58 protein-coding genes (1 of these 58 only partly in view) are annotated in these 55,609 nt (G+C 61.4%); 33 read left to right on the plus strand and 25 right to left on the minus strand.

The genetic code is table 11. The features are described from left to right. On the plus strand, positions 1–248 hold the 3' end of the coding sequence (locus tag GKIL_RS25985) for a carboxymuconolactone decarboxylase family protein (protein WP_420841405.1). Its footprint begins 277 nt before the window's first position; only the last 248 of its 525 coding nucleotides appear in the window; the start codon falls outside the window, past its left edge; it ends in the stop codon at positions 246–248. 80 nt (positions 249–328) lie between these two features. Here the strand turns inward: GKIL_RS25985 and GKIL_RS19955 are convergent, their stop codons facing one another. After that, complete coding sequence (locus GKIL_RS19955; RefSeq protein ID WP_023175673.1) at positions 329–1,516, minus strand: Coenzyme F420 hydrogenase/dehydrogenase, beta subunit C-terminal domain; 1,188 nt, start codon at positions 1,514–1,516, stop codon at positions 329–331. 302 nt (positions 1,517–1,818) lie between these two features. Here GKIL_RS19955 and GKIL_RS19960 point away from each other — a divergent pair, with 302 nt between their 5' ends. Then, positions 1,819–2,034, plus strand: coding sequence for a DUF1816 domain-containing protein (locus GKIL_RS19960; RefSeq protein WP_023175674.1), 216 nt, complete (start codon positions 1,819–1,821; stop codon positions 2,032–2,034). Here GKIL_RS19960 and GKIL_RS19965 read toward each other — a convergent pair whose 3' ends face one another. After that, entirely contained in the window at positions 2,035–3,252 is a 1,218-nt protein-coding gene (locus tag GKIL_RS19965; RefSeq protein ID WP_023175675.1) for a M20 family metallopeptidase, read from the minus strand. Positions 3,253–3,469: 217 nt separating this feature from the next. Between GKIL_RS19965 and GKIL_RS19970 the strand changes: the two genes are divergently transcribed. The 4 genes from GKIL_RS19970 to GKIL_RS19985 are packed head-to-tail and all read left to right on the plus strand — an operon-like array spanning position 3,470 to position 8,393. Then, positions 3,470–4,693, plus strand: coding sequence for a lipid-A-disaccharide synthase-related protein (locus GKIL_RS19970; RefSeq protein WP_051382877.1), 1,224 nt, complete (start codon positions 3,470–3,472; stop codon positions 4,691–4,693). A gap of 1 nt (position 4,694) precedes the next feature. Then, positions 4,695–5,957: an MFS transporter gene (locus tag GKIL_RS19975; RefSeq protein WP_023175677.1), complete on the plus strand. Its 1,263-nt coding sequence runs from the start codon at positions 4,695–4,697 to the stop codon at positions 5,955–5,957. Between the two features lie 40 nt (positions 5,958–5,997). Further along, positions 5,998–6,891, plus strand: a complete 894-nt coding sequence (locus GKIL_RS19980) for a hypothetical protein (RefSeq protein ID WP_041244094.1) — start codon at positions 5,998–6,000, stop codon at positions 6,889–6,891. Positions 6,892–6,893: 2 nt separating this feature from the next. Continuing rightward, positions 6,894–8,393 (plus strand): complex I subunit 4 family protein, encoded by a 1,500-nt coding sequence (locus GKIL_RS19985; protein WP_023175680.1) that lies wholly within the window; start codon positions 6,894–6,896, stop codon positions 8,391–8,393. Positions 8,394–8,422: 29 nt separating this feature from the next. Here the strand turns inward: GKIL_RS19985 and GKIL_RS19990 are convergent, their stop codons facing one another. The 4 genes from GKIL_RS19990 to GKIL_RS20005 form a co-directional block, all read right to left on the minus strand. Then, the gene (locus GKIL_RS19990; RefSeq protein WP_023175681.1) at positions 8,423–9,457 is read right to left on the minus strand and encodes an aldo/keto reductase; all 1,035 of its coding nucleotides are present in this window, start codon (positions 9,455–9,457) and stop codon (positions 8,423–8,425) included. Positions 9,458–9,487: 30 nt separating this feature from the next. Continuing rightward, positions 9,488–10,384, minus strand: coding sequence for an SDR family NAD(P)-dependent oxidoreductase (locus GKIL_RS19995; RefSeq protein ID WP_023175682.1), 897 nt, complete (start codon positions 10,382–10,384; stop codon positions 9,488–9,490). A gap of 47 nt (positions 10,385–10,431) precedes the next feature. Next, positions 10,432–11,283: an AraC family transcriptional regulator gene (locus GKIL_RS20000; RefSeq protein ID WP_023175683.1), complete on the minus strand. Its 852-nt coding sequence runs from the start codon at positions 11,281–11,283 to the stop codon at positions 10,432–10,434. A gap of 142 nt (positions 11,284–11,425) precedes the next feature. Further along, a complete protein-coding gene (locus GKIL_RS20005) occupies positions 11,426–12,085 on the minus strand; it encodes a class I SAM-dependent methyltransferase (RefSeq protein ID WP_023175684.1) in 660 nt (219 codons plus the stop codon). Between the two features lie 132 nt (positions 12,086–12,217). Between GKIL_RS20005 and GKIL_RS20010 the strand changes: the two genes are divergently transcribed. From GKIL_RS20010 to GKIL_RS20025, 4 genes are all read left to right on the plus strand, one after another. Beyond that, positions 12,218–12,568: an ArsR/SmtB family transcription factor gene (locus tag GKIL_RS20010; RefSeq protein WP_041245085.1), complete on the plus strand. Its 351-nt coding sequence runs from the start codon at positions 12,218–12,220 to the stop codon at positions 12,566–12,568. Between the two features lie 34 nt (positions 12,569–12,602). Beyond that, a complete protein-coding gene (locus GKIL_RS20015) occupies positions 12,603–13,079 on the plus strand; it encodes an SRPBCC domain-containing protein (RefSeq protein WP_023175686.1) in 477 nt (158 codons plus the stop codon). A 63-nt stretch (positions 13,080–13,142) separates the two neighbouring features. Next, positions 13,143–13,973, plus strand: a complete 831-nt coding sequence (locus tag GKIL_RS20020) for a DODA-type extradiol aromatic ring-opening family dioxygenase (protein ID WP_023175687.1) — start codon at positions 13,143–13,145, stop codon at positions 13,971–13,973. A 25-nt stretch (positions 13,974–13,998) separates the two neighbouring features. Beyond that, positions 13,999–14,709, plus strand: coding sequence for a glutathione S-transferase N-terminal domain-containing protein (locus GKIL_RS20025; RefSeq protein WP_023175688.1), 711 nt, complete (start codon positions 13,999–14,001; stop codon positions 14,707–14,709). Here GKIL_RS20025 and GKIL_RS20030 read toward each other — a convergent pair. The 3 genes from GKIL_RS20030 to GKIL_RS20040 all read right to left on the minus strand — a co-directional run bounded on the left by GKIL_RS20030 (position 14,688) and on the right by GKIL_RS20040 (position 17,849). Beyond that, a complete protein-coding gene (locus GKIL_RS20030) occupies positions 14,688–15,383 on the minus strand; it encodes an RNA methyltransferase (RefSeq protein ID WP_245595872.1) in 696 nt (231 codons plus the stop codon). The genes GKIL_RS20025 and GKIL_RS20030 overlap by 22 nt on opposite strands. Before the next feature lie 134 nt (positions 15,384–15,517). Then, positions 15,518–17,155 carry an S-layer homology domain-containing protein gene (locus GKIL_RS23045; RefSeq protein ID WP_023175690.1) on the minus strand — a complete coding sequence of 546 codons (1,638 nt, stop codon included), beginning with the start codon at positions 17,153–17,155 and terminating at the stop codon, positions 15,518–15,520. A gap of 115 nt (positions 17,156–17,270) precedes the next feature. Next, a complete protein-coding gene (locus GKIL_RS20040) occupies positions 17,271–17,849 on the minus strand; it encodes a DUF2808 domain-containing protein (RefSeq protein WP_023175691.1) in 579 nt (192 codons plus the stop codon). A gap of 300 nt (positions 17,850–18,149) precedes the next feature. Between GKIL_RS20040 and GKIL_RS20045 the strand changes: the two genes are divergently transcribed. The 5 genes from GKIL_RS20045 (at position 18,150) to GKIL_RS20065 (ending at position 21,779) form a co-directional block, all read left to right on the plus strand. Beyond that, on the plus strand, positions 18,150–19,394 hold the full coding sequence (locus GKIL_RS20045) for a glycosyltransferase family 4 protein (RefSeq protein WP_023175692.1): 1,245 nt from the start codon (positions 18,150–18,152) through the stop codon (positions 19,392–19,394). Positions 19,395–19,397: 3 nt separating this feature from the next. Continuing rightward, positions 19,398–20,153, plus strand: a complete 756-nt coding sequence (locus GKIL_RS20050) for a sucrose-phosphate phosphatase (RefSeq protein ID WP_023175693.1) — start codon at positions 19,398–19,400, stop codon at positions 20,151–20,153. A 65-nt stretch (positions 20,154–20,218) separates the two neighbouring features. Next, positions 20,219–20,608 carry a DUF4326 domain-containing protein gene (locus GKIL_RS23920; protein WP_023175694.1) on the plus strand — a complete coding sequence of 130 codons (390 nt, stop codon included), beginning with the start codon at positions 20,219–20,221 and terminating at the stop codon, positions 20,606–20,608. Positions 20,609–20,612: 4 nt separating this feature from the next. Beyond that, positions 20,613–21,053 (plus strand): DUF488 domain-containing protein, encoded by a 441-nt coding sequence (locus tag GKIL_RS20060; protein WP_023175695.1) that lies wholly within the window; start codon positions 20,613–20,615, stop codon positions 21,051–21,053. Between the two features lie 33 nt (positions 21,054–21,086). Beyond that, entirely contained in the window at positions 21,087–21,779 is a 693-nt protein-coding gene (locus GKIL_RS20065; protein WP_023175697.1) for a dual OB domain-containing protein, read from the plus strand. 2 nt (positions 21,780–21,781) lie between these two features. Here GKIL_RS20065 and GKIL_RS20070 read toward each other — a convergent pair whose 3' ends face one another. After that, positions 21,782–22,459, minus strand: a complete 678-nt coding sequence (locus GKIL_RS20070; RefSeq protein WP_245595873.1) for a DNA/RNA non-specific endonuclease — start codon at positions 22,457–22,459, stop codon at positions 21,782–21,784. A 412-nt stretch (positions 22,460–22,871) separates the two neighbouring features. Between GKIL_RS20070 and GKIL_RS20075 the strand changes: the two genes are divergently transcribed. Continuing rightward, positions 22,872–23,147, plus strand: coding sequence for a CopG family ribbon-helix-helix protein (locus tag GKIL_RS20075; RefSeq protein ID WP_023175700.1), 276 nt, complete (start codon positions 22,872–22,874; stop codon positions 23,145–23,147). Next, positions 23,125–23,517 (plus strand): type II toxin-antitoxin system RelE/ParE family toxin, encoded by a 393-nt coding sequence (locus GKIL_RS20080; protein ID WP_081705326.1) that lies wholly within the window; start codon positions 23,125–23,127, stop codon positions 23,515–23,517. Before GKIL_RS20075 ends, GKIL_RS20080 begins: the two co-directional genes overlap by 23 nt. A 20-nt stretch (positions 23,518–23,537) precedes the next feature. On the opposite strand, the gene GKIL_RS20085 is transcribed toward GKIL_RS20080, so the two are convergent. From GKIL_RS20085 to GKIL_RS20105, 4 genes are all read right to left on the minus strand, one after another. Next, positions 23,538–24,455, minus strand: coding sequence for a histone deacetylase family protein (locus tag GKIL_RS20085; RefSeq protein ID WP_023175702.1), 918 nt, complete (start codon positions 24,453–24,455; stop codon positions 23,538–23,540). Positions 24,456–24,480: 25 nt separating this feature from the next. Beyond that, complete coding sequence (locus GKIL_RS20090) at positions 24,481–25,599, minus strand: retroviral-like aspartic protease family protein (protein ID WP_187293848.1); 1,119 nt, start codon at positions 25,597–25,599, stop codon at positions 24,481–24,483. Between the two features lie 66 nt (positions 25,600–25,665). Then, positions 25,666–26,475: a hypothetical protein gene (locus tag GKIL_RS23055; RefSeq protein ID WP_023175705.1), complete on the minus strand. Its 810-nt coding sequence runs from the start codon at positions 26,473–26,475 to the stop codon at positions 25,666–25,668. A gap of 84 nt (positions 26,476–26,559) precedes the next feature. Next, positions 26,560–28,293, minus strand: coding sequence for a tetratricopeptide repeat protein (locus GKIL_RS20105; RefSeq protein WP_023175706.1), 1,734 nt, complete (start codon positions 28,291–28,293; stop codon positions 26,560–26,562). A gap of 108 nt (positions 28,294–28,401) precedes the next feature. On the opposite strand from GKIL_RS20105, the gene GKIL_RS20110 reads away from it, so the two are divergent. Next, entirely contained in the window at positions 28,402–29,307 is a 906-nt protein-coding gene (locus tag GKIL_RS20110) for an alpha/beta fold hydrolase (RefSeq protein WP_023175708.1), read from the plus strand. Here GKIL_RS20110 and GKIL_RS20115 read toward each other — a convergent pair. The 5 genes from GKIL_RS20115 to GKIL_RS20135 form a co-directional block, all read right to left on the minus strand. Beyond that, positions 29,293–31,068 (minus strand): ribonuclease J, encoded by a 1,776-nt coding sequence (locus GKIL_RS20115; RefSeq protein WP_245595874.1) that lies wholly within the window; start codon positions 31,066–31,068, stop codon positions 29,293–29,295. The genes GKIL_RS20110 and GKIL_RS20115 overlap by 15 nt on opposite strands. A 58-nt stretch (positions 31,069–31,126) precedes the next feature. Then, positions 31,127–31,981 (minus strand): 4-hydroxy-tetrahydrodipicolinate synthase, encoded by an 855-nt coding sequence (dapA, locus tag GKIL_RS20120; RefSeq protein ID WP_051382970.1) that lies wholly within the window; start codon positions 31,979–31,981, stop codon positions 31,127–31,129. A 23-nt stretch (positions 31,982–32,004) separates the two neighbouring features. Beyond that, positions 32,005–33,018 carry an aspartate-semialdehyde dehydrogenase gene (locus GKIL_RS20125; RefSeq protein WP_023175712.1) on the minus strand — a complete coding sequence of 338 codons (1,014 nt, stop codon included), beginning with the start codon at positions 33,016–33,018 and terminating at the stop codon, positions 32,005–32,007. A 130-nt stretch (positions 33,019–33,148) separates the two neighbouring features. Then, on the minus strand, positions 33,149–36,499 hold the full coding sequence (locus tag GKIL_RS23060) for a response regulator (protein WP_187293849.1): 3,351 nt from the start codon (positions 36,497–36,499) through the stop codon (positions 33,149–33,151). Between the two features lie 32 nt (positions 36,500–36,531). Beyond that, entirely contained in the window at positions 36,532–37,347 is an 816-nt protein-coding gene (locus GKIL_RS20135) for a CheR family methyltransferase (protein ID WP_023175714.1), read from the minus strand. 173 nt (positions 37,348–37,520) lie between these two features. On the opposite strand from GKIL_RS20135, the gene GKIL_RS20140 reads away from it, so the two are divergent. Together GKIL_RS20140 and rlmN are read left to right on the plus strand one after the other, a co-directional pair. Next, a complete protein-coding gene (locus GKIL_RS20140; protein WP_023175715.1) occupies positions 37,521–37,898 on the plus strand; it encodes a hypothetical protein in 378 nt (125 codons plus the stop codon). Positions 37,899–37,938: 40 nt separating this feature from the next. Further along, positions 37,939–38,955 carry a dual-specificity RNA methyltransferase RlmN gene (gene rlmN, locus GKIL_RS20145; protein WP_023175716.1) on the plus strand — a complete coding sequence of 339 codons (1,017 nt, stop codon included), beginning with the start codon at positions 37,939–37,941 and terminating at the stop codon, positions 38,953–38,955. 28 nt (positions 38,956–38,983) lie between these two features. On the opposite strand, the gene GKIL_RS20150 is transcribed toward rlmN, so the two are convergent. Continuing rightward, positions 38,984–39,688, minus strand: a complete 705-nt coding sequence (locus tag GKIL_RS20150) for a DUF2490 domain-containing protein (protein WP_023175717.1) — start codon at positions 39,686–39,688, stop codon at positions 38,984–38,986. Between the two features lie 148 nt (positions 39,689–39,836). Beyond that, on the minus strand, positions 39,837–40,010 hold the full coding sequence (locus GKIL_RS20155; protein ID WP_023175718.1) for a DUF3285 domain-containing protein: 174 nt from the start codon (positions 40,008–40,010) through the stop codon (positions 39,837–39,839). A gap of 76 nt (positions 40,011–40,086) precedes the next feature. On the opposite strand from GKIL_RS20155, the gene GKIL_RS20160 reads away from it, so the two are divergent. The 5 genes from GKIL_RS20160 to GKIL_RS25030 all read left to right on the plus strand — a co-directional run bounded on the left by GKIL_RS20160 (position 40,087) and on the right by GKIL_RS25030 (position 43,796). After that, positions 40,087–41,538, plus strand: coding sequence for a circularly permuted type 2 ATP-grasp protein (locus tag GKIL_RS20160; protein WP_023175719.1), 1,452 nt, complete (start codon positions 40,087–40,089; stop codon positions 41,536–41,538). A 39-nt stretch (positions 41,539–41,577) separates the two neighbouring features. Further along, on the plus strand, positions 41,578–42,048 hold the full coding sequence (locus GKIL_RS20165) for a hypothetical protein (RefSeq protein ID WP_041245093.1): 471 nt from the start codon (positions 41,578–41,580) through the stop codon (positions 42,046–42,048). Between the two features lie 285 nt (positions 42,049–42,333). Continuing rightward, positions 42,334–42,753 carry a helix-turn-helix domain-containing protein gene (locus tag GKIL_RS23925; protein ID WP_071824817.1) on the plus strand — a complete coding sequence of 140 codons (420 nt, stop codon included), beginning with the start codon at positions 42,334–42,336 and terminating at the stop codon, positions 42,751–42,753. Positions 42,754–42,761: 8 nt separating this feature from the next. Beyond that, complete coding sequence (locus GKIL_RS20175; protein ID WP_245595941.1) at positions 42,762–43,382, plus strand: transposase; 621 nt, start codon at positions 42,762–42,764, stop codon at positions 43,380–43,382. A gap of 183 nt (positions 43,383–43,565) precedes the next feature. Next, positions 43,566–43,796 carry a hypothetical protein gene (locus GKIL_RS25030; RefSeq protein ID WP_144080435.1) on the plus strand — a complete coding sequence of 77 codons (231 nt, stop codon included), beginning with the start codon at positions 43,566–43,568 and terminating at the stop codon, positions 43,794–43,796. Positions 43,797–43,804: 8 nt separating this feature from the next. On the opposite strand, the gene GKIL_RS20180 is transcribed toward GKIL_RS25030, so the two are convergent. Further along, positions 43,805–44,941 carry an SMP-30/gluconolactonase/LRE family protein gene (locus GKIL_RS20180; RefSeq protein WP_023175725.1) on the minus strand — a complete coding sequence of 379 codons (1,137 nt, stop codon included), beginning with the start codon at positions 44,939–44,941 and terminating at the stop codon, positions 43,805–43,807. Between the two features lie 124 nt (positions 44,942–45,065). Between GKIL_RS20180 and glyS the strand changes: the two genes are divergently transcribed. From glyS to GKIL_RS20215, 7 genes are all read left to right on the plus strand, one after another. Beyond that, positions 45,066–47,201 carry a glycine--tRNA ligase subunit beta gene (glyS, locus tag GKIL_RS20185; protein ID WP_023175726.1) on the plus strand — a complete coding sequence of 712 codons (2,136 nt, stop codon included), beginning with the start codon at positions 45,066–45,068 and terminating at the stop codon, positions 47,199–47,201. A gap of 23 nt (positions 47,202–47,224) precedes the next feature. Next, positions 47,225–47,473, plus strand: coding sequence for a 2Fe-2S iron-sulfur cluster-binding protein (locus GKIL_RS20190; protein WP_023175728.1), 249 nt, complete (start codon positions 47,225–47,227; stop codon positions 47,471–47,473). 93 nt (positions 47,474–47,566) lie between these two features. Then, positions 47,567–48,286, plus strand: coding sequence for a response regulator transcription factor (locus GKIL_RS20195; RefSeq protein ID WP_023175729.1), 720 nt, complete (start codon positions 47,567–47,569; stop codon positions 48,284–48,286). A gap of 113 nt (positions 48,287–48,399) precedes the next feature. Continuing rightward, entirely contained in the window at positions 48,400–48,810 is a 411-nt protein-coding gene (locus tag GKIL_RS20200) for a hypothetical protein (protein WP_023175730.1), read from the plus strand. A 59-nt stretch (positions 48,811–48,869) separates the two neighbouring features. Further along, complete coding sequence (locus GKIL_RS20205; RefSeq protein ID WP_023175731.1) at positions 48,870–50,381, plus strand: AAA family ATPase; 1,512 nt, start codon at positions 48,870–48,872, stop codon at positions 50,379–50,381. Positions 50,382–50,411: 30 nt separating this feature from the next. Continuing rightward, positions 50,412–51,221, plus strand: a complete 810-nt coding sequence (locus tag GKIL_RS20210) for a tetratricopeptide repeat protein (RefSeq protein WP_023175732.1) — start codon at positions 50,412–50,414, stop codon at positions 51,219–51,221. A 172-nt stretch (positions 51,222–51,393) separates the two neighbouring features. Further along, positions 51,394–51,783 carry a RidA family protein gene (locus GKIL_RS20215; RefSeq protein ID WP_023175733.1) on the plus strand — a complete coding sequence of 130 codons (390 nt, stop codon included), beginning with the start codon at positions 51,394–51,396 and terminating at the stop codon, positions 51,781–51,783. Here the strand turns inward: GKIL_RS20215 and trpD are convergent. The 3 genes from trpD to GKIL_RS20230 are packed head-to-tail and all read right to left on the minus strand — an operon-like array spanning position 51,770 to position 54,736. Continuing rightward, positions 51,770–52,798, minus strand: a complete 1,029-nt coding sequence (gene trpD, locus GKIL_RS20220) for an anthranilate phosphoribosyltransferase (RefSeq protein WP_023175734.1) — start codon at positions 52,796–52,798, stop codon at positions 51,770–51,772. The genes GKIL_RS20215 and trpD overlap by 14 nt on opposite strands. A gap of 4 nt (positions 52,799–52,802) precedes the next feature. Then, positions 52,803–53,825, minus strand: coding sequence for an LPS export ABC transporter periplasmic protein LptC (gene lptC / locus GKIL_RS20225; RefSeq protein ID WP_023175735.1), 1,023 nt, complete (start codon positions 53,823–53,825; stop codon positions 52,803–52,805). Beyond that, the gene (locus GKIL_RS20230; protein ID WP_187293850.1) at positions 53,822–54,736 is read right to left on the minus strand and encodes a glycosyltransferase family 2 protein; all 915 of its coding nucleotides are present in this window, start codon (positions 54,734–54,736) and stop codon (positions 53,822–53,824) included. Before GKIL_RS20230 ends, lptC begins: the two co-directional genes overlap by 4 nt. A 116-nt stretch (positions 54,737–54,852) precedes the next feature. On the opposite strand from GKIL_RS20230, the gene GKIL_RS20235 reads away from it, so the two are divergent. After that, the gene (locus GKIL_RS20235; RefSeq protein ID WP_023175737.1) at positions 54,853–55,557 is read left to right on the plus strand and encodes a response regulator transcription factor; all 705 of its coding nucleotides are present in this window, start codon (positions 54,853–54,855) and stop codon (positions 55,555–55,557) included. The last annotated feature ends 52 nt before the right edge of the window (positions 55,558–55,609 follow it).

Genomic DNA, 55,609 nt, shown 5'->3' on the forward strand with positions numbered 1-55,609 from the left:
TCATGCTCGGGCGTGGCCAGGTAAACGCCTCCCAGATCGAGCAGATGCGGCAGGCCGGCTACAACGCCGCTGCGCTCGTCGCCGTGGCCTTCGGTGTGGCCGTCAAATTCTTCGCCAACAGCGTCGTCCATCTGGCCCGTCCACCGATCGATGACGGCTTCAAGGCAGCACTTGTGGGCTGGTGCAATCAAGGACACCCTGGTCAATGGGGCGACAGCGACCCTTGCGACGGCAGGCAACGCTTTTAACTCGGCCCTCGAAGCGGGCGACAATTGCACGGCGACATCGGTGGAACTGTGCAGGAATTTCAGCAAAACTTTGCCGACGGTCAGGGGGAGAGGTTGGACACACCCAGGAGTTTATAGTTATCAAGAATTGCTCGCACATAGCGCGGCAGCAGCTTGTTCAGCTTCTCCGGATACTGGGTCTTGAGAAAATACCAGTTGCGCGTCTGCTTGTTCTCGATCGCAAGGCGGGCAAATTCAAGACCGCGTGGCCCAAAGTGCTCGACCTGCCAGGTGAATAGCTGGGCTAAAAAGCTGGGCAGGGTGAGGGCGGGTTTGCCCAGGTAGCGCAGAATCTGCTTCATCGCCTCGGTGCGATTGCCCCGGTCGTTAAAGCGGCCAAATTCGAGATCCCCAGAGATGAGATCGAACATCTCCGCCCCGCGTCCGTTGCGGACGATGAGCCACTGCCAGCCAATGTCCGCTGCCATGTAGCCGACGCTCAGGTCCGCCAGGCCGTTGATCTGATCGAAGCAGGAGGTGCAGGCGCTCGGGAAGCAGCCGCGCAACTTGCTCATCGGCAACTCGAAGTAACTGAGCTTTTCGATCGAGCCATCCTCGTGCCAGAGCCAGATGCGAAAGTCGGCCATAAATTCGAGCTTCGTCACGCTCCGGGGTGAACGGCTGATCGCGGCAATGAGCCGCTGCCAGTTGGCGTAGGTCATGTTGTCGGTGCAGACGAGGCCGACGACATACAGTTGCTCCAGACCCAGTTGGGCCTCGATTGCCCGAAGAGCGCTTATCTGGCAGCCGACACCCACCACCGCCAGCCGCCGGATGCCCTGCTTTTTGATCTCAGGCACCAGATCGAGTACGGGCACCAGATCCCAGCGCGACCCACCACAGCGGCGCAATTCAGCCGGATCGCGCACCAGGACCGGGGTACCGGTGTTGTCGGGGTTGCGGCGGGCGGTGAGCACCGCCTCGACTTTGCCGCTGGTGAGCAGCCGTTCAAGAATCGCCGTCACAGCACCGCCGGTCTGAGCGTCGGGGCGGGCGGTGCGCAGTCGAGCGGCGTGCATCGAGCGAAAGACGCCAAAATAAAGCTCGTCGGTGTGCAGGTTGCGCTCGCGGCCATGCAGGGCAGCCTCGCACCCGCTCACCTGATCGGCGCTAAAGGGGCAGATCGCCTCTACCTGCGCTTCGTAGCGGGGATGATTGCACAGGCCACAGTTGCTGCAGATCCGCTTTTGCAGAAGCGGGTAGGTCGGTCCAATCGGTGCTTGGGTCATGGTGCTAGACAGCCTGGCAGAGAAATTCTTAAGAAAATCAGTAGCTTTTATAGTAGTGCGTTCCGGTCAGACAGGCAAAAGTTCGGGGGATCAGGCTGGCAGCCTTGACAACAGGCACTGTCACCGTTCCACAATAGACGACGGGCAACGGGACTAGAAACCCATTTGGATAGATCTCAATTACCGAAGCAGTAGTAACATTTTTGGTTACAAAGCTCCGCAAGAATGTGAAAGCTTAAGTGGTACTTCCCCCCTCAGCCTGATATCAAGACACGTACTCTATATTTGACCGGAGACTCAGGATGCACCGTACTCCTCTCAGTCAGACGACCGCAGCCTGGTGGCTGGAACTGGCCACCGACGAGCCTTATCTTTATCTTTTCGGGCCTTTTGAGACCGCCGCCGAGGCGGACGCTGCCACCGCCCGCCACCGGCAGGATCTGCTGGCAGAAGGCTGGCAGATCACCTCGACGCGGGTGACGTTGCAGGGACCATCGGGCGAAGTGCTGGTCGCCTGACTAGCGGTTCCAGAAACTCGCTGCCGCCGCGCTCAGGACCATCACGCCATGAGCGATGGCATCGTCGCCGCCGTCAAAACTCGGATGGTGCAGGGGGTAGCTCACCGGGCCACCGACTCCGAGTCGGAACATCGTGCCCGGCACCTGCTCGCAGAAAATAGCAAAGTCCTCCGCCCCCATTGAAGGTTCGCCGAGTTGCTGGAGGTGGTCTGCTCCTAGCAGGGCGCGCACGCAATCTTCCACCAGGCGGGTCAGGGCGGGATCGTTGATGACAGAAGGGGTGCCGTTGCCGTAGTGCAGGCGATAGTCGGCCCCGAAGGCCAGGCAGGTCTGGGCGACGATGCGTTCGATCCAGGCGGGCAGGGAGGCGCGGGTCTGGGGATCGAGGGAGCGGACGGTGCCTTTGAGGGCAACGTGATCGCAGATCACGTTCGGAGCCCGACCGCCCTGAATCTGACCGATGGTGAGCACGACCGGCTGCAGGGGGTTGTGCATCCGGCTGATCCCCTGCTGGAGGCTGGTCATCACGTTCGCGGCGATCCAGATGGCATCGACCGCCTCGTGGGGCCGGGCTCCGTGGCCCGCCCGGCCAAAAATCTCGATCGTGATCGTGTCGGAGGCAGCGGTAAACACCCCTGGCCGCACGCCGATCGTCCCTACCGGCAGGCTCGGAAAACAGTGCAGCGCAAAGATGGCTGCCACCGCCGGGTCTGTGAGCGCACCGTCGTCGAGCATCCAGCGCGCCCCCTGGGCGGTCTCCTCGGCAGGCTGGAAAAGAAACTTCACCGGCCCCGGCAGGGCGTCGCGCAATGAGGCGAGTACCATCGCGGCTCCCAGACCAATCGTCGTGTGCAGGTCGTGGCCGCAGGCGTGCATGACTCCCCGCACCCGCGAGCGATAGACCGCCTCAGACTGCTCGGCGATCGGCAATCCATCCATGTCGGCGCGAATGCCGACGACCCGCTCGTCGCTGCCGCTGCCCAGAAGACCCACCACCCCGGTGCGGCCCACGCCGGTCTGCACGGCAATATCGAGCTGCTCCAGGATCTGTGCGACAAATTCGGCAGTCTGGTACTCCTCGCCGCTCAATTCGGGGTGGGCGTGCAGGTGCTGCCTGAGGGCGACCAGTCGGGGCAAAAGGCGCTGCGTCTCGATGCTGATGGCCTGCAGGAGGGTTGGGTGCGGGGCAAAAAACGCTTCAGAAGACGACGGGGACATTCTGCTAGTCGCGCCCATCCAAAACACGGCCTTTCTGGCTTGCCGGCCCAGCGGTCGGGAACGCCAAGATCTTTTAATAAACTTAACACTGTTTGCCCGTTTCCATCGCAGCAGGCGCGGCTGATATAATCCTCACAATTGTTTCTGGGAAGCTGCGTGGTGGCCAATGGCTCCCCGTGATCTGGTGGAGGCTTTCGGAGGAACCGCGAGCAAATGCATGCATAAGATCCTCTTAATCTCAGACGGGCACGGCGAAGATTGGGTCGCAGCCCAGATAGCCATTCACCTCCTGCGCCTTGGCCAGCAGCGCCACTACGAGCCGATCGAGCTGATTGCGCTGCCGATGGTGGGCGACGGCCATAGTTACGAGCGGGTTGGGGTACCGCTTGCTGCCGCCACCCGCATCCTGCCCTCCGGCGGCTTTACGTTTAAGACGCTGCGCGGGCTGTGGCTGGACCTGCGCTCCGGCCTGACCGGTTACGGCAACCATCTGCTGCGCTCGGTGAACAAACTGGCGGACTGGACCGATCTGGTGCTGGCGGTGGGCGACATTCTACCCCTGGGCCTGGCCTGGATGACCCGCAAGCCCTACATCTTCGTCGGCTGCACCAAGTCCGACTACTACACAGGCGGTGCCAGAAGCTGCTACTTTCCCTGGGAGCGGGCTTTGATGCAGCCGCCGCGCTGTTTGCACGCCTTTACCCGCGATCGGATCACCTGCTGCAACCTGAGGTTGCACCGGGTAGCGGCCAGCTACGGGGGCAACCCGATGATGGACGGCCTCGAAGAACAGCCCGGCGATGCCGCCATCAGGTCCGCTGGCCCCTTCGTCGGTCTGCTGCCAGGATCGCGCCCTGGCGAAGCGCAGCGCAATCTGGCCGATATGCTCCTGTGTCTGGAGGCGATGCAGCGGCAGCTGGCTGCACCAGTGCATTTTGAGGCGGCGATCTCCGCCGGGCTGGGCCTTGAGAGCTTCAGGCGACTGGCGCGCTCCTCCGGCTGGCAGGATCTGGGCGATGGCCGCCTGATGCGGGGTGGGGCAGTGGTCTTCCTGCGCACCGACAACTTCAACAATGTCCTCCATCGCGCCGATTTGCTCGTCGCGATGGCTGGGACAGCCACCGAGCAGGCCGTCGGCCTTGGCAAACCCGTGATCGCCTTTCCCGGTCAGGGGCCGCAGTTCACGCGCCGCTTCGCCCGGCTGCAACGGCAGTTACTCGGCGAGTCGGTGCAGATCGTCGAGGTGGCTCCCGCCCGCAGGCCCGAAGCGGTCGCCCGGCTCGCCCAGAGCCTGCTGCGGGATTCTGAGCGCCTGCTGCGCATCCGCAGCAATGGCCGCGAGCGCATGGGCAGCGCCGGTGGGGCCGCCCAGATCGCCGAATTTGTTCTCAACCAGCTCCCGCAGCGGCTGTACGGCGGTAGTCCCCGCTCCCGCAGCTGAGATGGCACTCCAAACCCAGATCCCCCACGGGCCGATCGCCCTCTGGCAGTTCTTTAGCCGTCCTACCACCTGGAAGCTGTGCCTCGGGCGCTGGTGCTCCGACTGGGGCGATGCGGTTCATATCCTTGCCTTCAACTGGCTGGTCGTGCGCCTGAGCGGTTCGGCGGCGGCGGTCGGCCTGTGCCAGGCGCTCTGGCTCATGGGCCAGCTCGCCGGTTCCTGGCCCGGCGGCTGGCTGGTCGATCGCTTGAGTGCGCGCACGCTGTTGCTTTTAAGCTACGCCCTGCACGCCCTCACAATCGGCGGCTTCGCCGTGCTCGCCTTTCGCGGCGAGGCCAATATCTGGCTGCTCGCCGCTCTTTCGGTCTTTCTCGGCATGCTCGGTGCGCCGGGCGATCCGGCCAATCGCTCCTTGATGAAGCAGGCGGCGGCGAGCGACGACGAACTGGCCCGGCTCAATGGCCTGCTCAGCAGCGGTGGGGCGGTGGCCCAGTGCCTGGGGCCGCTCTTGGGCGGCTGGCTTCTCACCAGCGCGCCGCTCGCCTGGGCATTCGTGCTCAACACTTTGAGCTTTGTCGCCGCCGGGCTGTTGCTGCTGGGGATTCGCTCCTCGTCGCCCGTTGCCCCAAAAGCCGCTGCCGCTGCTGCTGCCCCCGCCGGAGAGTCGCTGTTTGCTCAGATTCGGCCCCTGCTGCCGTCGCTTATCGCTGCGAGCGGATTTGTCTTTGGCCCGGCGGCGCTGCTGGTGCTCTTTTTGCCCTACTACGTGCAGCAGGTGCAGCACTGGCCCATCAGTGCCCTGGGGGTGCTGGAGGCGGCCCGCTGGCTCGGTTTGGGCATCGGGACGATCGGCGGATCGCTTGCTATCGGCAGGCTCGCCAGGCGCGTCGAACCGGCGATTGGGATTGCGATGGGAACCCTTGTCGTGCCCCTGGTCGGCTTTAATACCCACCACGCCGCAAACTGGTGGGTGCAGTCGCTCTGGCTCGTCGCCGTTGGGACCTCCGCCGGCGTCGCTTACGTCTGCCTCAATCAGCTCTTTTTAGAGCGCGTGCGCGGCGAGTGGATAGGCCGGGTCAACGGTGCCCTCGCCGTCTACGTCGGTGTCGGCCTGTTGCTCTTTGGTGCCCTCTGGTGGCAACTGATCGACCATCTCGGTTACTCTACTGCCTTCTCCTTCGCCATCGGCGGCTTTGCCCTCGCCCTCGCCGCCGCCCTCGCCGCTAAGTATTTCTCGCTAGACAACCGCCCACAGGAGTCCTAGAATGAAGAAGTGTAAAGTATTGCAAGCAAGGGGTAAACACTTGTCGAGGCGCTGGCTGTTCACACTGGTCGTGGTGTGTACCCTGGCGATCGTCCCAGTGCCGGGGCAGGCGGCCAACGAGGTGCTGGAGGCGCGCATCCGGGCAACGGTTGAGAAGATCGACGCTGCTTCCAACAAGCAGGATCTCGAAGCGCTGTTGGTCAACTACGCTCCCGGCTTTCGCAGTGCCGACGGCCTGACTTACGAGGCGACGCGCAAGGCGGTCGCCGCACTCTGGAGCAAGCTTTCCCAGCCGACCTATCAGACGAATGTAACGGCGGTGGTGCCCCAAAAAAATCAGGTGCGCGTCAACGCCACGACCTTTCTCAATGCCGGCTACAAGAGCGATCTGGGCGAGCCGGGCAAGCTTGAATCCCAGGTCGAGACATCGAGCCTCTACGAGGAGCAGCAGGGAGCTTTTAAGCTCGTCTCTCAGCGGGTGCTGGCGGAGCGCACAAAGCTCAGCATCGGCAGCAACCCGCCCCAGGTGAATCTCAACCTGCCCGAGGCTGTGCGGGTCGGTCGCCCCTTCAAGATTGAGGCGATCTTGCCCACCTCGCTGCAGAAGTCTCCAGCGCTGGGCGGCATTCGCCTCAGCCCGATCACTGCCCGATCGCCTGGGGCGGTGGAGGCACCTGCCCTTGAACCGTTGCGCACGGGCGGGCTGTTTAAGACCGGACAGGCACCGCAGCGGCCCACCGACCAGGCGATTACGCTTGCCATCGTCCGCCAGGGCGGCCTGCTTCTGGTCAACCAGCGCCTCAAAGTCACCGAGGGCGAACCGCCCAAGGCAGCAACCCAGCCGGAGCTGGCTAAGCCCGCCGATGAGAAGCCGGCAGCCAAAAGTAGCGACCCGGCCCCAGACAACCAGACTTCCAAACCGAAAACGGAGTAACCATGAGCGTGTCCTGGCTCAGCGCCATCTTTTTCCTGCCAGGGCTGGGAGCCCTGGGGCTGGCTGTGCTACCCGGTGAGATCGACCATCGCCTCGCCCGCCTCTGGGCGCTGGTAGTGGCTGGGCTCACCTTCGCTTTGAGCATTCTGGTGGCGCTGCGCTTTGATTTTACGAGCGCTCAGCAGCAGTTCGTCGAGTCGGCAAGCTGGCTGCCGCAGTTGGGGATCAGCTACAGCCTCGGGGTAGACGGTCTCAGTCTGCCGCTGGTGCTCTTAAACGGCCTGCTGGTGGTGCTGTCGATCCTGACAAGCTGGCAGCTGAGCAAGCGCCCCCGCCTCTACTACGTGCTGGTGATGCTCCTGATGTGCGGGGTGAACGGAGCGTTCATGTCCCGCGACGCGATTCTTTTCTTTCTCTCCTACGAACTGGAACTGATCCCGCTGTACTTTCTCATCAGCATCTGGGGCGGCAAGCGCCGCGAGTACGCCGGGACCAAGTTTTTGCTCTACACCTTTCTTTCGGGGATTGCGCTTTTAGTCGCTTTCTTGAGCACCTACTATTTCTCCGGCACCGGCAGCTTCAGCCTCGACGTGCTCGCAAAGCCCCAGACGCCCTATCCCCTCGTCTTCCAGTTCATCGCCCTGGGTCTCATCACCTTCGGTTTCGGCATCAAGATGCCCCTGGTGCCCCTGCACACCTGGCTGCCCGACGCCCACGTCGAGGCACCGACTGCCGTGTCGGTGCTTCTTGCCGGTATTCTGCTCAAGCTCGGCACCTACGGCATCGTCCGCTTTGGCCTGGGACTGTTTCCGGAGGCGGCGGTGCAGTTTGCCTGGCTTTTATCGGTACTGGCTGCCATCAACGTCATCTACGCTTCGCTCGCAGCGATGGCGCAGACCGACATGAAGAAGATGGTCGCCTACAGCTCGATCGCCCACATGGGTTATGTCGTGTTGGGGATCGCCTCGCTCAACGTCATCGGCCTGGGCGGTGCGATGTTTCAGATGGTGAGCCACGGCATCATCTCAGGACTGCTCTTCATGCTCGTCGGCCTGGTCTACGACAAGGCCGGAACCCGCGAGTTGCCCAAGCTCGGCGGGCTTTTTGCCACCCTGCCGGTGGTGGGTGCATTTTTAGTCGGCGCAGGCATGGCCAACGCCGGGATGCCCGGCATGAGCGGCTTTGTCGCCGAATTCCTCGTCTTCCGAGGCGGCATCGAGCGCTTCCCGGTGGCGACTGTGCTCTGCATCTTCGGCATCGTGCTGACCGCCGCCTACATCCTCGCGATGCTGGCCCGCGCCTTCTTTGGCAAGCTGCCCAAGACCCTTGAGGCGATGCCCCACGTCACCTTCTTCGACATGGTGCCCGCCACGGTGCTGCTCATCATCATGGTCGGCCTCGGGCTCTTCCCCAACATCATGACCACCATCGTCCAACCGAGCGTCACTGCCCTGGTCGAGCAGGTGCAGACCGGCAGTGCCGTCGCCCAATTGCCCCGCTAGATCTTACAGGGGTGTGAGCGATGCATGCATCAGGGCGATTGGCCGAGAGCGTTGCGCACCTCCTCGTCAATTGTCTTGGCATTGAACCAGTTTGGGTAGAGGGCCGTGGGGGCGGTGAGTTCGTCGAGGCTTTGCCGTTGCTCAGCACGCAGTTGGAGGTTGGCAGCAGCCAGGTTGTCGGCGAGTTGCTCGGGCTTACTGGCTCCCACCAGCACCGAGGCGATAGCAGGACGGGCGAGGAGCCAGGCGAGGGCCACCTGGGCTGGGGCAGCGTTGTAATCGGCGGCAATCGCCTTGAGAGCATCGACGACGGTGTAGCCGTGCTCGCGCTCGAAGGGAATAAAGTCGAAGCCTGTGAGCCGTCCGCCACCGCCCGTCGGATCGTCGCGGGTGTATTTGCCACTTAAAAACCCACCGGCCAGCGGGCTCCAGACCATGATCCCGATTCCTGCATCCTGGGCAAAGGGCACAATTTCGTGTTCGAGGTCGCGGCCAATGAGCGAGTAGTACATCTCAGCAGCGACAAAGCGCGCCCAGCCGTGCTTTTGCTGCAGACCAATCGCTTTAGCCGCCAGCCAGGCTGGCCAGTTGGAGTAGCCGACGTAGCGCACCTTGCCCTGGCGCACCAGACTGTCGAGTGCTTCGAGGGTCTCTTCGAGGGGCGTGAAGGGATCGAGCCGATGCACCAGGTAGACATCGATATAGTCGGTGCCCAGCCGCCTCAGGCTCCCCTCGGCGGAGGCGAGGATGTGCCGCCGCGACAGGCCCGAGCGGATGAGCGCTTCACCGGTGCGAAAGCCAACCTTCGTCGCGATCACCGCGTCAAAGCGGCGGGAGGCGAGGGCTTTGCCGAGCATCTGCTCGGACTGGCCACCGGCGTAGCCGTCGGCGGTATTGAAAAAGTTAACCCCGGCTTCGAGCGCCTGGGCCACCAGGGCGTCGGCGGCCTGCTGGTCGAGCTTGTAGATCGAGGCATTTGCTCCACTGCCTGCGCCGAAGGTCATCGCTCCAAAGGCCAGCTTCGAGACGACAAGCCCGCTATTTCCCAACCGTGCGTACTGCATGATGTTCTCCTTTGAACTGGATGTGCGCCCTCAGTCCAACATGCCACCGGTGACATCGACGTTTGAGCCTGCGAAGCTCGTGGCATCGTCGGAGCTGAGAAACAAGACAGCGCGAGCGATCTCCTCGACGGTATTCGTGCGGTGAATCGGAATGCCCATCGCCCCCTGCTCGGGACGTATTCCCTGCCGCTCGCGGGCGTAGCGGAGCATGGCCGTATCGACGCCGCCGGGAGCGATCGAGCTGATGCGGATGTTTTTGGCGGCGAAAGCCAGGGCGGCTGTCTTGGTGAGCGAGAGGATCGCGTGCTTGCTCGCACCGTAGGGCGCAATGTTGAGGAAACCTCTATAGGACGAGACCGAAGCGGTATTGATAATCACGCCGCCCCCCTGCTTGAGCATGTAGGGGATCTCGTTTTTCATCGACAGAAAGACCCCTGTTGCGTTGGTGGTCAGTACGTTGTGCCAGTCGTCGAGGGCTGTCTCAAGAAACGGGTTGACCTCGCCTACCGTCCCGGCATTGTTGAAGGCAACATCCAGACGACCATAGCGGCTCACACAGTTATCTACAAATGCCTTTATCTGGTCAGCCTCGCGCACGTCCGCCCGCTGGTAGGTCGCCTCACCGCCAAGGGCACGGACTGCACTCTCAACGTTGCGGCCCAGTTCCTGGCGGCGGCCACAAAAGTAAACCTTCGCACCCTCCAGGGCAAAGGCCCGCGCCGTCGCCTCGCCGATGCCGGAGGTGGCTCCGGTGACGAGCACCACTTTGCCCGCGAAGCGCCCCTGGGGATCGGCTCTGCCTGTCTTTGGCTGGGGAGGGAACTGGGTGTTAGCAAGGGCAGCCACAGGGATGGCCCCGACGAGCCCGGCAGCGGTGGCAATCGTCTTGCGTCGGGTAAGAATCGTTCGCTCGTCTTTTTCTTCCACGGGCAGCGTCTCCTGGTTCGACGCATCCGATCCTAGAAAATCTGCTCCTACGGATCTTGTACGTTTTTGATCGGCGGCGCGTAGCGGCCCGGCGTCACCGCCCACCAGCGCTTGAAGTGGCGGCTGAAGTGGCTTTGATCGGCAAATCCTGTCGCAAGGGCGACTTCGCTTGCGATCTCTCCCCGCGCCAGCATTCGCCGGGCACGCTCGATGCGGATCTGCAGGTGATAGCGGTGGGGTGGACAACCGAAGCTGCGCTCGAAGAGCCGGTGCAGGTGATAAGGGTTGAGCCCGGCAATTTGGGCCAGTTCCGCCATCGTGATGTTGCGACTGATGTTGTCTTCTAGATAGGCCCGCGCCCGCTGCACAGCCTGCGGGGCGTCCGGCGGAAATCGCACGCTCTGCCCTCTATCTGCGTAGCGCTCGATCCACAGGCACATCAACTCGATCAGTGCTGCCTCCTGCACCAGCAGGGGCGCTGCCGGCGCTGTTGCCCGATGGAAGGCGACGAACAGATGGCGCAATTCGGCGTCGAGCACCACCGGTACTTTGAAAAAAGGTGCCCCTACATCCCGCCCGGCAATCTGGGCTCCGAGTTGTTGCAACAGGAGCACCGGTGCGCTGAGCATCCGGTAGAGCACAGGGTACGGACGGTCCTCCCGGTCTTGAGCGCTGTGCAACTCGCCTGGATGAATGACCGAGAGTGCGCCGACCGGAACGGCGTGGTACGCCCGGCGATAAAAGTATTCACCCGGAAAATTGAGGCTCAGGCAAAATTGATATTCCTCGTGGCTGTGGCGCAGGGTACCGTCAGCTCGACCTGGAGCATAGCGGTACAGCTCCAGAACACAACCGAGAGCAGTCCACGCCTGGATGTTGTGATGCGATACCTCGACCATCGAATTTCTGCTCCCTTGTGCTGACTGACTGCGCCGGAAGGGCTTTTAACGAAGAACCTGCCCCAACCTGTAACACCTCGGTCAATCAGGTATCCCACGGCGGGCACGATGACGACGTTCCTCATCTGGATCGGCCCTGGGGTCAAAGGCGCTTTCGCAGGTAAAGGGAGAGCAGGCGCGGTGGGGCAGTCCTCGCTGCGCCCTCGTCGCGCCATTCGCCCAGGTGGGAGAGTAAGAAGCCCTGCCGGAGGCTGGCGTTCAGGTAGTCGGCAACGTCGTGCAGGTGCGCCGGAACGAACATCACCTCGCCGGTGCGGTGGTCAGTGAACTGGGCCTGGCCGCCCTGTAACTGGCGAAAAGGATGCAGTTCGCCGATAAAGAATGCGCCGCCGGGGCGGAGGATGCGCGCCGCTTCGCGGAAGATGGGATCTAGATTCTCGATGTGTTCGAGGACGAGGGTGCAGACAATCAGGTTGGCTGTGCCGTCCGGGCAGTCCCAGCCAAGCTGAACATCCTGCTCCTTGAACTGTACGTTGCTCGCCTGCAGGTTGGTTTTTGCCTGGGCGAGCATTCCGGCAGAAAAATCAAAAGCCAGCACACTGCGACACTGATAAGCCAGATACCGCGTGTTCAGGCCGGTACCACAACCAATTTCAAGGACGTCCCAGTCTGGCTGGAGGGCAAGTTGCGCTCGTAAAACCTGTGCTGCGAGATCGCGTGTCGGATTTTCGCCCGTCTCATAGGTGCCGGACCAGCGGTCGTAGGCAGACGCCACAGCACTGGGCGAGGACTGGCCACTCATGAAAGTTCTCCTCAAGGACAAAGCGAATGCGATGTCGCGTCTCCAGGATAAACAGACGACTGGAACGGTTGACAGGACACCTGTCCATAAGTTATTTTACCAATAGGTTAATTAACCTTGTGGTTTTGTATGATCACGGACGATCGCCTGAGCGCTATTTTTGCAGCGCTTGCCGACCCAACCCGCCGCGCTATTCTGGCGCGACTGGCTCGCGGCGAGGCAGCTGTCAACGAACTGGCAGAACCGTTTGCGATCAGCCTGCCTGCGATCACCAAGCACCTGAAGGTGCTCGAGCGCGCCGGTCTTATCACCCGTAGCCGCCAGGCGCAGTGGCGTCCCTGCCGCCTCGACGCCGCTGCTCTGCGCGACGCCACCGATTGGCTCGAACACTACCGGCAGTTCTGGGATCAAAGCCTCGATCGTCTCGACGAGTACCTGCAAAACATTCAGACAGCAGAAAGCGACGACAGCCACTCCGTCTGAAGGTCCCACGCACACATCCAACCAGGAGAACCCTATGACTACCGCACACGATCAAGAGCCCGTCATCGTCATCACCCGCACCTTCAACGCACCACGGGCACTGGTCTTCAAAGCCTGGACTGAACCTGAGCGCATGGCGATCTGGTGGGGACCGCACGGCTTTACCAACGCCAACGTCGAAATGGATGTGCGGCCAGGGGGGATCTGGCGCATCGATATGTGCGCTCCAGACGGCACCGTGTACCCCTGCAAAGGTACCTATCTTGAGGTCGTCGAGCCGGAGCGGCTGGTCTACAAGAGCGAAGCGATCGAGAGCGATGTCTGGGGTGCTGAGGGGCAACCGCCCACCGCCGTACACACGGTCACCTTTGAAGAGCACGATGGCAGGACGACGCTCACGCTCCACCTGCGGCTGGATTCACTCGAAGAGCGCGACCGGATGCTCAAGATGCAATTTACAGAAGGCATGGGCCAGAGCCTGGAGCGCCTCGAAGCCCACCTGGCGGCCTGAAGCATCTGGCAGGAAGGACCGCAGCGGGCGTGCTACATTGAATGTACTAACTAGAACAATCCAATGGTTCTTCCTGCCGTCTTTGTCAGTCACGGTGCGCCGACGCTGGCGCTTGAAGCGGGCGCGGCCCACGCATTTTTGAGGCACCTGGGACAGAACCTGGAGCGGCCTCGGGCAATTCTCTGCGTCTCAGCCCACTGGGAGACAGCCGGTCCAACGGTGAGCACCGCTGTCTGGCCACGCACGATCCACGATTTTGGCGGCTTCCCGGACGCCCTCTACCAACTGCGCTATCCGGCCCCCGGCGCGCCGGAACTGGCCCGGCAGGTGGTGGAGTTGCTAAGGGCCGCCGGTCTGGCTGCCCTAAGCGACCCAGAAAGGGGGCTGGATCACGGTGCCTGGGTACCGCTGCTGTTGATGTATCCGGACGCCGACATTCCAGTTGTGCAGTTGTCGATCCAGTCTCATATCGGTCCGGCGCAGCACCTGGCTGTGGGCAGGGCACTGGCTGCGCTGCGCGAGCAGGGGGTGCTCATTCTCGCCAGCGGCAGCGCTACCCACAACCTCGGCGCTTTTCGGACCTATCGGGGCGATGATGTCCCAGAGTGGGTAGTGCGCTTCGATCGCTGGCTTGCCCAGGCGCTGGCTGCCGGTGACACGGAGGCGCTGCTGGCATACCGGCAACTTGCTCCTGAGGCCGTTCGCAACCATCCGAGCGAAGAGCACCTGCTGCCGCTGTTTGTCGCCCTCGGAGCCGGTGGACCCAGACCTGTGATTCAGCAATTGCACGCGAGCTACACCTGCGGCATCTTGAGTATGGCCGCCTATGCCTTCGACTCAAAAGCCGAAGCGCCAGAATCGCTCCAATGGTCGGCTGAAGCAGTGTCCTTGTGAGCAAGACATCTTTAGGAGAGGCCCCATGATCGACCTGTACTACTGGCCGACGCCGAACGGCCACAAGATTGCGATCTTTTTGGAGGAAGCGGGGCTCGACTACCGGATTGTGCCGGTAAATATCGCGGTGGGCGACCAGTTCAAGCCCGATTTTTTGCGCATTGCCCCCAACAACCGGATGCCCGCGATCGTCGATCACCAGCCGGAGGACGGCGGTGAACCCGTCTCCGTCTTCGAGTCCGGCGCGATTTTACTGTATCTGGCCGAGAAAACGGGCCAGTTCCTACCTGCCGACCGGCGCGGACGAGTGGCGGTGAGCCAGTGGCTTTTCTGGCAGATGGGCGGTCTGGGGCCGATGGCAGGCCAGAACCATCACTTCAGCCAGTACGCGCCTGAGAAGATCCCCTACGCCATCGATCGCTACGTCAGAGAAACCAACCGGCTTTACGGTGTGCTCGACCGGCAACTGGCAGGACGCGACTTCATTGCAGGCACCTATTCGATCGCCGACATGGCCTGCTATCCGTGGATCGTGCCCCACGAGCGGCAAGGGCAGCGCCTCGAAGACTTTGCTCACCTCAAGCGCTGGTTCGATGTGATCGCCTCTCGCCCCGCCGTCCTCCGCGCCTACGAAAAGGGCCAGCCCTTCAGCGGGCAGCCGACGGTAAGCGAAGAGAGCCGCAGGATTCTCTTTGGTCAGACCGCCGCCAGCGTTCAGTCCTCCTCCGGCTCATAGGCGGCAGGCTGAGCAGTGGGCAGCCGGCGGTTCGCCCAGTCCACCTGCCGGAGCACACCGCGCAGCAGCGCCACTTCCTGGGCGCTCAGGCCGGAACGATTAAAAAGACGGCGAAATTTTTCCAGTTTGCGCTCCGCCGTCTGCGCCTGCAGATAGCCGATCGCGAGCAGTGTGCGGCGCAGGTGGGCGTAGAACCCCTCCAGTTCGTCCACATCCGGCATCGCCTCCGGCGGACGCACCGCCTGGTGGGTCGTCTGCCCACAGCCGAACCATTCGTAGGCGCAGATCGTCACCGCCTGGGCCAGGTTGAGCGAAGGATAAGCGGCACTGGTCGGTATGCGTACGAAGCGCTGACAGAAGGCCAGCTCCTCGTTGCTGAGCCCCCGGTCCTCCGGCCCGAACACACAGGCCGCCCGTGGCGCACCTGCCACCAGCCAGCGCGCTCCCTGGGCCGGACTTAAAAACGGATCGCTCACCGTCCGGCTTCTGGCGGTTGTTCCGGCGACGCGCTCACAACCTGCCAGCGCTTCAGCCAGGCTGGCCGTGACAACGGCGCGATCGAGAATATCGGTGGCGTGGACCGCCGTGCGGCGCGCCTCCGCATCGAAGGGCGAGCAGCGCGGTTGCACCAGCCACAGCTCATAGAGATCAAAATTTTTCATCGTCCGGGCCACCGCGCCAAGGTTGAGCGGCCCCTGGGTGCCGACAAGAACAATACGGATAGCTTCACTCCCGAGAGATTCGACCAGGTTTAACGGGCCGGCTCCGCCAGTCTATGCGATGCCTTGACCTGCGAACCCACAGCCCCTCACGGCAGCGAGGAGATGTTGATAGGCTGCGGAATGGTGCGGGTGATCCGCTGGCCGTTGCGCTCAAGAGCGACTTCGATCGTGCCGCCCGGAACGTTGATGTTTTTGCCGATCTGGACTCTGCCCTCGTAGAAGCCGGGAGAGATTTCTTTCATCTTGATCGGCCCTGTAACGCCCGCGATCTTGAAGGTGGCTTTGCCGCCGCTGTCCCCGGCACAGGAGACGGTGAGAATGTCGCCGGTATTGAGCACGCGGTTGACCGGGTCAAAACTCACCTGCTGGATGCGCAGGTTGCCGGCGGGCTGAACAGGCTCGAAGGGGCTGGGTGGATTGAAGAGGTCTCCACCCCGCCGCGTGGAGGCGATGGGCGGATTGCCGCTGCCAAAGCGGCCTGCGGAGCGGCTATTGCCGTAGCTGCCACCGATGGGAGGTGCAGCAGGAAAGCCGTTGTCGTCTGGAAAGTTGGGCGAGCTATTGTAGGAGCGGCTCGAACCGGTGCCGTAGTCGTCGTTAAAGCCCCCAGCCCGCCGCGAGTAGTCGCCTGGGGAATTGCTGGAGCGCCGGGGCGGCGGCTGGGAAGCGGCTGGATCGTCGTAGTCGTAGTTGTCGGGCTGGTTTGCTGGAGCCTGGGCGGCGCGCACCTCGCCCACTTCGAGTCTCGCGATGCGCTGGGCCTGGGCGGTGAGACCGCCGCGATCGAGGTGAACGACCACGGTCGGATTGACCACCGCATCTCGATCCGCCACCTTGTAGGTGCCGATGTACTGGCCGGGGGTCGTCTCCTTCATCGCAACATTGTTGGCCAGATCGCCCAGATCGAAGCTGCTTGTGGCACCGGGGGTGCCCTGGGCGGTGATCGTCACCGTCTGACCAGGAAGAACGCGGCTGGCCGGCTGCACGTCGATGGACGCAATCGCCGGTTTTTCAATCTTGAGCTGGGCCACCGGCGGCTCGACCGCCGCCAGTTTCTTTTGATAGACCAGCCCCTGGTGCAGCAGCACGGCCATTTCGCCCCGGGTAAGTACATCGTCGGTACTGAGGGTATCGGCAGCCGGGACGTTGATGATCAAGCCTGCCTGGGCGGCGGCGGCAATAAACTCGCGGCCCGCCTGGGGCACCGAGCCTGCGTCCTTGTAGAGTTTGAGCCAGCTATCGACGATCGGTTTACTAGGGGCGGTGAGCTTGAGAGCCCGATCGAAGATGGCGAGCGCTTCGAGCCGGGTCAGATCGCCCTGGGGCTTGAAGACCCCTCCTGGAAAAGTGGCCATCACCCCGGCCTGCAGCAGTGCCTGGACGTTGAGATAGTCTGGACCGCGCCTGGGCACGTCTTTGAGGGGCGCTTCTTTTTTGCCGGGTACAAACTTAAAGTCAAAGACGTTCATCAACCAGCGCGCCAGCTCCAGGCGGGTCATCGTCGCATCGAGGGGCTGGTTGAGAATTAATAGATCGCTCTTGCTCTGCACGGCCTCGGCGTAAGGCTTGGTCCAGCTCACATCGAGGGTGTCCCCCCCACCGGTCGGGGCTGCCTGGGGGGCAGCGGGGGGACTGGCAGGAGCAGGAACCTGGGATGCCGCCGGATATCCTGCTGCCCACAGCACCAGCCCTAACCCAAAAGAACACATCCAGACGCGCTTCATCGCTGCTACTGCGCACTACCTGATAGTTTAACCAGACCGTTGCCGTCTGGAAGTGTTCCCGCCAGAAGTACGAGGTGCCCGACAGGTTGCACCTCGTACAGACGTGTTACCGGTTTTAGAGGTTGGTGCCGACGTTGTAGCGGGCAAAGCCGAGGAACTGCCCACGGGGAGCATCGCCACTCGGGAAAGCGACCACATCGACGAGATAGGTGCCCTCGGTGGCCGGGTTGCGGCCATACCACTCGACATTGACCTGGCTGCCTGCCGGAATGGGCTTGTCGAAGGTGACGGCCAGTTGCGAGCCGTCCAGTTGAGCGGCACCGTTGATGACCTGACGGTCAAAGCGCACACCGTTGTTGCTGCCTACCGTCACCGTTACGGGCATCGCCTCGCTCGGTGAACTCTCGGTGGCGATCACGTCGTTGCTCCCCGGCACCGGCGCAAAGGTGTTCGGATTGTTTGGGTTGGCCAGGCCCAGAACGATGCGGCCCAGACCGATGTCGCTGTCCTGGGGCACCTGGATGCGGACGTTGTAGTAGGCGCGGGCATCAAGGGTCCGATCCGAAAGGCTGTAGCCTATCAGGGTGGGAATGTGGTTGAAGGCCGTCTCGCCGTTGGCGAACTGGATGGCACCGACAGGAATGGCCGCCGCCAGAAGTGCAGCAGCAGTGGCAAAAGCGAACATGCGACGCATAATGAGGACTCCTTACCCTTGCAGTGAAAGCACCAGCGCCCCGCAATGCGCAATCAATCGTTCAGCGCAGATGCCAGCTTTTCATTCCTTCATGGTGGTGTTCTAGAACACATTCGTGCGTCCCTCTTTCGGCGGATAGGTCCAGCAAAGTACCCGCGCCGGACCGTATATTGGCCGAAATACGCTATTCGTCGGGCGTTTATCTGTCCGATGACAGAAGAATTGCTTGCTTCCGGCAGGGCATCCTGAATGTTAGTTAAGTTCCATAGAACTAAAAAACGAAATCTTGGGAGACTACTTATGTACGGGCGGATTGCGCTTGTCTCTGTGAACGGTGATCCTTCAGCGGTCATCGGTGCGGAGGAAGCGGGGGGGCAAAACGTCTATGTTCGTGAGGTTGGCCGCCACCTGGCTTCCCTGGGATATGAAGTAGACATGTTCACCAGGCGAATCGATAAGACGCAGCCGGAGATCGTCGAGGAAGCGCCCAACTGTCGCACCATTCGGCTCGCGGCTGGTCCTCTCGAATTTGTTCGGCGCGACGACCTGCATACTTACATTCCACACTTTATCGAGAGCCTGACACCCTACGTCAAGCGGCGCGGTTATACGGCCATACACACTCACTACTGGCATTCGGGCATCGTCGGGCTGGCGATGGGCGACCGGTTCGGCGTGCCTGTGGTGCATACTTACCACTCCCTGGGTGCGATCAAGTACATGAACGTCGCCGAAGTACCGCCCTCCGCCCAGTTGCGCCTCTCAGGCGAGCGCCGGATTCTCGAACAGGCCGATCGGGTGGTTGCCACCAGCCCCCAAGAGGCGGAGCACATGCGCAGCTACGTCTCCCACAAGGGGCTCATCGATATCATTCCCTGCGGCGTCGATGTCTCGCACTTCAGCCGCGTCGATCGCGCCCAGGCCCGCCAGGAATTGGGCTTTGACGAAAATGAAAAGGTCGTCCTCTACGTCGGTCGCTTCGACAAAAGAAAAGGGATCGAGACGCTGGTCCGGGCCGTTGCCCAGATGAGCGAGCCGGTGCGCCTGGTGATTGGCGGCGGCTACACTTCCGATCGCGGCGACGGCCAGGAGTTCGAGCGCATCCGCAGCATCGTCGATGAAGTTGGCATCGCCGATCGCACGCGCTTTGCCGGACGCATCGACCAGGCGGATCTACCGGCCTACTACACGGCGGCGGATGTCTGCGTTGTACCCAGCCACTACGAGCCTTTTGGCCTGGTGGCGATCGAGGCGATGGCCTGCGGTACGCCGGTAGTGGCGAGCGCCGTCGGCGGTCTTTGCTACAGCGTCGTCGATGGCCAGACCGGCCTGCTGGTGCCGCCCCACGATGCGGATCGTTTTGCGGCTGCTATTGGCCGGATAATCGCCAACCCGAACCTGCGCAGCGAACTGTCCAGGGCGAGTGTCCAGCGCATCCACAGCCACTTCACCTGGGCTGGGGTGAGCCGCCGCCTGGGCCGCCTCTTCGAGCATCTTGCCGCCCGCAAGCTCAAGGTGCGCGCCGCTTCCCAGTCGGTGGCCTAGACGATGGCCACGGGCAAGTGGCTCATCGTCACCGACCTGGACGATACTCTGGTCGGTCCCTGTCCAGAAGATCGAGAAGCGCTAAGACAGCTCAACCGCCACCTGCAGCCGCCGGAGATTGTGTTGGTCTACGCCACTGGCCGCTCTCCCGCCTCGGCCCAGGCTCTGATTGCCGAGGCGGGGCTGCTGGCTCCGGCGGCCCTGATTAGCGGTGTCGGCACGGCCATCTCCTACGAGCAGTCGCCCGAGCAAGCGGATCAAGATTGGTGGCAGCGGCTCAAGGTGAACTGGGACATGGCGCTCATCGATAAGATAGCCCTGGGCCACGCCGACTCCCTCATCCCCCAACCCGCTGGCGAGCAAAACCCCTTCAAGCGCAGCTTCTTTCTTGCTCCTGAGCAGGCAAAGACCGTGATCTCTACACTGCGCGCTCAGCTTGCCGCTGCCGGCATCGAAGCGCAGATCGTCTACTCGAGCGACCGCGATCTCGACATTCTGCCCATCGGTGCGGGCAAAGGCCAGGCCGTGCGCCACCTGCAGGAGCGCTGGGGCTTTACCGCTTCGACCACTGTCGTCTGCGGCGACTCAGGAAACGATCAGGGACTGTTTGAAACCGGCAGCCTGGGAATTGCAGTAGGCAATGCCCGCGCTGAACTGGTGCGCTGGCTCGACATCAACGAACATCTGCCCATCTACCGCGCCAGACAACGCTGTGCAGCAGGGCTTTTAGAGGGATTGCAGCACTGGCAGGTACTTTAGCCTTGCAGCTCTTTTATTCGGGCAAACATTCAGTGCTAAAGTAGGAGCCAGGTTGTCTATTTGCCATGCAGATTCGCGTCATTAATAAGCACTATGAACCTGTTGCTGGCGAATACATCGGCAGACCATCAGTCCTTGGTAACCCTTTCGTCCTCGGCCAGGACGGTAATCGCCAGGAAGTGATCGAAAAGTACAGGCGCTGGCTCTGGCAAAAGCTCAAACAAGGCGGCCCAGTCCTCGATGAGTTGTGCCGCTTGCAGCAGTTGGCCTATCAGCGTGAACTTGTCCTCGTCTGTTGGTGCAAGCGGCCTGACAGGGAAGTTGCCTGCCACGGTGATGTGCTCAAGCAGGCCATCGAATGGCTCGATCGCCGCGAACGGGGAGTGAGCGAACCGGGTGTGCAGGCACAGTTACCCAATGCAGTTGCCCAACAGCTCTCCTTGCTGGAACTGTAAATTCATGTCCACCGTCTATACAATTGGCTTCACAAAGCGATCGGCGGCGAGCTTTTTTAACACTCTCCGTTCAATTGGGATCAAGCGCCTGCTCGATGTTCGGCTCAGTAACACCTCACAATTAGCTGCCTTTGCTAAGAAGGACGATCTCGCTTTTTTTCTCGAGGCTATTTGCAAGGCAGAGTACAGGCACGAACCTTTGCTGGCTCCGACTGCTCAGATGCTCACTGCCTACAGGAGCGGCAAATGTAACTGGGAGGACTATCAACGGCGATTTCTTGCGTTGATGCACCAGCGTCAGGTGGAGAAGCGAATAGATCCAACGGTTTTTGATCTGCCCACAGTTTTACTGTGTAGCGAGTTCACAGCGGAGCACTGCCATCGACGTCTGGCACTGGAGTATCTGCAGCAGTGCTGGGAATCTCTCTTGATTAAACATCTTTAGGGTATGCTTTTGTCAACCCTTTGGAGTGTTTGAATGCCTCGCTTTGAGATTCTCTGCCTGGCAAACTCGCGCAAATACCAGGCTCGCTGCATCGCAGGTCTGCGCTACGACCGCCAGGGTTGGCTACGACCGATCGGGACTGCAGAAAAAGGGGCGCTTACTGTCGAGGAGTGCAGTTATCCCGATGGAAGCGAGCCCAAAATTCTCGATCGCATCAGCGTCGAATTGATAGATGTCTGCCCCGAGTGGCACCAACCCGAAAACTGGACCGCTGTAGCGGGTTCTTTTCGCTGTGTGAGTTCCCCCGATGGCAAAGTACGCCTTGATCGATTGCAGAGGCGTCTGGAGCCTGGACCAGAACTGCTGGGTAGCCAGACCAATCACATTGAGCAGGCGCATTTTTCTGCTGCAAATCCTGCACAGTCCTCCTTAGCATTGGTGTTACCTGAGCAAATCTTCTGGTACTGGAAATTGACAGGCAAAGGAAAACGTCAGGTGCGCGTGCGCTTTCGCCTGGCTCAGGCTCGATACGATCTGGCCGTGACAGATCCTGCCTGGGAGGAGCGGTGCTCAGTGATTGAAGAACCAGACACTCTCTACACCAACGAGGACATCGGGTACTGTCCAGATGCAAACAGCCGATTACTGTTCACGGTCAGCCTTGGGCAGCCGTACAACGGCCATTATTACAAACTGGTAGCGGCTGTCTTTGCGGTACCCGTATAAATTCATCGGCTTCTATCCGATTGACCTTCAATCACCGCCTGCACATCTTCGGGCAGCGAGGAGAGCAACTCGTAGCCAGTTTCTTTTTCAATCTGGTCTACGCTGACTCGAAAGCGCCGCCAGCTACTTTGCTTGATGCCTGCCTGGTTTGGCATCAGCACAGCGATCACCCGCGTATTTTTGTTTATACCCGCCAGTCCCAATCCTGGCCGATCGAGCACGACGATTACCTTCCAGCTGCTCGCTGGAACGCTCACCCGTCCGCCGATCGTGCCCTGGGTACCGGCGACGCCGGCGACGATATATAGTTCTTTGCCTTCACTGGCCAGGGTACGCGAGTAGCTTTCCAGTTTTTCCCACGGTCCCCGGTTGAGGTCCGGTGCCTGGGGAATCATGTTCGTCATCAAAAACGTCGCAGAGTTGTCCTGGATGCTGCGGGTGCGATCGGCGGAGGGGCACTGGTGACCCCGGTCGTAGCCGCTGCCGGTGTAGTCGGACGGGGCAATGCGCCCGTAGCCGGGGGGCAGGCTCCTATCGGGGCGAAAGTCGTTCTGGCGGTCGCTCGTTCCCAGCCAGGAGCGGTTGAGCTGCCAGCTTACCCAGTTGGGAATGCCCTTCGTCGCGTTGTAGGAGAGGGCGTACTGGGGTTTAAGCATCAGATAGTTGTTGACGTTTCGCACTTCAGCCGTCGCTCCGCTCGGGTTACCCAAAAGCAGATGAACGCTCGGAGGTGGAGGAGGAACTGCTCGCTTACGTCCAAAAAGGAGCCAGAGGACAACAGCAACGAGCGCGACCAGGACGAATAGCAACAGTAGATTGCGGAAAGAGACGCGGGTCAACGGCTGGATACACGAAACAGGCCCATCACAGTCTACTGAAAGCGAGCCCAACCGGCCTGGAGGCTGGTCAGCTTTCCAAGGGGGGAAGGACTGCTTGCAGGGCTCAAGATCTAAAAATGTGTTTACGTAACCATGCTAAGGGTAGGCTATCCAGCTCGTCCAGATTTGCCACTCGCGCAGAGGGAACACTGCTTGCCTTCAAGACAAACAGAGTATAAAAAGGTTGTAAGAAGTTTTACCGCGACAGGTTGGCATGTCTAAGATAGTGAACACGGGTGTAAAGCTGGACGAGACACTGCATAACCGTTTGAAGCAGCTGGGGGTGCTGAAAGCGCGCACGCCACACTGGTTGATGCGAACGGCGATCGAAGAGTATGTGGAACGGGAAGAAGCTTACGAGCGTGAAAAACAAGAGGATGTAGAACGCTGGCAACGTTACCAGACTCTCAACCATGCTATTCCCCATGAGCAAGTCAGCGCATGGCTAGGAAGTATCGGTACCGGTAATGAGCAGCCGTGCCCCAAATAGCCCTGAACTGTCAAACCGGGGTGAAAGGTTGATTTTTCGTGGCCTGAAACGCCGTGCCTTCGTTAATAACTCTCAAAATGACAGATCAGGGATAGTCTGGTTGCCTGAGGCGGTCGAGGACACCGGACGCTTGATCAATTTTCTACAGGAGAAGAATCCGGAAGCAGCTGTACGCGCTGCGCAGGCTCTGCAAAAAGGCACAAACACTCTCAGCACTTTTCCAGAGCTTGGCCACTCGATGAACGATGGCACAGAGCGAAGGGAGTTCTTCATTCCGTTTGGCGCAGGAAGCTATGTCCTGCGTTACATCATTAGTGAGCAGACGCTCGTCATTGTCCGCGTCTGGCACAGTCGCGAAAACCGTAAATAATCTGGTCTTCGCGCTATAAATCAAATCGGTTGCAGACAGGCTTCGGTGACGGCGAGGACCGAGGCAGCGAGAGCGTCGAGGTCGTAGCCACCTTCGAGGCCGAAGAGCACCCGGCGGGTGTAGTTCAGGCACTGGCGGGCAAACTCGCCGTAGTCGCTCGCTTGTAGGCACATCTCAGCCAGCGGATCGGCGCTGTGGGCGTCGAAACCGGCGCTCACGATCAACAGTTGCGCCTCGAAGCGCTCCAGAAAGGGCCAGATCTGTTTTGTAAAGGCCCGCTGGTAGGTACTGCGATCAGAGCCGGCAGGAAGCGGTACGTTGAGCACGTTGCCGGAGCCGCCCGTTTCGCCCGTGTGGCCGGTGCCGGGATACTGGGGCGACTGGTGCAGCGAGACGTAGGCAAGGCGCGGTTCGGACCAGCACAGTTGCTGGGTGCCGTTGCCGTGGTGAACGTCCCAGTCGAGGACGGCGACCCGTTCGAGGTGGTGGACGCGCAGGGCGTAGTGGGCAGCGAGGGCGGCGTTGGAGAACAAGCAAAAACCCATCGCCCGGTCGCGCTCGGCGTGGTGGCCAGGCGGGCGGGCCAGAACCCAGGCCGGTTCGTTATTCGATAGAACTGCATCGACGCCATCGAGCCAGCCTCCGGCGGCAAGCAGAGCCACATCAAAACTGAGCGGGCTCACGATCGTGTCGGGGTCGAGGGCACCGCCGCCCTTTTTTGAAGCTGCCTCGACTGTCTTGATAAGGGAAGCGTCGTGGATCCAGCCCAGTTGCTCAGGGCTGGCGGCGCGGGGCTCGCGCCAGATCAGGCGCGACGAAAAAGGGGCCGCGCGCAGGTGCTCGACGACGGCAACGAGGCGCTCGGGCCGCTCCGGGTGCCAGGGGCCAGTGTCGTGTTCGAGGAAGCGCTCGGTATAGATGACGGGGAGAGTATTCAAGGCCAGCTCTCAGTTTGCCCCCATCCTACTGCCGCTCCAGTTCCAGTGTTCCTTCCGGCACGATGCCCAGGGGATTGGGCGGCGCAAAGCGCCAGTGCTGGCGGAAGTGATTGAGAAAATTCTGGCCCACCAGACCGTCGAGGCCCGTCTGATCCAGTAGCGGCGTCGCGAGCACGACCGCCTGCACGTTTGCCAGTGAAACCGGACCCAGGCTCAAACCCGGCAGGGTGACGAGCTGACCGCCCTGGCTGCCGCCAAAGCCCAGCAGATTGACTGTCCGCGATGGGGTGGTATCCAAAGCGAGCTGGCGGGCCAGATTTTTGGAGAGGAGGCTCACACCCGCCCCCGTATCGAGGGCAAAGCGAAAGGGACCGGCACCGGCGATCGTGACGGCGGCGGTGAGCAGCCCCGACTGGCCCGTAAGCGGGATCGCTCCTGCCGGAGGGGCACTCGGCCTGAGCAGCCGCAGTTCGGGTATGCGCGGGTCGATCACCATGTCGAAGGCGCTGATCGCGTTGAGGCCCAGGATTCCGGCTTTTTGACCGGGGATGTAAGCCAGGGGCAGACTGACCGCCATCAACTGCTGCAGGCGGGCAGTGCCGACGCCGAGCACCGGCAGATAATAGGCCGATGCCTCCACCCGGCCTGAGCGGCGCGAATGGCCGATCACCCCCTGGCTGAAGACTTCGCCGGGAATCGGGACAGGGGAACTGGGCAGGCGCAGTTGCCGGGCCAGAGCAGCCGAGATAATCGTGCTGTCCGCTCCGGTGTCGAGCAGAAAATCCTGTTTGCGACCGGCAATGGTCACCGCCACCGTGTAGACGCCGGTGGACTGGCTACGAAGCAACAATTTCCCGAGCGGTACGGTCGCTTCGCCTTCGCCGCTGCGCACAGGAAGCCTGACGCCGCTGGTCTGCAGAACGGCCAGGGTGCGCTCGTTGGCGTCGATGCGGCGCGCTCCCCGCTCGTCGAGGACGACGACGTTAAAAAAACACTGCTGGGAGGCGGCGCTCAGCGCTTCGCTCTTAGCCCGCTGCAGGTTGGGCAATTTTTTGACCAGGCACTGCTGGATCTGGGCAAAAAGCGCTGCGCCCAGATCGCTCTGCGCCCGTACCGGCGAATGGACACCGGCTAACGCGAACAAGACAGCCAGCAAACGGGGACAACGGGGGATTTTGTACCACATTGCCCCAGTTTACTGGAGCGGAGATTATGGGGTAGGCGACGGGGCCGGGGTCGTCTCGGTCGGGGCGGGGGTGGTCGGCGTCACCGTCGTCGAACGGGTGAAGCCACCGTCGGGGTTCTTGGTGACCGTCGTATCGATGGTGCCAGAATTGCCCTTCGGGCCGGTCACGGAGCTGTCGCGGGTGAAGCCGCCTTCCGGATTGCGGGTGAGGGTCGAATCGACCGTCGTCGTCTTGCCGTTCGGGCCGGTGATCGTCTTGTCTTTAGTAAAACTGCCGTCGGTGTTTTTGGTCACCGAGGAGTCCACCGTCGTCGTCTTGCCGTTCGGGCCCGTAAAGGTAGTGTCTTTGGTGTAGCCTGTGCCCTTGGTGTAGTCGGTCGTCGTCGTCTTGGTGCCGACGTTCTGACCGGCGCTGTTGGTGATCGTCGAGGTGCTCGTGCGGTCGAAGCCGTTGCCGTTGGAGGTGGTATTGGCGCTGCGGTTGACATCGTAGGTGTTGCCGCCGGGGCCAGTCACCGTACCGGTGGTCGTCCGGTTCACGCCCTCGCCCGGCGTGTAGCTGCGCGTCGTCGTGCCGTTGACGTCAAAGGTGTTGCCGCGCGGACCGGTGGCACTGCCGTCGGTGGTGCGGGTGATGCCTTCACCGGGGGTGTAGCTGCGGGTCGTCGTGCCGTTGAAGTTGCTGATGCCGCGCTGGCCAAAACCACCGCGATTGAAGCCTGCGCCGCCACGAAAACCTCCGCCGAAGCCGCCTCTACGGAACTGGGCCAGTGAGGGGTAGGCGGAAGCGACGACAAATACAAGAGCGAGCCCGAGAGGGAAAGCTTTGCGCATAAATCCTCTGCCTCCTGTGCGATACGCCTTTTTGGACTGGTCCGACCGGTTGCAGGTTCAGCTCTCCCCAAATTGGACGAAACCTCAGCTGCTTCTCGGCTCAAGATAGAGGCGCAGCAGGGCTTCGACGCGCCCGAGGGCTCCTTCGCCCAGCTTGGCCGCCTGCAGCGCCTGGTTAAAATCGTCCCCCAGCCGGGTGCGGAGCACGACGAGTAAACTTGCCGGCTGTCGCCAGTCGATTGAGCCCACCCGATCGAGGGTGAGCATCGCGATCGCCGCCTGGCCCACGGCGAGCAGGGGCCGATCGAGGTTGACGAGCGCCTCGGCCAGGGCGGCTCTGGCTGTTCCTTCCCACCAGAGATCCCCCAGGCCGCTCGCCAGCTGAAGGCTCTGCTCCAACAGCGGCAGCGCCTCCTCCGCCCGGTTCAAAAATAGCTGCAGCGCTCCGAGACCGGTGAGGGCGACCATCTCGGCGGGCCGCTCCTTTGCCTGGCGGCTCGCTTCCAGTCCCTGCTGCAGGTACGCTGCGGCCAGCTCGTAGCGCTCGGGGTCGAGCACCTCCTCGAACTGCAGCGCCAGACTGTAGGCGTTGCCGAGGTTGGCAAGGGCGTGGGCCTGGCCCGTCCGATCGCCCACCTGGCGGGCGTAGACCAGCGCCCGCTCGAACAGTTCGCTCGCCGCCGCAAACTCGCGCAACCGCAGCTGGGTGCTGCCCTGGTTAATTAAGTTGGCCACCCGCACGCGCGGGTCGCTCTCGCCCTCTAGAGCTTCGAGCGCCTCGCGGTGCAGCGCCAGCGAGCGCGGATAATCGCCCAGCAACCGGGCGGTGTAACCCAGCAAATTGAGCAGCTTCGCCTTTTCGATGGGCGTCGAGCCGAGGCGCAGCGGTTCGCCCATGTAGGTGAGGGCCGCCCGCAGGTACGGCCCGTCGAAGATGGCCAATAGCCCGCCGTAAAGGGGAAAGTACGGCTGGGAGGCAAAGGCGCGCAGGATCTGCAGGGCGTTTTGAAAGCTCGCCTCCGAGAGGGCGGACTGGCGGACCAGGGCCTGGGCAAAGTCGGCCCAAAAGATTGCAAAGGTGAGAAAGGTCGAAGCGAGGACGGCGACGCGGGAGGTGGCAGGCAGGTTCGGATAGCGCTGCTCGAAGGAGCGGACCAGATGGCGCTCGATGCGCCGCAGCAGAACCGTCAATTCAATCCAGCCCAGCGCGTCGAGCGATTCAGCCGCCAGAAAGTCCCTGGCGCTTTCGCCCCGGTCGAGGGCCTCTAGAAGCGTGCGGGCCGTACCAACAGGCAAAAGCGCCGCCCAACTGCCCCAGGGGCCAGTGCGGGTAAAACCGAGGGTGCTGTTGCCGGTGTAGAGCCAGTCGAGCAGATTTGCCTCGATCCGCAAGTAGACCGCCAGGCTCTGGCGCAGGCTCACGGCCAGCTCGACTGGCAGCCCTTCTCGCTTCTCAAGCAGGGCGGCGACTTTTTGCCACTCGTCGTCAGAAAGAGCGAGCCTGCCGTTCGGGTCCATGCCGTTCACCAGCAAAGCGGGCCACTCCTCCGTCCCGGCACTGGCCAGTTCGCGAATGAACTGCCTGAGCTGCAACTCGCGCTCGTTGGCCGACTGCAACTCCCGCCAGACACGGGCGATGAGCCTGAGCGTGCGCGCTGCACTCGATTCGCTCGGGGTCGTCGCCACAAGCCGCTCCAGAAAAATCTCGAACTCGGGAGCCATCTCGAAGAGGACCGGCTTGAGCAGATGGGCGATCGCCGCCGGCGAGCGGGCCGTGCGCGCCTGGGCAATGATGCGCTCAAAGTGTTCGTCTGACATCGGACTTCCTGCCGGGCATCGTTCATCCTATCGCCTGCAGGGGGCAGGTGACGGACGGGCCGCCCCTGGTACAATCAAGTGTAAATCTTTGTAAAGAAAGGGACCGGAATGCTCGCCGACCTCAAGCCGACTTCGACCGTAGAAAGCTTCTGGCAGTGGCGCGCTCACCGCATCTGCTACTGGCAGGCGGGACCGGGGGATACTGACGAGGCTCCGGTGGTTCTGCTGCACGGCTTCGGGGGCTGCGTCGGGCACTGGCGCAAGAATATTGGCGAGCTGGCTACAGGGCGGCGGGTCTACGCCCTCGACTGGCTGGGCTTTGGCGCTTCTGACAAGCCGGATGTGCGCTACAGCATCGATCTGTGGCAGGAACAGTTGATCGATTTTTGCGAGCAGGTGGTGGGCACACCGGCGGTCCTGGTCGGCAATTCGATCGGGGCGCTGGTGGCCCTCAGCACAACCGCCCATCGGCCCGAGCGCGTCGCGGCGACGGCCCTGCTCAACTGCGCCGGTGGGCTTACCCACCGCCCTGAAGAACTGCCGTTGCTGGTGCGGCCCATCATGGGAGCGATGCAGGTGGTGCTGCGCATTCCTGGCCTGGCGGAACGTTTCTTTGACTACGCCCGCTCAAAGCACAACATCCGCAACACGCTCCGCCAGGTCTACGGCAACGGCGAGGCGGTGAGCGACGAACTGGTGGAGATGCTCTACCGGCCCTCCACCGATCCCGGAGCGGCAAAGGTCTTTGTCTCGGTACTCACCGCCGAGGCCGGTCCCACCCCCGAGGAACTGCTGCCGCTGGTGCGCACGCCGCTCCTCATTCTCTGGGGCGAAAAAGACCCCTGGACGCCCATCGCCCGTGGCCGCACCTTCAGCGACTACGCTCCCCAGGCGCGCTTTGTCGCCCTGCCGGGGCTGGGCCACTGCCCCCACGACGAGGACGCGCTGCGGGTAAACGCGATCTTGAAGGAGTGGCTGGCGAGCATCGACTCTGGGGCCCTACGGGGCGAGTAGCGCCTCGGCCTCGCCGCGCACGGGCGGCAGGGATGGCAGGACAGCCGCTGAATCGACCTGGGGCGTCTGGAGGAGCACCTGGATGAGCGGGTAGCTCTGGAGCATCTCGCGGATCACCTGCTTGACGGTGCGCTCCAGTAACTGGCGAATCGCCATCCAGTCGTACTGCTCCGGCTCGCCCGCCTCCCCTGGCAGCCGAAATTCACCGAAGCGCTCCTGGGCACGCACCAGGGCGGTGCGGATCACATCTTCGAGGTTGCGCGTCTCAGCGGAGCGGGCGACGGCCTTGACGGCGATCTGGGGCCGGGCGGCAAAGGTGGCCTGGGGCGTGAGGGCAATGGCGACGGCGACAAAGCCATCTTCTGCCAGGCGCTGGCGCTCCTTGAGCACGTTGTCGTTGACCATCGAAGAGCGACTGGCATCGACCAGATCGATCCCGGCTGGAATCTTATCGACGATCCGGATCGCTTCGGGAGTGAGGCCGACCACATCGCCGTTCTCGGTAAGGACGATATTTTCAGCCGGCACCCCCATCTCCCGGGCAGTCTGGGCGTGGCGGCGGATCATCCGGTACTCGCCGTGGCAGGGGAAGAAAAAGCGGGGCCGGGTGAGGGCCAGCATCAGCTTTTGATCTTCGATCGCCCCGTGGCCGCTCACGTGAATACCGCGCTCCTTGCCGTAGATCACGTTCGCTCCGAGCTGCATCAGCCGATCGACGACGCGCACGACGCTTATCGTGTTGCCGGGGATCGGGTTGGCCGAGAAGATCACCGTGTCGCCGGTCTTGATCTTGACCTGGCGGTGCTCGCCCTTGGAGATGCGGGTGAGGGCTGACATCGGCTCACCCTGGGAGCCGGTGGTGAGCACCAGCACCTGCTCAGGAGGCAGGCCGTTCGTCACCGGCACCGGCTGGAGCAGCGATTCGGGAAAGTCGGCAAGCAGACCCAGGGATTTGGCCTTGGCGATCATGTTGAGCATCGAGTGGCCGACGACGCTCACAGTTCTGCCGGTCTTTTGAGCGATCTCAAGCAGCATGTTGATGCGGTGGACCGACGAGGCGAAGGTGGTGACGATCACCCGGCCCGGCGCTTCTTTGATGTAGCGCTCAAGATTCGGGTAGACCGAGCGCTCGGAGGGCGTAAAACCCGGTACCTCGGCGTTGGTCGAGTCGCTGATTAAACACAGCACGCCCTTCTCGCCGTGCTCGGCGAGCTTTTGATAGTCGAACTTGCGGCCATCCACCGGCGTGTGGTCGAACTTGAAGTCGCCGGTGTGGATCACGACGCCCACCGGGGTGTGGATGGCGAGGGTATACGAATCGGCGATCGAGTGGGTGTTCTGCAGGTACTCGACTAAAAAGTACTTGCCGACGCGCACGGTGCTGCGGGGACCGACGCTGACAAGTTCGGTGCGGTTTAAGAGTTCCGCTTCTTTGAGCTTGTCACCGAGGAGCGCCAGGGCCAGGCGCGGTCCGTAGATCACCGGGATGCGCAGGCGCTGGAGGTGATAAGGGATGCCGCCGATGTGGTCCTCGTGGCCGTGGGTGACGACCATGCCCATCACCTTGTCCTGGTTTTCGATGAGCCAGTCGATGTTGGGCAGCACGAGATTGACGCCGTGCATCTCCTCGGTCGGAAACGAGAGACCACCGTCGAGGAGCATGATCTCGTCGTTGTACTGAAAGATCCAGGTGTTCTTGCCAATTTCGCCCAGACCGCCCAGGGGAATGATCTTCAGGGGAGAGGTTGTGTGTGTGTTCAAGTTTTCAGCCATGAGGCATCCTGTAGAGTTGTGTAGAGATTTGCGAAGACCGTTGTGCCTAATCGAGCAGTTGCAACTGGCGCAACAGAGTTTCTAGTCGTTCGCGCAGCGAGTCGCTGCCGGTGGTCAAAGGCAGACGTAGAGCCGAGACATCCCAGCCGCGCAAAGAAAGGGCGAGTTTGACCGGGATCGGATTGGTGTCCCAAAAAAGACCGCGAAACAGAGGAAAAAGCTGCAGGTGCGTGCGGACCGCTTCGGCGGTGCGGCCCTCTTCAAAGGCGCGGATCATCCGTTGGATGGCTTCACCGGCGATGTGGGAGGCGATGCTGACCACGCCGGTGGCACCGACGGCGAGCATCGGCAGCGTCAGCGAGTCGTCGCCGCTGTAGATGACAAAGTCGAGCGGGGTGCGCAGGCGGACCTCGCTCACCTGATCGAGCGAACCGCTCGCCTCTTTGATGGCGACGATATTATCGACGGCGGCCAGGCGGGCGACGGTCTCGGGGGCGAGGTTGACGCCGGTGCGGCCAGGAATGTTGTAGAGGATGACCGGCAATTCGGTCGCGGCGGCGATGGCCCTGAAGTGGGCGTAAAGCCCTTCTTGATTGGGCTTGTTGTAGTAGGGGCAGACCTGCAGTGAGCCGTCGAGGCCGAGGCTCGCCGCCTTGCGCGTCGCGTCGATCGCCTCGTGGGTCGAGTTGGAGCCGGTGCCGGCGACGACCTTGCCCCGGCCCGCCACCGCCTGCTGGACGACTTTAAAGAGTTCGTACTCTTCTTGCCAGCTTAAAGTCGGCGACTCGCCGGTGGTGCCGCAGACGACGAGGGTATCGCTGCCGTGGGTGACCAGATAATCGGCCAGTTTTTCGGTGAGGGCGTAGTTGACGTTGCCTTCGCCGTCGAAGGGGGTGATCATCGCCGTCAGAACCCTGCCAAAGCTCACAGCCCACCTCCTGCGAGCGCTTCGGCGATCTGTACGGCGTTGAGGGCCGCTCCCTTGCGCAGCTGATCGCCGCTCAACCAGAGATCGAGGGCGTGGTCGCAGGAGAGATCCTGGCGGATGCGGCCCACCAGCACCGGGTCTTTGCCGCTCGCCTCGATGGGCATCGGGAAGTGGTTGCGCTGCCAGTCTTCGACCAGGTGGACGCCGGGCGCTGCGCTTAAAGCCGCAAGCGCCTCCTCGAGCGCAAAAGGTTCAGCAAATTCGATGTTGACCGCCTCGGAGTGGGCGCGCAGCACCGGTACCCGCACGCAGGTGACGGCAATGCGCAAAGTATCGTCGTGGAAGATGCGCCGCGTCTCGTAGATGAGCTTGCGCTCTTCGGCGCAGTAGTGGTCCGCGCCGATCGCCGAGTCGTGGGGGAAAAGATTGAAGGCGATCGGATGGGGAAAGACTTCGCAGGTGAACTCTTCGTCCGCGAGAATCTGGCGCGACTGGCGCAACAGTTCGCTCATGCCCGCCGCCCCCGCTCCGGAGGCCGCCTGGTAGGTCGAGACGACCACCCGCCGGATCGCATGGCGGCGGTGCAGGGGCCAGAGGGCCACCACCAGCAAGATCGTCGAGCAGTTGGGATTGGCGACGATCCCGGCGTGGTGCTTGAGGTCGGCCAGATTGACCTCAGGAACGACCAGGGGCACATCCGGGTCGAGGCGAAAGGCGCTGGAATTGTCGATGAAGACCGCCCCCGCCTCGACGATCGTCCGGGCATACTGGCGCGAAAGGTCCGCTTCGGTTGCCCCAAGCACGATGTCAATGTCTTTGATCGCCCCTGGCGTCAGCGGCTCCACCGGCACCGCTTCGCCTGCGAACGCAATCTGCCTGCCGACGGAGCGCTCGGAGGCAAGCAGTTTGAGACTGGCGAGGGGAAAGCGGCGTTGCTCCAGCAGATGAACCATCTCGGTGCCGACTGCCCCGGTAGCCCCGAGAACAGCGACACGATATGTGTCAGTCAATCGTCCTCCTTAGCGGGTGTGTTCGTAAGATTTTCCAAAAAATGATCTGTATACCTGGGCGGTTTATCTTTTGTTTCATAAGCTTACTCCTATTCTAAGCGCGTCGGCCCGCGACTCGCCAGCCGGGTTCTTACTCGGAGGCTGCCATCGCGTCGAGGCGTCGCTTTAAAGTCTCGTCGAGCAACGCCAGCAATTCGTCGATGCTCTGGGCCCCTTTTTTGAGAATCTGCTCGGTCTGCTGGGCAAGCAGGGTCCGGCGCTGCTCGTCGGTGAGGTCCATCGCACTCAGGATGATCACCGGCAGGTGCTTGCCCCCCGGCAGGCTTCTGAGGCGGCTGAGCACCTCGAAGCCATCCATCTGGGGCATCATCAGATCGAGGATGACCAGCTGGGGAACGTGATTTTCGAGGTAGTCGAGGGCTTCGGGACCGGAGGCGGCGAGTACTACCCGGTAGCCCTCGTCGCGCAAGCAGGCGGCCAGGTACTCGCGGTTGTCGGCGATGTCATCGACCACCAGGATCGCTTCGCCCTCCGGCTGCACGCGGCGGCTTCTAAGAACCGCCAGCAGGCTCTCCTGGCCGACGGGCCGGGTGAGAAAGTCCGCAAGTCCCAGCGGAATCGCCAGGCCCTGCTCGCCCACGACGCTCTGCAGCAAGATTGGCGTGCTCATCGTCGCCGGGTCGGTGCGCAGCTCGAAGAGCACCTTCCACAGATCCATACTCGGTAGAGCCGGATCGAGGACGATCGCGTCGGGTTGCTCGATGCGGGCGATCTGAATCCCTTCGATGCTGTCGGGAGCAAACAACAGCCGATAGGGCCGCTCGGCGAGGCGGGTGGCAATCAGTTGCTGCACCTGCAGGTCGTCCTCGATGATCAGCACCTTGGGCGGGCTGGTTCTGGGCGGGCGCGATGCCGCTGGGGGCGGTCCATCCGGCAGGCGGACGGTGAAAGTGCTGCCTTCGCCGACAACGCTTGCCAGTTCGATCTGACCGCCCATCAAGTTGACTAGGCGCTTGCAGATGGCAAGTCCCAGTCCGGTGCCCGCCTGGCGCACCGCCGCCCCTTCGAGGCGGCTGAATTCGTCGAAGACCTTGCCCTGCTGCTCAGCGGCGATGCCGATACCGGTGTCGCGCACGACGATCTCGAAGTGGCGGTCCGGCAGTTCGCGGACCCGGACACTGACCTCGCCCCGCTCGGTGTACTTGAAGGCGTTGCTGAGCAGGTTGGTGACGATCGTGCGCAGTTGCTGGGGATCGGTGCGCACCGCCTGCAGGCTGGGGGAGACGGCGATCGCTACTTTGAGGTTCTTTTGTACCGCCAGGCTTTCGAGGGAGGCGTAGATTTCGCGAATAAAAGCTTCGAGAGCAACCGGCTGGTACTGCAGTTCGATCTTGCCCGCCTTGATCTTGGCCAGATCCAGAATGTCGTTGACCAGCCGCAGTTGAATCCGGCCATTTTGATAGATGCGCTCCAGCTGCAGCATCAGTTGCGGCTGGTCTTTGAGCAGGCTGTTGCGCATCAAAAGTTGCGAGAAGCCGAGGATGGCGTTAAGGGGCGTGCGCAACTCGTGGCTCATCGAGGCGAGAAAAGCGTTCTTTTGACGGTCGGCTTCGAGCAACTCGCGATTTTGTTCTTCGATCTGCAGGCGCTGCTGCTCGATTTCTTCGTTGACCGCCTCCAGTTCGTTGCGCTGCATCTCCAGCTCTTCGTTGGTAATCTTGAGCGTCGAATTGAGCTCTTCCAGCTCCCGCGCCTGCTCGGCAAGGCGGGCTTCGCGCTCGCGCTCGACGGTGACATCGCGAAAGACCGTGACGACACCGTAAACCACACCCCGCTCGTCTTTGAGTGGCGAGGCGCTCACCGACACCAGAAGCGGCGTCATCCCCGCCACCCGCAGCATCAGATCGGAGCGGATCGTCGAACCGAAGCGGACCGCCCGCTGGACAGGCAACTCCTCGGCTGTGAGTTTCTCGCCCCCGGCGCTCAGCAACTCGATGCGCTTTTGCCAGCCACTATCGATCGGCTCGTCGGGCTTGAGGCCCAGAATGCGGCGACCAGCCGGGTTGATCACAAGCGGGTCGCCGGTTGAATCGGTGATCGCAACACCGTCGGACATCTGCTCAAAGGTCGCTGCCAGCCGGGCACGGGTCTCCTCGATCGCCCGCACGCTGCGGCTGTTGAGCAGGGCAATCGCCAGGCGGCCCGCAACGCTCCCCAGCAAATTGCGCGCCTGGGGTGTGAGGGGATCGAGGCCGGCAAGAAAAAGCACACCCACCAGCTGCTGGTTGCTGATGAGCGGCCACGCTGACAGGCTGCGCAGGGGCAGAGCACCCGCCGGTGTATTGAGTGCCAGTGGTTCCTCGCTGCCAGGCCGCTCGACGAACACCGGCTCGCGCCTGGAAGCGGCAAGGCCAATCATTCCCTCGCCCGGCTGCAGGCGCAAAGCGGGACTGTCGAGGCCACGCCCCACCTGCAGCACCAGTTGCCCGTCCTCGACAAGGTAGAGCGCGCCCAATTGCGAGTCGGTCAGCTCGCCCAGACCGGCGAGCAACCGCTCACCCAATCGCCCCAGTTCGATCTCTTCGACCAGGATCAAGTCGAGCTGTCTGAGGCCATCGAGGATGTCGCGCTCGCGCAGCGCCAGATTTTGTCTACCCAGCCGTTCGGCCATCTGGTTGAAGGTGCCCGCCAGCACAGCCAGTTCGTCTTTGCCTTGCAGCGCCTCCGCCGGGACGCGAGCAGCAAAGTTGCCCTCGCCCAGAGCCAGGGCCGTCTGCTCCAGCGCCGCCAGCGGTTCGCGCAGCTCGCGGGTAAGCCGCCAGGCAACCGTCCCGCCCACCACACCGGCAATTGCCAGAAGCCCGAAGCTCAACAGTTCGATGCGCCCCTGCCGCTCGCCAATCTGCGCCTCGATGCGCTGAAAAAGAATAGTGTTTTGCTGCTGGAGGCTTGCGACGGCTGAGCGCACGCGGTCAAACCGCAGCTTGCCCTGGCGATTGCGCACCGCGTCGAGCGCCGATTCTGCCTGGCCCTGACGGACCGGCTCCAGAATATTGGAGCGGACATAATCGTACCAGTCCTCCGCCGCCTGCTCGACCGCATCGAGGCGCATGAGCAGCTGCTTGCGCATCGCCTCGTCGTCGAAGCGGGTCGTAAGCGGCACAATCAGTTGCCGCGTCGATTCGAGAGAATGCAGGTACTCAGCCCGCCCTTCGTAAAAGGGTCTGAGAAAAACTTCATCGCGGGCAATCACATAACCGCGTATTCCTGTCTCCTGGTTGGTCATGCCCTCGAGAATCGAACCAAGCTGAATACTCAGCTCTCGGCTCTGGCGGTAGGACTGCTTGAGATCGCCGATTTGAGAAACAATCAACAACTGGCCAATCCCGGAGACGATCAAAACGATACCGAGCAGAATGCCGAGGGTAATCAGCAACCGCCTGACGATCGAGGTCTGCTTGCCCGTTTTGCTTCGAGACAACACTTAGAGAACTCGCGGGATAACGTCTCTCACTAAATTTCTACCTTCCGGTAGATGCAACGAGAAACAGGGTGCAACCCCAGGCTCTGGGGACGAGCAATCCATTCAGAACGCCCTATAAATAGTATGCCCCCAATTGGCAGCGATTGGCTGAGGCGGCGGAGCAGACGGACCTGGGCGGTGCCGTTGAGATAGATAAGCAGGTTGCGGCACAAAATCAGATCCCAGCGCCCGTGAATGGTGCGCCGAAACAGATCCTCGCAGCGAAAGGTGGCTGTCTGTCTGAGGCGTTCATCGAGGCAAAAGCGGCCCTGATCGAGCCAGCGCATGTAGGGCAGCAAAGACGACGAGAGCGGTTCGTTGCGGCTGATTAGATATTCTGCTTTCTGGGCCTGGTCGATTGCCTCCTTGCTGCAATCGCTTCCCAGCAGATGACTGCCCTCCAGACGCCCAATCCGATCGAGGCAAATGGCAAGGGAATACAGTTCCTGACCACCGGCGCAGCCCACCGACCACGCCCGCAGGGGAGCGCTACCTGTCTTGAGATCGGTTTCAAGAGCCTGCCAGCAGACCGGATCGCGAAAGAAGCTGCTGACAGAAATGGTCAGGCTCTGCAACAAGCGCTCCAGGTTCTGGGGATGCTTTTGTAAAAACTGCCGATAATCGCTCCAGCGCTCAAAACCTGCCACCTCGCGCCGGATCGCAAGGCGGCGCTCCAACTGGTGCAATTTGAAGGCAAATAGATCGACGGGGGAGATACCGGCCAACCAGTAGACAAAGCACTCCCAATCTCGATCGCTGAAGTCCGCGTCCTGCCGGCCACTGTCTGCGCTGACAAGCGTTATCACTACAATTCTCCTTAAACTCGTTTCCTCACCCATCCTTAAATTAATGTTAACGGAAGGGCTGACGGCTGCCTACCCCGGCTGTCCTGATCCGCTGTGGTACGATGCGGCCAGCATTGGGGCAAAGAAGGCGAGGATGAAACAGCGTACCGTCCGGCGCGGTGGAGACAATTGACGTGAGCGCCCCCTGGTGGCCTTTTCTGGTGCTCGTTCCAGCGGCTGGGCTGTACTTCTACTTCAAGCTCACCGTCAAAGACCTCGCCTCGGGCGAGAACTGGCTGGCCCTGGTCAAAGATGGATTGGCCTCGGGCAGTGCCTTCGTGCTTGTGGGTGTGACTTTTTTCTTTGCCTACCGGGAGGGTCTGGGGCACTGGCTGGGGCTGATTCTCGTTCTCTGGAGCCTCACCTACTGGGCCTCAGCTTTGATCAGCTACCAGAATCTGCAGACGATTCGAGGCGGCGGGCGGGTCGATTCGCCCTTCAAGCGCCGTGCCCAGGCAACAACGCGCACCAACCGGCAACAGCGCCGCACCGGTGGCAGACGCCGTCCGTAGCGATCTTCTATGATCGAGCTGACAAAGTTTTTTTATCTATATGGTCACTCCCTTGCTCGGCCAGGACGCCGAAGCTCTCAGGCTCTGGGTCGAATCCGAGGGCCAGCCCGCCTACCGGGCCCAGCAACTGCACCGCTGGCTCTATCAGCGCGGCCTGCGCTCGCTCATGGAGGTAACCGACTGGCCAAAGCCGTGGCGCGAAAAGCTCCAGGACGTGCCGGTGGGCCGCTCGCACCTTTTGCGCGAGAGCATCGCCCCCGACGGCACGATCAAGTTTTTACTGGTTGCCGCCGACAACGAGGCGATCGAGACCGTCGGCATTCCGGGGCCGGGGCGGCTCACCGTCTGCGTCTCCTCCCAGGTAGGCTGCCCGATGGCCTGCTGCTTCTGTGCCACGGGCAAATCTGGCTTCGCCCGCGACCTGGGCGTTCACGAGATCGTCGATCAGGTGCTCACCGTCCAGGAGCGCTTCGAGCAACGGGTGAGCCACGTCGTCTTTATGGGCATGGGAGAACCCCTTTTGAATCTGGATGCAGTCGTGCGCTCACTCACGGTACTCAACCGCGACATCGGCATCGGCCAGCGCCAGATGACGATCTCGACGGTCGGCGTGCCGGGCAGGATCGCTGAACTGGCGACTTATAAGCTTCAAGCCACCCTGGCAGTCAGCCTGCACGCCCCCAATCAAGAGCTGCGCGCCCAGCTCATCCCCACCGCCCGGCGCTATCCGCTCGACCAGTTGATTGCCGACTGCCGCAACTACGTCCAGAGTACCGGCAGACGATTGAGCTTTGAGTACACGCTGCTTTCTGGTGTCAACGACGAGCTGAAGCACGCCCGGCAACTGGCCGGTCTGTTGCGCGGCTTTCAGGCCCACGTCAATCTCATCCCCTACAACCCGATCGAAGGCGGTGAATTTGCGCGTCCCGACAATGAGCGGGTGCAGCGCTTTGCCCAGGAACTCGCCCGCCACAAACTTGTCGCCAGCGTGCGCCGCACCCGAGGGCTGGAGGAGTCGGCTGCCTGCGGCCAGCTGCGACGGCAGCAGGTTCCGTGAGCGGCGGGCCGAAGGAGCCACCCGCCCGTCAGCGGCCTGCCAGGTCGTAGGTGAAGTACAGCAACAAGTCGTGGTCGAACTGGTCCGCCCTGGGAGCAGGGCGGTTGTTGAAGTTGCCCTGGTAGCCGATTTCGACGCTGAGTTCGGGGGTGAGCTTGTGGATGATCGAGGCGATGACCCGGTTCTGCTCGTAGCCGCCCACCGGCGCATTGCGGGGGGTATTGAGGTTCCAGAACAACTCGTCGCTGAGGTTCGCCAGCCACCGCCGCTCGGCGTCGAGGGGATGCTGAAACTGCAGGCGGTAGCGCACCCTGAGCGAGACGTCCGACGCCCCTTCGAACCAGCGCTCCTCCACCCGGATCCGCTGGCCGATACTGAGCCGCTCCACCGGGAAAGTATAGATGTAATCCTGAAATAACCGGGTCTCCACCTGGATGTCGTTGCCCTGGGTGGGCCAGGTGAAGAAGTGAGCCCACCCCAGGTTCACCGAGAAGCGGTCGCTTACCCCCAGGGTGACGAAGGGACGCACCAGGAACTGCCGCTCCTCCCGCGAACCGTTGCGCAGGCGGTTTTCCACCTCCACTCCCCAGCGGTGGGGCGTTCCTGCGAAGCGCCCCCGCAACCCAAAGCGCGTCCAGGTCTGAAAGTCCTCCACCAGCCCCGGCTGGACCTGGGCCTGCGCCGGCAGTGCCGCCAGAGCCACCCCAACCATCGTCAACCACAGCCACCGCATACACCGCATCTCCCCAGGAATACCGGCGTTGAGTGTAGGAGAGGGAGCGGTCCCAGGATTGTAGCTGCGCGAACACATGAGAGAAATCTCATGCTTCTCGAAACCCTCCCGGCAACTGTCGGCCCTGGCTCTACGAACGGGGTGGTGCTCAGCCGCGAAAGAGGACGCTCAAGAGAACAAAAAGCGCGATCACCAGGGCGAAGGTGAGGGCAAAGTGCTTGAGGGAGGTGCCCCGCTTGCGCACCATGTTGCGCATCGCCAGCTTGACGTAGCCGGGAGCGGGTTGTTCGGGTGGGGTTGCCGGTTGCGATTCGGTGGACATGGCCTTGTTGCTGTTTGCCCTGAAAGAAGCGAGGGTTTTTAATAGACTCGCAAACCCTACGCTTCCAAGGTAGTTCATGCTCGAATCGGGAACAATGCTGGAGCGCTACGCTCCCGGCGACTACTACGACGAGATGTTTGGCGAACCGGGCCGACCGCGCGAGCACTACCGGGTGCTGGCCGAATCGCTGGAGCGCTTTGGAGCGGAGGAGTTAGAAAATCGTGCCCGCCTGGCGCGCATCGCCTTTCTCAATCGCGGCATCACCTTCGCTGTCTACGGCTCCGACGAAGGCACCGAGAAAATTTTTCCCTTCGATCTCATCCCGCGCATTATTCCAAATAGCGAATGGCAGGTGCTGGAGCGCGGTCTCAAGCAGCGGCTCTACGCCCTCAACCTGTTTTTAAAAGACCTCTACAACGATCAGAAGATCCTCCGCGACAAGGTGGTGCCCCGGCACCTCGTCGAGAGCGCCAGCCAGTTTCGGCCCCAGTTTATGGGCATGAAGGTGCCCAGGGACGCCTACGTTCAAATTTGTGGCACCGACTTGATCCGCGACCGCAACGGCGAGTACCGCGTGCTCGAAGACAACCTGCGTGTACCCTCCGGCGTCTCCTACGTGCTCGAAAATCGCCGGATCATGAAGCAGGTCTTTCCGCTCATCTTCGCCAACCACCCGGTCCAGCCAGTGCTCGACTATCCGCTGCGCCTGCTGCAGACCCTGCGGGGCGTCTCTCCCCGCCCGGACCCGACCGTGGCCGTGCTCACCCCCGGCGTCTACAACTCGGCCTACTTCGAGCACGCCTTTCTCGCCCTGCAGATGGGGGTAGAACTGGTGGAGGGCCGGGATCTGGTGGTCGAAAACGACCGCGTCTTTGCCAAAACCATCGAAGGATTGCAACCGATCGATGTGCTCTACCGCCGCATCGACGACGACTTTCTCGATCCGGAGGTCTTTCGCAAAGATTCGGTTCTGGGCGTACCGGGCCTGATGCGCGCCTACCGGGCCGGTAACGTCGTACTTGCCAATACCGTCGGCACCGGCGTCGCCGACGATAAGGTGATTTACAAGTTCGTGCCCGAGATCATCCGCTACTACCTGGGCGAAGACGCCATCCTCAAAAACGTCGATACCTATCTGGCCGAGGAGCCCTCCGAGTGCGCCTTCATCCTCGAACACATAGAGGAACTGGTGGTCAAGGAGGCCGACAACTCCGGCGGCTACGGAATGCTCATCGGTCCAAAGGCCACCCAGGCCGAAGTGGCAGAATTCCGCGACCGCGTGCGCGCCAACCCGCGCAATTACCTGGCCCAGCCGGTAGTCAAGTTCTCCCGCCACCCCACCTATTCAGAAGAAACCCACGGCCTCTACGGCTGCCACATCGATTTGCGGCCCTACATTCTCAATAGCGGCGAGGACGTCTGGGTACTGCCCGGCGGCCTCACCCGCGTCGCCCTCCGTCCCGGCTCCCTCGTCGTCAATTCCAGCCAGGGTGGCGGTTCCAAAGATACCTGGGTACTTGGAGAGTGATTGGAGGCTATAACAGAGGTGAATGTCGTGGTATTTAAGATGGAAAAAAGTGATGTAATTGCCCAAAGGCAACCGGACATTATTGTCTACGATCCCGAAGAAAACGAAGTTCTTGTAGTTGAAGTGCGCTTGAAAATTCCTCAGGATATTCTTGCACTCAAGCGAGGAATCGAGCATTACATTAGAAGCGCTCGGTACACAAACAGGGCAGCAGCGCCGTTTGCAATGCTTATAGATACCAAGGTTGTTCAAGTTATGAAATGGCAGACAGACAACCTTTCAGAGCCGATCCTGGAACTAAATTCCGATGAAATTTTTAGTTACTATGATTCGGATTTCGGAAGTAAGAGAATATTTGAATATTACCTTACAGCCCTAGCTGAAAGCTGGTTGAGAGACTTTTCATTTCACTGGAAACATCAACAACCGCCCAAAGAAGAGGAGCTGTCCAAAATTGGGTTGCTTCCCTTGCTTGAAAACTCTTGGGCGAAGTCAATAGAAGACAAATGAGATGTACACTTTATATCGAGACAAATTTTTTAATGTCGATAGCGACTGGAAGGGATAGTGCTTCTAAGGAACTTCTCGGGGAAATACCAACCGATTTGAAAGTCGCAATTCCATCTGTATGCTGCATGGAGAGCTTGTCGGCGTTTGAAGACGAGAAAAAGAGGTCAAACAAGTTCAGAGGCACTCTAGATAATCAAATAGCTCAGCTAAGTCGAGACCTCTCATCTAAGTAGGCGGAGGTTGAAATACAGCATATGATACAAGTGCTGCCTCTGCCAACTAACCATGCCCTATCATCGCATCTACCTGACACCCCAGGAAGAAGACGACCTCCAAAAACTCAGCGACGACCTCACCGTTCCTCAGCGTGTACGCCAACGTGCTCAAACCGTACGGCTGAGTATGCATGGCATGACTGCACCTCAAATTGCTGCCTACCTCGGTTGTGCCCCATCTACAGTGCGCACTACCTTCCGCCGTTGGTGGGACCACGGCCTGCAGGGATTGTTCGAGGCTAAGGGTCGTGGTGCCAGACCGAAACTCGCAGCGGAAGACTTTGAGTTTCTCAGACAACAGATGCAGCAACACCCAAAAGCCTACAATGCGAGACACTTGGCTACTCTGCTTCAGCAGCGGGGGGTGCAAGTGCATCCAGACTATCTCAGGCAGGTTCTCAAAAAAAAAGATTCAGTTGGCAAAGAATAAGGCACAGCATTGTCAAACGCCAAAACCCAGAGCATAAGCAGAGCAAATCGAACGACCTGGAAACTCTAAAACTGGCTGAGCAAGAAGGTTTGGTGCATATCAAATATCTTGACGAGTCGGGTTTTAGCCTACCAAGTGTGATTGGCTATACCTGGGCAGAAGTCGGTAAGCAAAAACGGATCGAGCAGCCAAATCGTCGAGGCAAACGCATCAGTGTGCTTGGGATATATGCTCCGGGAGAAGCCTTCAACTATGGTGTGAGTTTGGGAAGCATAAAAAACGATGTGTATATCGAGTTAATGGATTGGGAAGCGAAAAGAGCCGCCGAAAGACTGGCAGAGACTGGTCAAATAACAGTGATAGTGCAAGATAATTATTCAGTGCATAAACATTGGCGGGTGAAAGAGCGATGGCCAGTATGGGAGAGGCAAGGGTTGTACGTGTTCTTTCTGCCAGTATGTTGCCCAGAGATGAATCGCATAGAGGAGGAATGGCACCAGGTAAAAGCTCACCATATGAAGTGTCGTAGCTTCGAGATGGAGTATGAACTTGCGGAAGCAGTGATTGAGGCCATAGATGAGCGATATCTGGGCAAGGGGTTGCAGTGTGAACGTTATCTGTTTAATTGACTCCGTCTACTTAGTAATGCGGAGGCTCTACTTGCTCAATTACAGCAGGCAAGACAGTTTACTGAGAAACTCCTGAACGACACTCAACTTCGTCTATTTGATGCACTTGAAAGTATTGCTTACTCTGTCGAGATTATTCATCTAGAGTCCTTGCCTCTCATTCAAAGCTTGAAGTCCCTGAGTATGCAAGAGCCAATTATAAAAGATCCGACGGACAATCTTATTTTGCATACTATTACTGCCCACGCCATCCGAAATGGCTCTGGAGCAAAAGCTTTTGTAAGTGGAAATACGAAAGACTTTGGCTCTCAGGATGTTAAAAACTTTTTAAGCGCTAATGGAAATATCCAATATTTTGCTGAAGTTAGCAATTTTCTTGGCTGGTACAACGCTGGCTGCCCTGGAAGTAAGTAGATGAAGGGCTATGTTCCGGAATGACTTGAAAGACGCACACGGGCGATGCCATTTTCGGCGGTCGTACCCAGATAGAGAAAGGGCGGAGCCGGTAGGACGGTGCTCAAATGGTTGAGGCGGCCAGTCGGATCTTGCAGGCTCTCGCGGATCTGGCCCTGGGCGTCGAGGCGCAGTACGAGGCCGTAGCCTTTTTCGTTGCCGCGCACCCAACTCGCGGGCAGTTTGGCCAGGAGATTTTTGAGGGCAGGCTGGGGAGCGAGGTTGTCGATGTTGGCGTTGCGCGGTTCGCTAATCGCCAGCCAGTAACCGGTGCGGTCGCGAGAGAGCCCTGCGGGAAAGCCCGGCAGGTTCTGGATGAAAGCGTCGCTCGTTCCTGCTTTTGGACCGGCAAGCCAGTAGCGGATGATCTGGTAGTGCGTCGCCTCGCTTATCAGCACTGCACGTTCGTCCAGGCTAAGAACAGTCCCAGCAGGAAAGGCAAGATGTTCGAGCAAGACCCGCACGGTGTTTGTCCTCGGATCGTAGACAAGTAAGCGCCCGGAGGGCCGGGCTTCTAAAAGTTCCAGATACGGATCGAAGCTGGGGGGATGGTCGCTCTGCTCGCAAAAATAGATGCGGCCATCGCGGGCAATCGCGAGGCTGCTGACCCGATTGAGGGAGCGATTCCCGGCGCGGTCGGTGAGGATCTGTACGTTGCTGGAAGGATCGATAGCCAGCAATCCCCGGCGCGCATCGGCGACGATCAATCTTCCCTGTCTATCGAAAGCGAGGCCCAGGGGCTGCCCTCCAGTTCGGGCAAAAGGTTCGATGCGTTTGTGATCGTTTGCTTCGACGACGATCCGGTAGATCTGCCCGTCTGCGGTGCCGCTGTAGAGTTGTCCCTGGGCATCGACGGCGAGCGCGGCTGGAGCCGGGAAGTTGCCGATGAGGTCCGCGCCCATCAGGCGGCCATTTTGAGCGAGGGGACCGACGTTTGCCGGTCTGGGCGGCGGGTTCCAGGCCAGTGACCGAATTGGGGAAGGGGCAAGCCAGAGATAGCCGCCCGCCACAGCCAGGCCCAGGGCCAGTAAAGCGATGAGCCATCCCCAGGGAAGCCGTGACTTCGAGCGCTGTCTGCGGCGCAACTTAGGAGGCGGGGATGACACGAATTCCTTACCTTGCTTGCGGTAGCCAGGATCGTAGCTTGAATAGAGGCCATCCTTCGCCGTCCAGTCTTCCAGGGCTGGACTTGCCCCTGCGGTAGACTGGGAAAGCTTTTAAGAGACTTTCATGGCTACGTTTTTGCTCGAAATCGGCACCGAAGAGTTGCCCGCCAGTTTCGTTCCCTCAGCTCTCACTCAACTGAGGAGCCTGGTGGACAGGGCACTCGCAGAAGCCGGACTGACAGCAGAACACCTCAGTACTTATGGCACGCCCCGGCGACTGGCGGTGCGGGTGGACGGTTTGCCCGCGTTCCAGCCCGACCGCGAAGAAGAATTAAAAGGGCCGCCTGCGCGGGTCGCCTTTGGTGCAGACGGGCAGCCGACACCCCAGGGCGAGGGTTTTGCCCGCAAGGCCGGGGTGGCGATAGAAGCGCTGCAGGTGCGTCCTACCGAAAAGGGCGATGTCGTCTTCGCCGTGCGCAAGGTAGCGGGAAGGCCGACGGCAGCAGTGCTCGCCGAGCAGATTCCCGGCTGGATCGGCAGCATCGAAGGACCACGGCTGATGCGCTGGAGCGATGGGGATCTGCGCTTCTCGCGGCCAATCCGCTGGCTGGTGGCTTTGTTAGACGAAGAAGTGCTACCGGCCCAGATCGAAGGGGTGCCAGCGGGACGCACCAGCTACGGGCATCGGGTGCTCCACCCGGCGGGCAGGGTCGAGATTGAGGCGGCCACCGATTATCCAGCGGTACTGGAGGCTGCCTATGTCCTGGCCGATCCGGTGGAGCGCCGCTCAGAAATCGTCAAGCAGCTCGATAGAAAAGCCCGCGAACTAGGGGCAGTAGTGGAGGTACCGGAGGACTTGCTAGCGGAAGTGGTTCATCTGGTGGAGTGGCCGACGGCGGTGGTGGGTGCCTTCGAGGAGGAATTTTTGAACCTGCCGGTGGCGGTGATCAAGACCGAGATGATCGCCCATCAGCGCTACTTTCCACTGCACAAGCCGCAAGATCCTGAAGCCCTTTTGCCGCGCTTTATCACGATCAGCAACGGCGATCCGCGCTACGCAGAACTGATCAGCAAGGGCAATGGCCGGGTGATTCGCGCCCGCCTCGCCGACGGTCGCTTCTTCTTTGAGGAGGATCGCAAGCGACCGCTCGAAGCATTTTTGGGCAAGCTGGAGGCGGTAACTTTTCAAGAAAACCTCGGCTCGGTGGGAGACCGCGTCCGCCGCGTCGAGACAATCGCCGACTGGCTGTGTGGCCATCTCGGGCTCGATGGCGAGCAGAGTGCATTGGTAGCCCGCACCGCCCACCTGTGCAAGGCGGATCTGGCAACCCAGATGGTCTACGAATTTCCAGAACTGCAGGGGCTCATCGGTCGCGACTACGCCCGCCTCGACGGCGAGGATCCGCTCGTGAGCGCAGGAATTGCCGAGCACTACCAGCCGCGCAACATCGACGACGAGCTGCCCAAAACCCTCACCGGCAGGGTAGTGGGGTTGGCGGACCGCTTCGAGTTGCTGGTGGGCATCTTTGGCCTGGGCCTGCTTCCTACCGGTTCTTCGGACCCCTTTGCCCTCAGGCGGGCGGCGCTCACGGTCGTGCGCGTCGGCTGGGACACGGGCTTTGAGCTGGATCTGGTCCAGGCGCTGGAAGTGACAATTGCCCTTTTTGAGGGCAAGCACCTGTTACAGCAACCGCCTGCTCTGGTGCTCGATCAGTTGACCGACTGGTTTGCCCAGCGCCTGCACGGCCTGCTCGTCGATCAGGGCGGCCTCGATTACGATCTGGTCCTCGCCGTTTTGGGCAACAACGATCCGGCTTATACCCGGCGGGCTCTCGTCAACCTGCGTGCCCTGCGCCTGCGCCTCGATGCCCTACTTGCTGCCCGCGAGGACGGCAAGCTCGCCCAGATCTACGAGACGGCGGTGCGCGTCGCCCGCCTGGCAGACAAATTCAAGTTCAGCGACCTCAGCCTCGATCGCTTCGATCTGACCCTCGTCGCTCACCCAGCTGAACAGGCGCTGCAGTGTACAACTGAGGAATTCGCCCGGCTATGTGAGGTGGCAGAAAAACAAGAGGACTACACCGCGATCCTGGCCGCCCTCACCCGCCTCACTCCGGTAGTCAGTCAGTTTTTTGACGATGTTCTGGTCATGGTTCCCGACGAAAAGTTGCGCACCAATCGCCTGTTGCTGCTGGCAGTCATCCATAACAACGTCCGGCGCTTCTTCGACGTCCTGCAGATTGTCTTGCCGGGAGGATAATGAGTCTATCCAGAGAGTGGGCTATGGGCGAAGAATCCACAATCGAGGTCCGCTTTTTGCCCGACGATGTAACGGTCACTGCCCGTAGCGGCGAACTGCTGCTCGACTGTGCTACCCGCGCCGGGATCAAGATTCCGACCGGCTGCTTGATGGGCTCCTGCCACGCCTGCGAAGTCGAGATCGCTGGCCAGGGGCCGGTCTGCTCCTGTATCACCGCCCTGCGCTGCGAACAGGACATAACCGTACATATCTATAGCGATCCGCTCTGGTAGTCAGCGAGACATCGAGATTCGCCTGAACAATCGCAAACTGGGCCATAGCATACTATAGAATCACTCTGCACCGAGGCTGGATGGGGTTGAAAGATGAATGCTGCGAAAATTCTTGTTGTCGATGACGAACTGAGCATCCGGACGCTGGTGAGGCGGACGCTGGAGCAGGAGGGTCACCGAGTCGAGACCGCCGAGAACGGCGAGAAGGCTCTGCGCCTGTTTGAATCGTTTGTGCCTGAATTGGTGGTGCTCGATGTGATGCTGCCCGACATCAAAGGCTACGAACTGTGTCGGCGGCTGCGCAGCCAATCGAACGTCTATATCCTGATGCTAACGGCCTGCGACGAAGAATCTGACAAGATCCAGGGTTTTACCCAGGGTGCGGACGATTACCTGACCAAACCGTTCAGTGTCAAAGAACTGGCGTTTCGGGTCTCAGCTATTCTCAAGCGCCAGCGCACCGTCGGCGGTACGGGCGGTGTCGTGCTGCGCTACCCCCACATCCAGCTCGATCCGGTGCGCCGAGAAGTTCACATTGGCCGCGATCCTGTCGATCTGACCGCCCTCGAATTCGATCTGCTCTATCTGCTGGCGCGCGATCCGGGCCGGGTCTGGCGGCGGGGCGATCTTATCCGCGAAGTCTGGGGCTACAGCTATGTCGGCGACGAGCGGGTGGTCGATGTGCATATTGGCCAGATTCGCAAAAAACTCGGCAACGACGCCGCCGATGAGCCCCTGTTCGTCAAGACTGTGCGCGGCGTCGGCTATAAATTCGAGGACATCGGCGCTCAAGAGTCGCAGTTTGCCTCCTGAAGACGTAGGATTTTAGCGTTTGGTAGCCGCTTATACCTGAATTGTCGGCATACCCTGTTTATTGTGAGGGACATGCCCGATAGCGACGTTTCCTTCCCTACCAGTGAGGCTGCATGGCTCGAAAGCGCAATCGCTCGTTGAACCGCGTCGAAGTCAATTGCCCATTTTGTACAAGCCGTCTCTGGCGCGGCTGTGGTCAAAAGCATTTTATTTTTTCCAGTAACGCCGAGCAGACCCGCGAATTAACCGGGCTGACGCGCAAAAAGGCGGTCCTGCTGCACAGTCACACCGCCACCTGGGTCGATCGCAGCCGCTGGATCGAATCGTTTTTCTGTACCGACCACGGCCAGGTCTGGATCATCTGCACCCGCAACAGCGACGGCCAGGTGACAGGTGAAACCGCTCCTCCCCGGCTGTGGCAGCAGACGACCGGCACCCTCGATCCGAGCCGGCCCAACCCTTCGGTCAGCGAATTCACCTACCGCATGAGCCGCCGCACGAGCGTGCAGAGTCGTTCTGACTAGGCTTGTCACAGCCTGAGACCGGGCCAACAATAGAAGGGAGCACCCATCTGCGCCCTGTCATGGATTTTTCTGCTGAGCTTGATCTGCTGATTCGAGCCCGCTATCCACTGCTGTACCTTGTCTCAAGTGAGGAGGAGCGGGCTGAGCAGGCAATTGCCCGCGTCAGTGCCCGCGCCCTTTTTTGCTGGGATTTTGTCGAAGGCTACCAAACCGAGGGGACCGACGCCGGTTACGCCCGCTCCAACCCGCTGCAGGCGCTCGAATTTATCGAAAAAGCCCGCCCCGATGTCCAGGCGATCTTTGTACTGCGCGACTTTCACCGCTTTCTCGAAGATATTGCGATTGGACGCAAGCTGCGCAATCTGGCCCGCCGTCTGCGCTCTGAGCCAAAGACTGTGATCATCCTTGCTCCCCGGCTCGCCGTCCCGCCGGATCTGGCGGAGGAGATCACGGTGCTTGAATTTCCGCTGCCCGCTGCAGCGGAAATCGACCGCGAGATCGAGCAGTTGCTGGGCAATCGCACCACCCTCAAAGGCTTCGCCCGGGAGGAGCTGGTCAAGACCTGCCAGGGATTGTCGCTTAACCGGGTGCGCCAGGCGCTGGCAAAAGCGATTGCTCGCTCCGGTTCGCTCGAAAGCGCCGATCTCGAACTGATCCTCGAAGAAAAAAAGCAAAAGATCCGTCAGACCCAGATTCTGGAGTTTTATCCGGCCACCGACGCGATTGCCGACATCGGTGGCCTCGACCAGCTCAAAGAATGGCTCCTCCGGCGCGGGGCAGCCTTCAGCGAACAGGCCCGCCGCTACGGCCTGCCGCACCCGCGTGGGCTTTTGCTGGTGGGTGTCCAGGGCACCGGCAAATCCCTCACCGCCCGCGCCATCGCCCACCACTGGCACCTGCCGCTTCTGCGGCTCGACGTGGGCCGGCTGTTTGCCGGCCTGGTGGGTGAGTCGGAGGCGCGCACCCGGCAGATGATCCAGCTGGCCGAAGCCCTCGCTCCCTGCGTGCTCTTTGCCGACGAAATCGACAAAACCTTCGGCGGCCAGCTGGCCGGAGGCGACAGTGGCACCGCCAGCCGCGTCTTTGCCACCTTTTTGACCTGGATGGCCGAGAAGACCTCCCCCGTCTTCGTCGTCGCCACCGCCAACGACGTGCATCGCCTGCCGCCGGAGCTGTTGCGCAAGGGCCGCTTCGACGAGGTGTTCTTTGTCAACCTGCCCACCCAGATTGAAAGGCAGGAAATCTTTGCTGTCCATCTGGGCAAGCTCCGGCCCCACAACCTGCGCGCCTACAATATTGAGCGGCTCGCCTACGAGACTCCCGACTTCAGCGGCGCTGAAATCGAGCAGGTGATTATCGAGGCGATGCACACGGGTTTTGCCCAGCACCGGGACTTTACGACCGATGACATCCTGCAGGCCGTCGCTCAGATTGTGCCCCTGGCACGCACCGCCGCTGAGACGATCGAAGCGCTGCAGCAGTGGGCGGCTGCCGGTAAGGCGCGTATGGCTTCCCGCCAACCGGGGATTTTCAGTTCCCTGCAGCGTCGGTTAGAGTCGTCAGAGGAGTAGCAATACTCACACGGGGATCACGTCCGGCCTATGCTCCGTTTCACTCGCGCCATCGACGCCGAAATTTACCTGAGCCGGGCCGCCCGTCAGATCCGCAGGGGCCAGTGGCGGGCCGCTGCCGCCTCTTACCGCGAGGCGCTGGGCTACGAGCCCGACAACCTCGAAGCGCTCGTCAACGCGGGCCTCGTCTACTCGCACCTTAAAGACTACCCGCAGGCGATGGCCTTTTACGACCGCGCCCTGGCCATCGCTCCTGCCCATCCCCTTGCCCTCTACAACCGCGCTCTGCTCCGCATCGAGGCCGCTGCGATCAAAGATGCCTTAGCCGACCTCGACGCCGCGATCGCTGCTAAGCCTACCTTTGCCCTTGCCCTGGGTAATCGGGCAGTGCTGCACTTTCGGGCTGGTCACACCGAGGAGGCGGTGGCCGACTACGACCGGGCCATCCGCCTGCAGCCCAACAACGCCCTGTTCTGGAGCAACCGCGCTGCCGCCCACCTCGCCCTCAATTGCCCCGAGCGGGCGATTGCCGACTGCGACCAGGCACTGTACCTCGATTCTGGTTTGAGTGCCGCCTACAAAAATCGCGGCGATGCCCACCTCGCCCTGGGCAATAGTGCCAGGGCACTGGTCGATTTCAGCGCCGCTGTCGCCCTCGATCCCGACGACGGCGAAGCGTACCTGGGCCGGGCCCGGGCCCGCTTTGCCCTCCAAGAGACGACCCCTGGCCGCTACGACGCCTCGATCGCCGTCCGTATCTTCAGTGCCACCGGCGAGCAGGCCCGCGCCGAGGCCGCCCGCGCCCTGCTCGAAGAGCTGCCGCCCGCCTCGATGGCCTAGAACCAGTTCTATCAGGCTATTTGCGAAGAGACAGGCTAGATCCTCACCGTCTTTTACTGCGAAGAAGCCGTCGGCCTGGCAGCAGTGGCCGGCATCGCCCCCGGCGCGTAGACCCACTTTGCCCACTTCAAAGGCGAAAGTCCAAAATAGGAGCACTCCGTTGCAAAGGACGATGCGTCAAAATTTCAGCTCAGGCACGCCCTGGGAGCCGATCGTCGGCTACTCGCGGGCGGTGCGGATAGGTTCTCAGGTCTGGGTCTCGGGGACGACGGCCACCGATGGGTCGGGCACAGTCGTCGGTGTCGGCGACAGCTACGCCCAGACACGGCAGACACTTCAAAATATCGAGCGGGCGCTCCTCAAGGCAGGTAGCCGTCTAGAAGACGTGGTGCGCACCCGCATCTACGTGGTCGATATCGCTCAGTGGGAGGCGGTGGGCCGCGCCCACGGCGAGGTGTTTGGTCAGATCCGGCCCGCCTCGACGATGATCGAAGTGAGCCGCCTGGTCGATCCGCAGATGCTGGTGGAGATCGAGGCGGAAGCCTGGATCACGTCCGGGTAAAGCGGATGAGCGCCTCGCACTTTTGCCAGGCGGCCCCAGCTTCCAGACACTCCTGGGCCTGAGCGATGCCGCTCTGCCAGGTGGAGACCGCTCCGGCTGCCAACAGTCCAGCAGCGGCGTTGAGGACGACGACCGCCGCCTGGGCAGGGGTGCCTTTGCCCAGCAGCACCTCGCGGAGGATAGCGGCGTTCTCGGGTACGTCGCCGCCCACCAGTTCGGCGATGGAGGCGGGTTGCAACCCAAATTGCTCAGGATGGATGGTCGAGGCGGCGAGCACCCCTTCGAGGTTGCCGATGACGGTGGTGCTTCCCGAGAGGGAGCACTCGTCCAGCCCCGGCTCACCGTGGACGACTAAAAAGCGCTGCCGCTCCAGAAGGGCCAGCGCTTTTGCGATCGAGGGCACCAGGGCCGGGTGGTAGACCCCCAACACCTGGGCGGTGGGAGCGAGGGGATTGACGAGGGGACCGAGCAGATTAAAGAGCGTCCGGATGCCCAGTTCGCGGCGGATCGGGGCCATCGTCCGCAGGGCCGGATGCCAGCCGGGGGCAAATAAGAAGGTGATGCCGACTTCGTGGAGGGCGGCACCCACCCGGGCCGGATCGAGGCTGAGCTGGATGCCCAGGTATTCGAGCACATCGGCGGAGCCGACTCTGCCACTGGCGGAGCGCGCTCCGTGCTTGGCCACCGGCACGCCGCAGGCGGCACAGACAAAGGCAACGGCGGTCGAAATATTAAAAGTACTCAAGCCGTCGCCGCCGGTGCCGCAGGTGTCGAGCACGACGGGTAGACCAGTGGCGGGAGCGGTGTGGGCCGCCTGCTGCAAAATGCGGGCCATCGCCGCCAGTTCCTCGGCGGCAATCTGGATGGGGGAAAGAGCGGCCAGCAGCGCCCCTGAGAGCACCGGCGGCACACTTCCAGCCAGCCAGGCGGTCATCAATTCCTGGGCGGCCTGCTCCGAGAGCGCTTCGCCCTCCAGCCGCCGGGCCAACAGCGATTGCAACCGCCGCGCATCCATCGCTTCAGGGCCTCGGCGGCGTGAGGCGGGTGTTCACCTGGCCAGTGGCGCGCACGGTGTCGTGGGCCAGATCCGCAAATAGATCCGAACTGGTGATGCTCAGATCCTGTACCGGCTGCCAGTAGCGGCCATTGGTGGCCTGCAGGGTGTTCTGGCCGAGGGAGTAGGTGGCTGCACTCGCCTGCAGGCGGCGGGCGGGGCGGCCCAGGACCAGATCGACGCCGGTTTCGGCAATGAACAGGCGGCGGTCGATGTCCCAGATCACCCGATCGGCCTGCAGTTGGGCCGCGTTGGCGGGCTGCTCGGCGTAGACCCGGCCCGTGCTGTCGCTGCGGGCGATGACGCGGTTTTGATCGACCTCCCAGCTGATGGTCGGAGCCTTGAGGTTGGCCTGGCGGCCCAGGTCGTGGGCCAGCACGCCCCCCGAACCGGTGACGCGGTTGGGCATCAGGCTCCAGACCACTTTTGGAGCGTTCATCTCGATTTTTTGGACCTCTGAATCGGCCCGGATATTGCCGCTTAGCGTGTAGACCTGGGCCGCCAGATCGCCTGTCAGGGTCTGGCCGCGCGCCCGCACCTTGTTTTTAGGTTGAAACAGCTCGACCGGGCCAATCGCCGTGAGCAAGTTGCGATCCGGAAACCACTGGACGCGATCCGCATCGAGGGTGGTGGCGCGCACGGGCGAGACCGCCTTCACCCTGCCTTCCAGCAAGATTTCGCGCGCCGCAATGCGCACCTCGCCCCGAGGAGCCTGGATGTTGAGTACCTTGCGGCCATTTTGATAAAAGACGCCCTGAATCTGCTGAACGATGGCGGTGCTGCGGTCGCGGCTGTACTCGGCCCGCTCGGCTTTTAATTCCCAGAGGGGAGCGTTGCCGTCGCGGTTGGTCTCGGTGAGGACGATGTTGCGCAGCACCAGCGGACTCTCGCTCTGCAAAGAATTGTTTGCCTCGGGGTTGGGCGCTCCGCCGCAGGCTCCCAGAAGCAGACATCCACCGCCCACCAGCAGCCAGGAACCTGTCTTCATGGATTCACTTCGCGGTAGGCGGCGTAGACGCCCTGCACGTTGTACCAGTTTAGAAAAATGCGCGCCACCTCCAGCGCCAGCTGTGGCCTGCCCCGGTCGATAAGAAATTGCAAAAGCGGTGCCATCGTCTTTTCGTTGAGCAGACCGCCCAGCGACAACAGCCCCCAGAGCACCTGATGCAGCGGCGTCATCTGGATCATCATCCGCACATCCCAGCTGGGATGCTTGCGATAGAAGACTACGCCCATCCGGCCCCGCTCGTATTCTTTTTGAATTAAAGCGGGAATTTGCTTGAGGCTGAAGGGCGGATGCCAGTGGTAGCCCACCGCCTCGGGACACTTGATGAGCCGCAGGCCCAGTTTTTTAAGCCGCACCCCCAGTTCGAGATCTTCCCAGCCGTAGAGGCTGAAGGTTTCATCGAAGGGACCGGCGGCCTCCAGCCAGCGCCGGGCGATGGCGACGTTGCCGGTGGCAAAGTAGGCGGCAGAAAAATCGGTGATCTTATAAGGCTCCGATTCCGGATGGTCGAAGTTGCAGGTGTTGACCACCCGGCCATAGGTAAAGACCGCCTCGCCGGGATGGGCTTCGAGAATAGCGGCGTGGGAGGCGAGAAAAACCGGCGTCACCACCAGATCCGAATCGATGAAGATGATTGTATCGCCCCTGGCGGAGGTGATGCCCAGGTTGCGCGCTGCTGCCGGGCCACGGTGATCCTGACAGACCAGACGCAGGTGGGCAAAGCGCTCCGGTTGGCTCTGCAAAAATGCGATCGTGCCGTCGGTGGAACCGTCATCGACGACCACCACCTCGTAGCGGCCCTGCCAGCGCTGCGCTTCGAGAGCGTCGAGGCACTTGGTGAGGATGGGCAGGCGGTTGAAGGTGGGAATGACGATACTGATGAACACAGTCACCCTCATTACTTCGCCCATTTTGCCATCAACCGCCTGCGATGCCAAAGCGGGGCGGTTGCGGCTGCGGCTGCGCTACTCTAAATGAGGATGCTGGTACATGAAGAAAAATCGCCCCTATGCTCGCTTCGCCGATTTCCCGCTCCGCCCGCCGCTTTACGGTCTTACTGGCACAGATGGACAATCTTTTAGCAGAAAGGCTCGGCGAGCCCCTGCGCGGCCAGGGCTACCGCGTCAGCCTCAGCCCACAGATCGAAAAAGTCGAAAGCTGCCTGGCACTGCTGCACAGCGAGAACCCGGATGTGCTGATTCTGGCAGCCAGCTCAGGCGGGCTGGCACTCTGCCGCCAGCTGCGCCAATCCGGTTGTAGCCTGCCGGTGCTGCTCCTGAGCGACGGCGACGCCATCAGCGAGCGGGCGGCAGGTCTCGAAGTCGGGGCCGACGATTACATGGTGCCCCCCTACAGCGCCGAAGAACTGCTAGAGCGCGTCCAGTGCCAGCTCCGGCGCTTTCATAATCGGGGCGGCGGCCTATTGCGCCTTGCGGATCTGACGCTGAACACCGGCAGCCGCGAGGTGCGCCGGGCCGGTCGCTCGATCGAACTGACGGCCCGCGAGTACGACCTGCTGTTGTTTTTGCTCGAACGCGCCGGCGAAATCCTCAGCCGCGAGCAGATCCTCCAGGGCGTGTGGGGCGAACACTTCGACAGCGAATCGAACGTCGTCGAGGTTTACATCCGTTATCTGCGCCTCAAGATCGAACGGCCCGGCGAAAAAAAATTGATTCATACCGTGCGCAGCGTCGGTTACAGCCTCCACGATTAACCTGCGACACCCAAATTGGGTGTTCTTCATTACCTTGTCTTTACCTCGGGGG

It is taken from the genome of Gloeobacter kilaueensis JS1 (genome assembly GCF_000484535.1).
Taxonomy (GTDB): Bacteria; Cyanobacteriota; Cyanobacteriia; order Gloeobacterales; family Gloeobacteraceae; genus Gloeobacter; species Gloeobacter kilaueensis.

Bases quoted from the DNA above. Each gene is read 5' to 3' on its own strand.
- GKIL_RS19955 (WP_023175673.1), bottom strand. From the start codon at position 1,516: ATGACCCAAGCACCGATTGGACCGACCTACCCGCTTCTGCAAAAGCGG.
- GKIL_RS19960 (WP_023175674.1), top strand. From the start codon at position 1,819: ATGCACCGTACTCCTCTCAGTCAGACGACCGCAGCCTGGTGGCTGGAA.
- GKIL_RS19965 (WP_023175675.1), bottom strand. From the start codon at position 3,252: ATGTCCCCGTCGTCTTCTGAAGCGTTTTTTGCCCCGCACCCAACCCTC.
- GKIL_RS19970 (WP_051382877.1), top strand. From the start codon at position 3,470: ATGCATAAGATCCTCTTAATCTCAGACGGGCACGGCGAAGATTGGGTC.
- GKIL_RS19975 (WP_023175677.1), top strand. From the start codon at position 4,695: ATGGCACTCCAAACCCAGATCCCCCACGGGCCGATCGCCCTCTGGCAG.
- GKIL_RS19985 (WP_023175680.1), top strand. From the start codon at position 6,894: ATGAGCGTGTCCTGGCTCAGCGCCATCTTTTTCCTGCCAGGGCTGGGA.
- GKIL_RS19990 (WP_023175681.1), bottom strand. From the start codon at position 9,457: ATGCAGTACGCACGGTTGGGAAATAGCGGGCTTGTCGTCTCGAAGCTG.
- GKIL_RS20000 (WP_023175683.1), bottom strand. From the start codon at position 11,283: ATGGTCGAGGTATCGCATCACAACATCCAGGCGTGGACTGCTCTCGGT.
- GKIL_RS20005 (WP_023175684.1), bottom strand. From the start codon at position 12,085: ATGAGTGGCCAGTCCTCGCCCAGTGCTGTGGCGTCTGCCTACGACCGC.
- GKIL_RS20015 (WP_023175686.1), top strand. From the start codon at position 12,603: ATGACTACCGCACACGATCAAGAGCCCGTCATCGTCATCACCCGCACC.
- GKIL_RS20020 (WP_023175687.1), top strand. From the start codon at position 13,143: ATGGTTCTTCCTGCCGTCTTTGTCAGTCACGGTGCGCCGACGCTGGCG.
- GKIL_RS20025 (WP_023175688.1), top strand. From the start codon at position 13,999: ATGATCGACCTGTACTACTGGCCGACGCCGAACGGCCACAAGATTGCG.
- GKIL_RS23045 (WP_023175690.1), bottom strand. From the start codon at position 17,155: ATGAAGCGCGTCTGGATGTGTTCTTTTGGGTTAGGGCTGGTGCTGTGG.
- GKIL_RS20040 (WP_023175691.1), bottom strand. From the start codon at position 17,849: ATGCGTCGCATGTTCGCTTTTGCCACTGCTGCTGCACTTCTGGCGGCG.
- GKIL_RS20045 (WP_023175692.1), top strand. From the start codon at position 18,150: ATGTACGGGCGGATTGCGCTTGTCTCTGTGAACGGTGATCCTTCAGCG.
- GKIL_RS20050 (WP_023175693.1), top strand. From the start codon at position 19,398: ATGGCCACGGGCAAGTGGCTCATCGTCACCGACCTGGACGATACTCTG.
- GKIL_RS23920 (WP_023175694.1), top strand. From the start codon at position 20,219: ATGCAGATTCGCGTCATTAATAAGCACTATGAACCTGTTGCTGGCGAA.
- GKIL_RS20060 (WP_023175695.1), top strand. From the start codon at position 20,613: ATGTCCACCGTCTATACAATTGGCTTCACAAAGCGATCGGCGGCGAGC.
- GKIL_RS20065 (WP_023175697.1), top strand. From the start codon at position 21,087: ATGCCTCGCTTTGAGATTCTCTGCCTGGCAAACTCGCGCAAATACCAG.
- GKIL_RS20075 (WP_023175700.1), top strand. From the start codon at position 22,872: ATGTCTAAGATAGTGAACACGGGTGTAAAGCTGGACGAGACACTGCAT.
- GKIL_RS20080 (WP_081705326.1), top strand. From the start codon at position 23,125: ATGAGCAGCCGTGCCCCAAATAGCCCTGAACTGTCAAACCGGGGTGAA.
- GKIL_RS23055 (WP_023175705.1), bottom strand. From the start codon at position 26,475: ATGCGCAAAGCTTTCCCTCTCGGGCTCGCTCTTGTATTTGTCGTCGCT.
- GKIL_RS20105 (WP_023175706.1), bottom strand. From the start codon at position 28,293: ATGTCAGACGAACACTTTGAGCGCATCATTGCCCAGGCGCGCACGGCC.
- GKIL_RS20110 (WP_023175708.1), top strand. From the start codon at position 28,402: ATGCTCGCCGACCTCAAGCCGACTTCGACCGTAGAAAGCTTCTGGCAG.
- dapA (WP_051382970.1), bottom strand. From the start codon at position 31,981: ATGATCACCCCCTTCGACGGCGAAGGCAACGTCAACTACGCCCTCACC.
- rlmN (WP_023175716.1), top strand. From the start codon at position 37,939: ATGGTCACTCCCTTGCTCGGCCAGGACGCCGAAGCTCTCAGGCTCTGG.
- GKIL_RS20150 (WP_023175717.1), bottom strand. From the start codon at position 39,688: ATGCGGTGGCTGTGGTTGACGATGGTTGGGGTGGCTCTGGCGGCACTG.
- GKIL_RS20155 (WP_023175718.1), bottom strand. From the start codon at position 40,010: ATGTCCACCGAATCGCAACCGGCAACCCCACCCGAACAACCCGCTCCC.
- GKIL_RS20160 (WP_023175719.1), top strand. From the start codon at position 40,087: ATGCTCGAATCGGGAACAATGCTGGAGCGCTACGCTCCCGGCGACTAC.
- GKIL_RS20165 (WP_041245093.1), top strand. From the start codon at position 41,578: ATGGAAAAAAGTGATGTAATTGCCCAAAGGCAACCGGACATTATTGTC.
- GKIL_RS23925 (WP_071824817.1), top strand. From the start codon at position 42,334: ATGCCCTATCATCGCATCTACCTGACACCCCAGGAAGAAGACGACCTC.
- GKIL_RS25030 (WP_144080435.1), top strand. From the start codon at position 43,566: ATGCAAGAGCCAATTATAAAAGATCCGACGGACAATCTTATTTTGCAT.
- glyS (WP_023175726.1), top strand. From the start codon at position 45,066: ATGGCTACGTTTTTGCTCGAAATCGGCACCGAAGAGTTGCCCGCCAGT.
- GKIL_RS20190 (WP_023175728.1), top strand. From the start codon at position 47,225: ATGGGCGAAGAATCCACAATCGAGGTCCGCTTTTTGCCCGACGATGTA.
- GKIL_RS20195 (WP_023175729.1), top strand. From the start codon at position 47,567: ATGAATGCTGCGAAAATTCTTGTTGTCGATGACGAACTGAGCATCCGG.
- GKIL_RS20200 (WP_023175730.1), top strand. From the start codon at position 48,400: ATGGCTCGAAAGCGCAATCGCTCGTTGAACCGCGTCGAAGTCAATTGC.
- GKIL_RS20205 (WP_023175731.1), top strand. From the start codon at position 48,870: ATGGATTTTTCTGCTGAGCTTGATCTGCTGATTCGAGCCCGCTATCCA.
- GKIL_RS20210 (WP_023175732.1), top strand. From the start codon at position 50,412: ATGCTCCGTTTCACTCGCGCCATCGACGCCGAAATTTACCTGAGCCGG.
- GKIL_RS20215 (WP_023175733.1), top strand. From the start codon at position 51,394: ATGCGTCAAAATTTCAGCTCAGGCACGCCCTGGGAGCCGATCGTCGGC.
- trpD (WP_023175734.1), bottom strand. From the start codon at position 52,798: ATGGATGCGCGGCGGTTGCAATCGCTGTTGGCCCGGCGGCTGGAGGGC.
- lptC (WP_023175735.1), bottom strand. From the start codon at position 53,825: ATGAAGACAGGTTCCTGGCTGCTGGTGGGCGGTGGATGTCTGCTTCTG.
- GKIL_RS20235 (WP_023175737.1), top strand. From the start codon at position 54,853: ATGCTCGCTTCGCCGATTTCCCGCTCCGCCCGCCGCTTTACGGTCTTA.